Below are 55,387 nucleotides of genomic sequence, written 5' to 3' on the forward strand. Positions count from 1 at the left end.
CCCACCTGGAGGTGCCGATGGACCCCGTCACCGCTCTGCGGCGTATCGCGTTCCTGCTGGAGCGCTCGCAGGCCGCCACCTACCGGGTGAAGGCCTTCCGGACGGCCGCCAAGGTGGTGGACGCGATGGAGCCCGGGGAGGCGGCCGAGCGGGTAGCCGCGGGGACCCTGGAGCGGGTCTCCGGGATCGGCCCCCGTACCGCGCAGGTGATCGGGGAGGCCCGGGCGGGTGAGGTTCCGGGCTATCTGGAGCGGCTGGAGGAGGCGGCCGCCGCCGAACCCGCGCCGGAAGGGGGCCGGGAGCTGCTGTCCCGGCTGCGGGGCGACTGCCATCTCCACTCCGACTGGTCGGACGGCGGCAGCCCGATCGAGGAGATGGGCCGTACGGCGGCGGAGCTGGGCCATGAGTGGGCGGTGCTCACCGACCACTCGCCCCGGCTGACGGTGGCCAAGGGGCTGTCACCCCAGCGGCTGCGGGAGCAGTTGGCGGTGGTGGAGCGGCTCAACGAGGAGTGGGCGCCGTTCCGCCTGCTGACCGGGATCGAGTGCGACATCCTGCCGGACGGTTCGCTGGACCAGGAGCCCGAGCTGCTGGAGCGGCTGGACGTGGTGGTCGTCTCCGTCCACTCCAAGCTGCGGATGGACCCGGCCCCGATGACCCGGCGCCTGGAGGCGGCCGTCCGCCATCCGCAGGCGAACGTCCTGGGCCACTGCACGGGCCGACTGCTGTCGGGGCGCGGCAGGCCGGAGTCCCGGTTCGACGCGGACCGGGTCTTCGCCGCCTGCGCCGAGGCGGGGACGGCGGTGGAGGTCAACTGCCGGCCGGAGCGGCTGGACCCGCCCCGCCGGCTGCTGCGCAAGGCCGTGGAGGCGGGCACCCTGTTCGCGATCGACACGGACGCGCACGCCCCCGGCCAGTTGGACTGGCAGATCAACGGCTGCGCACGGGCCGAGGAGTGCGGCGTACCGGCGGAGCGGGTGGTGACCACCTGGCCGGTGGAACGGCTGCTGGAGTGGGCGGGGTGACGGGGGCACGGGGCACGGGGACGCCCGCACCGGGCGAGGCGGGTGACGGCGCGCGGAAACGCCCCACCCCGGGCACGAGCCAGGGCGAGGAGGGGTCAGGACACGGGTCCGCCCGCCCGGGGCAAAGACCGGGGCGGGCGGAGTGCCCCACGTAGGGGCCGGTCCTGCGGGGCCGCCTACTTCTCGGGGTAGATGTCACCGGCGGCCATGGCGCTCTGCTGTTCGCTCCGGTCCCGGATCGTCCGGGACTTCTTCTCCAGCCGCTGACGTTCCTCCGGGTCCGTCGCGCGTCCCGCCGCCTCGGCGAGCTGCTGGGCCTTCTCACGCATCTGCCGCGCCAGGTCGGCGGGCTCGTCCGAACCGCTCATCACCACTCCTCGGGCCAGGTGAACCACTGCCTCCAGCGAACCAGTGACCGGAGGCTTCCGCATCCCGCGTACCCCACCAGCAACGTTTCACGAGGCGGCCCGGCTCAGCCGCCGGACCATCGCCCGCACCCGGGGGTGGCGTTCATGGGCCTCGGACGCCCGCCGGTCCAGCTCCTCGCCCAGCCGCTTCGTCCGTTCGTCGATGTCGAGCTCGGCCAGCACCCGGTCGATCTCGGCGAGCAGGGCCCCGTGCAGCTGCCACTGGCGCGGGTGCTCCTGGACGTCCTCCAGCAGCAGGTCGGCCACCCGGTCGCGGGTGGCGCGGCTGCGGGCGAGCGCCTCGGAGAGCCGGTCCTCCGCCGCCTCGCCGTCGGCGGCGAGCGGCGTGGTGACGAGGACGGCGAAGCTCTCGATGGCCTCGGCGAGCTGGCCGAAGAGCTCCTGGAGCAGACCCGCCACATCGGCCGGGAACAGCGTCTCCTCCGTGCGGGCCTTCGCCAGGTCGGTGAGGGTGCGGGACAGGACCCGCAGCACGACCGCGCAGATCTCCAGGGTGTCGAGTCCGGTGCGCAGGACCACCCGGTAGAGCAGCCCTTGTCTCACCCTAGGGTTGAGGGTGAGACTTTCCTCCGCCTGGCGGAGCGAGGCGTCGACCTCGACGATGTCGTGGTCGAGCCTGCGGGCCTCGTGGAGCCGGGCCGCCGCCCGGGGGACGGGGTTGTTCCCCACCACCTCCTCGCCCATGCTGCGCAGCATGGTGCCCATCCGGCCGGCCAGGGCGCCGATGGAGGTACCGGCCGACGCGACCCAGACGGGCGGGGCGAAGACCAGGTTGAACAGCAGCCCGACCACTGCCCCGATGAGCGTCTCCCAGACCCGGTCCCAGGCGGTGTCGGCGACCTGGGAGACGCCGAGCACGAGCATCGCGCTGATCGCCACCTCGGGGACGAACTCGTTGACGCGCACCAGCCGCCCGATCAGCAGCGAGGTGAAGATGGTGAGGCCGAGGCTCCACCAGCTCAGCCCCACCAGGGAGCTGAAGGCGATGGCGATGAGCACGCCGACGATGACGGAGTTCACGCGCCGGATGCCGGTGGTGAGGGTGGCGTACAGGGTCACCTGCACGACCAGGAGCGCGGTGAGGGGAGCGGTCAGCGGGGCCGGTTCGGGCAGGGCCCACACGGCCACGGAGTAGGCGATGACGGCGGCCGCGGTCGAGCGCAGCGTCTGGACCCCCGCGGGTTCGGTGGTGCGCTGCACGAGCTTGATGACGGGCGCGGAAACGGCGGGCATCCTCTGACCGTGCCCCGTTTCCCCCGCGCGCAGCGCTCCGCGCCCGGGGTGCCTCCGTACGGCCCTGTCCCCGTGGCGGCAGAGAGGGTCCGGTCCGTACGGCGTGCGGACGGGCGGCGACCGAGGGACTCTGGATACATGGCTGTTCTCGTGAATCCCCCCACAGAGACGCCCCCCGCCGAGGGCTCGATCGGCGAAGCCCATGAGGAGCGCCCGGACGGAGGTGTCTGGGAGCACCCGGCCGTCTGGATCGGGCTGATCGTGCTCGGTGCGCTGCTGGTCGCCGGGTTCTTCGTCGCGCGGGTCTTCGGTCTGGGATGAGCGGGCGGAAACCGCCCTCGGCGCGCCGGATCGCCGACGCGCTGGTGGAGGAGTGCGGCCGGACGTACGCGCAGGAGGCGGGCATCCGGCTGAAGGACACCCCGCAGCCCCTCTACCAGCTCCTGGTGCTGAGCCTGCTGCTGTCCGCCCGCATCCGCGCCTCGGTGGCCGTCGCGGCCGCCCGGGCCCTCTACGACCACGGCATGCGCACCCCGCGCCGGATGGTGGACGCCACCTGGCAGCAGCGCGTGGACGCACTGGGCGAGGGCCACTACCGGCGGTACGACGAACGCACCGCCACCCAGCTCGGTGCGGGCGCCCAGCTCGTCCTGGACACCTGGCGCGGTGATCTGCGGCGGCTGCGCGAGGAGGCCGACGGCGACCGGGACCGGCTGATGGAAGGGCTCCGGCGCGTGCCGGGCATCGGACCGGCCGGGACCGACATCTTCGTACGCGAGGTGCAGTCCCTCTGGCCGGAGACCGGCCCCTGGCTGGGGGCGAAGGCGCTGCACGGGGCCGAGCGGCTGGGCCTGCCCACGTCCCCCGGCAAGCTGGCCCGGGCGGCGCGCGGACACGACGACGCGGAGTTCGCGGCCGCGCTCGTCCGGGCGGCCCTGGACAAGGACGTCGTGGACGCGGTCACGGAGGCGGCACGCCGTCAGTAGCACCACCCGCACGCGGGCTGGCGCCCGAAGCCGTACGCGCGGAAGCGCCCGTACCGTACGCGGCGGGCGCGACGGCACGGGCGCCCCACCACCTCAGTGGCCGGAGGCTCCCCGCAGGGCGCGGGCCCGCTCTTCCTCCCGGCGGGCCGCCTCCTGCTCCTGCCTTCCTTCGGCCTTCATCCGCTCGTCGCCGAGGGCGATGCCGTCCGACTCCTTCTTCATGCCTTTCAGCCGGCGCGCCTTGGCGCGGGCCATGTCGGTGCTCTTGCCCACAGCTGCCTCCGTACCGCGAGGAGATTCACGCTTCTCCCTCCCACTATGCCTACGCGCGCCGCGGAACGCAGGAGGCCGCCGCCGCGCCCTCTAGAGCACCGGACCGTCGTCCTCGTCCTCGGGCCCGCCGGCCTCGACCCGCAGCGCCAGGTCCTGGAGGACGTCGGCCGACGAGACGTCCGTCTGTCCGGAGTCGTGCACCTGCGCCAGCATCGTGAAAGCCAGCGTGAAGGCGCTCACGAGCTGCTCCACCGCGCCGCCGACCTCGCGCCCGACCACGGTCACCACCTCCTCGACGGAGAAATCGTCGGGGATGGCGATGTGGGGCATCGTCTCGTTCAGCAGGGCGGTGACGGCGCCCGCTCCCGCATCCAGGTCTTCCCGTTCGAGGTCCGCCTCCAGCAGGCGCTGCATTTCGCGCGCCTCTGTGAGGATGCCGATCACGCGCTTCACGACTTCCCGTTGCTCCATGGCCGCGAGCATAGGGCGTGCGCACCGGTCACCACGTGCGGTGGAGTGCACTTCCGTGCGGCGTCCGCGTGCTTCCTCGGTGGCTCAGCCGGTGTCGCGCACCGCCACGATGCCGTTGAAGACCCCCGCGTACGCCGTTCCGTCCGGGCCGATGGTGATGGGCGCCCAGTTGTTGTCGTAGGCCGGTCCGGTACCGGTCAGCTTGCGCCAACGGCGTTCACCGGTGCGGAAGTCGACGGCGGTGAGATACCAGGCGTCGATGCCGAGGGCGTTGGGCTCCTTCTCGTAGAAGTAGAGCAGCCCGTTGGCGGTGGAGAGCTTGGGCACGGTGGAGGGTGAGCGGACGGCGCTCTCCCACACGGTGTCGCAGCCGCTGCCGTCGGGCCGTACGTCGACACGGGTGACGCCGCCGACGACGCTGCGTCCCAGCAGCAGGGAGGTGGGGTTCTCGTAGCCGTAGTTGTTCTCGACGACGAGGCTGTTACCCCAGCTGATCAGGGAGTTGTCGGTGGTGGAGCGGCCGGAGCCGAAGACCGGGACCGAGCAGACGAGGCGGCGGTCGGCGGGGACGTCGGTGCCCCGGCGGTAGACCAGGACGTTCATGCGGTCGTCCGCGTTGTCGGTGATCGCCACGTACTCCTCACCGGTACCGAAGAGGTCCGGCGTCGTCCCCGAGCCCTGGTTGACCGAGCCGGGCTTGGTGCCGGTGCCCCGGTCGTAGGTCTGGCGCCACTGGATGCGCGGGGTGCCGTCGGGGCCGGCCGTGAAGCTGTAGAGGGCGTGGTCGGAGACGACGGAGACCCCGTCCCGGGCAACCGAGAAGGAGTTCTGGATCTCCTCACCGGCCAGCCGGACCGAGCGGATGACGGAGGTCTGCGGGTCGACCGTGCCGACCCGGCCGAGCCGCGTGACCCACCAGATCCGGCCCTGCCAGTCGGGCATCACGGAGGTGACGGGGTCGCAGGTGCCGCTGGGGAAGAGGTTGGTCCAGCTCACGCAGTCGTGCGGGACCTGCCCGGTGAGGTCCCAGTCGTCCTCGACGGTGAACTCCCAGCGGCCGGCCGCGTCCTGCCGGTGGGCGATGCGCAGGACGTGCTGGCGGGAGTCGGCGAGGACGACCCGGTCCTGGTCGTCGAGGTAGAAGTAGGCGCCGCCCGAGGTGTCCTTGAAGATGCGTGAGAAGTCGAGCCGCGTGATCGCCTCCACGGTCGACGAGCGCTGCGGCAGCTTGTACTCGGCCAGCGTGTCGAGCGTGCGCGGGTCGAGCAGCTTGAGCAGGAAGCCGGTGAAGGTCCCGCACACAGTGATCAGCCGGCCGGCCGTGTCGAAGGTGGCGGTGGCGCACTCGCCGCCGACCGGGGCGATCTTCTCGCTGACCACCTCCGGGTTCCGGCCGAGCGGCCCGGAGTACGGGTGGGTGCCGCTGCCCGCCGCGTCCGCGTGCATGCCGCTGCGGCCGTTGGGGGCGAGGTACGGGTGTTGCGGGGGCGCCTGCCCGGGGACCGGGGCTGCGGTGGCGGGCGCGCCCTGGTAGTCGGCGACCAGGCGGTGGCCGGGGGCCTTGGGGATGTCGTCGGCCAGCGCCGGGGCCGCGGGGCCCAGGAGGGTGACGGAGGCGACGGCGAGCGTCAGGGCCAGGACACGGGTGAGCGCACGGCGGTACGGCGGGGGCATCGGGCTCCTTGATTACGGACGGGGGTCGCGCCGCCGCCCGACGTTAGGACGCACCCCTTGAAGTGTCCATGGAAAGCAGAAGGGTTTCGCGGGCACGACACACGGCCGCAACACCGCGCCATACGCGGCAACGCCCGCCTCACACCGAGCCGAAGACGCCATGGACGCTATGGACAGAGCCGCGCCCTTCCGCCGGTCCGCGCCGCCCGTCCGCCACCGCCCGCCGGTCCGCTATCCGCCCGCCCGTCCGCGCGGCGGGAGCTTCTTGCGCGACCGGTTCTCCAGCATCGCCCGGCGGATCCGTTCCGCCGCAGCGTGGGCGTGCTCCGGGGTCGCGGTGTGGTCGGCGACCGAGGTGACGAACCGGTGCAGGGGCTGCCGGCAGCGGGGGCACGGGGCGTCGGTCGTGGCGAGGTGCCCGTCCTCGCACTCCGGGTCGGAACAGGAACCCGGCATCAGCAGTTGCTCGGCGATCTCCTGGGCGCTCCAGCGCCGGCGGCCGTCCTCGTCCTTCTCGTTGAGGGCGTGGGCCCAGCGCAGGTTCCAGCGGCGTTCGATGCGCTCCCGGAGGAGGCCGGCGCTGCGGTTGCGGCCCAGCTCGTCGTGGATCAGGTCGTGGACGGTGCTCGGGACCCGGCCGCCGAGCGCCTGGAGGAGCTGCGGCGGGAGCGCCTGGAGGACATAGCCGCGCGGGTTGCTCTTGGCGTTCTCGCGCCAGCGGTCGCAGGCGCAGGACCCGTCGGGCCGTTTGTGGGCGTGGCACCGGCCGCACAGGCCGCGGCACTCGGCGCACAGGCCGCCGTCGAGCCCGTCCAGGTGGGGCGCGGGCGCCCGGCCGCACTCCTGGCAGCAGGCCGCGCACGGCCCGCAGAGCCGCTCGTTGCCTGCCTTCGTCGTCCAGGTACGCATCTGGCACCGGCAGCAGAGGCCGGTGTTGCAGTACTCGTGGTGGGCGGCGCCCGAGTGCCGTCCGGGGGGCGGAAAGGACATCTGCCCATTGTGCGGGATCGCCGGGCGGAGCGTGGACGGTCCCGCCGGGGCGGACAGGCGGCCGGAATCAGGGACCGGCCGAATTCAGGGGCCGGCCGGTATCAGGGGTGCAGGCCGCTGACCAGGTTGGCGGTGGCGCCGATCCCGTCGTGGATGGTCGGCGCCATGCTCGTACTGGCCAGCAGGAAGCCCAGCAGGGCACAGACGATCGCGTGCGAGAGCTTCAGCCCGCCGTTGCGGAGGAAGATCACCGCCAGGATCGTCAGCAGCACCACCAGTGAGATCGAAATGACCATGGCCAGCCTCCTCCGCCGCGCCTGATTTGCGGCATTCGGCCGCCAGTGTGGCGCAGCGGGGCGGCCGTTCGGCGCACTGGCGTGTCCGCCGAACGGGTACTCCCGGGCTGTGCGGTGTTACGGGGTCGGGGCCGCGCCCGTCCGCGCGCGGAGGAAGCGTTCGAGCCCGGCCAGGTCGTCGGTGTTGAGGTGGTCGACCCCGGCGGCCAGGAGCTCACTCCAGACGGCCTCGCGCTCGGGTCCCGGCAGGTCGGGGGTGGCCCAGAAGCGGATGCGGCGGCCCTCTCGGTGGGCGGCCCGGACGAGGGTGCGGAGCCGGTCCCGCTCGGCACGGGGGAAGGGGCCCGCACCGAGCCAGCCGAAGGTCTGGGTCCAGTTCGCGCTGATCAGCGGGGTGAACGAGGCGGGCGACGCGGTACCGAGATCGTCGAGGCGGCCGTCGTAGAAGGCGAGGCGGGTGCGCTGGGCCTCCATCGGCGCCCGGGCGGCGCGGTCGCCCGAGATGACGGCGGTGACTGCTCCGGGGCGGACCCGGCCGTGGTGGTAGCGGGTGAACAAGGAGCCGTAACGGGTGAGCTGCCGGTCCAGTTCGCGGTAGGCGGCGACGCCGTCGGCCTTGATGTCGATGAGCAGTTGCAGGGGCGGGCGGTGGCGCGGGTACACGCTGCCGTGTCCGGCCCGGACCAGGGCGCGTAACGGTTCGAGGTAGAGGCCCGCGAGGGTGCGGCTCGGGTCGAGCCCGGCCGGGTCGTGGGCGACGAGCAGCTCGCCGTCGACCGGGAAGATGTCCGCCTCGACGCTGGTGAAGCCGTGCGCGAGGGCGTCGTGGAGCGGGCGCGGGTGCAGGTAGTCGTTGTGCGCGTGGGCGTGGCGGAGGGGGCGGGGCCTGGACGGCCGGCCGACAGCGGCCGAGGACGCGGCGGCCACTGCGGTGGGAGCGGCGATCACCGCGGCGGCGGTGGCGAGGGTGACGGTGAGGGCGCGGCGGCGGGTCGGGGCGGGCGGTACAGCCATGGAGGCTCCCTGAGGCGTCGGCGGGGCCCGGGACGGGCCGGACGCGACGAGTATGGGGCCGAGCGGCGGCAGATCGTCAGGTACCTGCCATGTATTGGCCCGATCGTCGCCCGCTGGTCAGCGCTTGATAAGCTGTCAGCGACTTCTCGGGCCTTCCCGCCGCGGACCGCATCCGCCGGGGAGGCTTTTTTTCATGTCTCACCACACCCACACCCATGTACGCGTACGCCTCGCCACAGCCGACGACCGCCCCCTCATGGACCACCTCTGGCTGATGTTCCGCCACGACATGTCCGAGTTCAGCTCCGTCACGCCCGGCCCGGAGGGAACCTTCCGCAGCGACCGTCTGGAAGCGGCCTTCACCGACCCCGACCGGGTGCCCTACCTGCTGACGGCCGACGCGCGTCCGGTCGGCCTCGCCTTCGTCCGGGGTCTGGCCGGGCCGGTCCGGATCCTGAACAGCTTCTTCGTCGTACGGGGAGCACGCGGCGCGGGTGTCGGGCTGCGGGCCGTCCGGGACGTCCTGGCCCGGCATCCGGGCCCGTGGGAGGTCGCCTTCCAGGACGACAACGCCCCGGCCGTACGCTTCTGGCGCCGCGTCGCCCGCGAGGTGGCCGGTGACGCCTGGACCGAGGAGCACCGGCCGGTGCCGGGCCGGCCGGAGCTGCCGCCGGACGTGTGGATCGCCTTCCACGTACCCGCCCCGGGCGCTTGCTTACAGCCCCTGTCACCCCACCGGGACCCGCTCCACGGCCCGCTCGCCCCAGCGGACCGTCCGGTCGCACCAGCGTTCCAGGAGGACCCGGTCGTGGCCGACGGCCAGCAGCGCGGCGCCGGACTCCGCGCGGTACGCCTCCACCACGGCGACCAGCGCGGCCGTCGTCGAGGCGTCGAGCATCGCCGTCATTTCGTCGCAGATCAGCAGCCCCGGCCGCAGCACCAGCGCCCGCGCCAGGCAGGCCCGCTGGAGCTGCCCGTCGCTCACCGCGTGCGGGCGGCGCTCCAGCAGCTCGGCGGAGAGGCCGACCAGCGGGGCCAGTTCCGCCACCCGGGCCGGGACCTCGCGGCGGCGGCCGGTGGAGCGGAGCGGCTGGGCGATGAGTTCGCGCAGGCTGAGGCGGGGGTCGGCGGAGAGCCGGGGCTGCTGGAAGACGACGCCCACGGCCGTGCGCTGCTCGCGCGGGGCGCGGTGCCGCCAGCCGCGTACGACCGTTCCGTCGAGGGTCATGGTTCCGGCGTCCGGGCGGTGCAGGAGGGCGGCGACCCTGGCCAGGGTGGACTTGCCGCAGCCGCTGGGGCCGAGGAGTCCCACCGCCTCGCCGTGCCCGACGCTCAGGGAGACATCGCGGACGACGGGGTCGCGGCGGTCGTATCCGGCGGTGATACGGGTCAGCTCAAGCATCGGCGGCCGCCTTCGTGAGGGAGTGCGCGCGGCCGGTCAGCCCGTGGTGGCAGGCGAGGCCGTCGTCGAAGGCCGGGCGTTCGGCGGTGCAGCGGGCGTCGGCGCGGGCGCACCGGGCGGCGAAGGCGCAGCCGTCGGGGAGCGCGCCGAGCTCGGGCGGCATGCCGGGGATGGGGGCGAACTCCCGTTCGGGCAGGGCGTCGAGCAGGCCCCTGGCGTACGGGTGGCGGGGGCCGGGTGCGCCGAAGAAGGAGCCCGCGTCGGCGATCTCGACGATCCGGCCCGCGTACATCACGGCGACCCGGTCCGCGATGCGTTCGGCCGCCGCCAGGTCGTGGGTGATGATCAGCAGCGCCCGGCCCTCGTCGGTGTGGCGGCGCAGCTCGTCCACGGTCCGCTCCACGAGGTCCCGGTCGAGTCCGGTGGTCGGCTCGTCGGCGAGGAGCAGCGGGGCGTCGCCGATCAGGGCGAGGGCGGTGGCGGCGCGCTGGGCGAGGCCGCCGGAGAGTTCGTGCGGGTAGCGGTCGAGGTGGTCGGCGGGGAACGAGGCCCGGGCGGCCGCCTCCTGTACGGCTGCGGCCCCACGCACCCCGGTCAGCTCGCGCAGGGTCTCCTCCAACTGGGCGCGGACCGTGCGCACAGGCGTGAGGTGGGCGGCGGGGCTCTGCGGTACGAGGCCGATGCGCCGGCCCCGTACCGTACGGGCCAGCGTCCGCTCCCCCGCCGTGAGCAGGTCGATGTCCCCGCCCAGCACCGCGCTCCCCGCGGTCTGCGCGTTGGCCGGGAGCAGGCCGAGCAGGGCGGAGGCGAGCACCGACTTGCCGCAGCCGCTCTCGCCGACCAGGGCGAGGCACTCCCCCGGCGCGACGGAGAACCGGGCGTCGGTGACGGCCGCGATGTCCCGGCCGCCGCGCATCCGGAAACGTACGGAGAGGTCCTGGACATCGAGGACGGCGGGGCCCACGGCGTGGTCGGCGGTCACAGCATCAGCTCCGATTTCCGGCGCGGGTTGATCCGGTCCCGCCAGGCTCCGGCGATCCCCGCCAGGGCGAGCGTCGGGATGATCAGGAAAAGGCCGGGGAAGAGCGTCGGCCACCAGTCCCCCGCGAGCAGCGAACCGCGCGCGGACTGGACGAGGTTGCCGAGGCTGGCCTGGTGGGCGGGGAGGCCGAGGCCGAGGAAGGAGAGCGCGGACTCGTGCCACATGGCGTGCGGCACCATGAGGACCGCCGCGAGCCCAGCCTGCGGGAGCACCCCGGGGAGCAGGTGCCGCACGATGACGCGGACCCGCGAGGCGCCGCCGGAGACGGCCGCGTCGATGAAGGGGCGCGAGCGCAGCGACAGCACTTCGGAGCGGACGATCCGGGCGGTGGAGATCCAGTGGGTGAGGGCCACCGAGACGATGACCGGCCAGACCCCGGGCCGGAACATCGCCACGATGAAGATGCCGAGCAGGAGGTGCGGGATGGAGGACAGGGTGTCGACGATCCGCATCACGACCCGGTCCGGCCAGCCGCCGAACGACCCGGCGAGCGCGCCGATCGCCGTGCCGATCACGGTCGCCGTCAGGGCCGCGACCAGTCCGACGAGCAGCGAGACGCGGAGCCCGTAGACGCAGCGCAGCAGCAGGTCGCGCCCGACGTCGTCGGTGCCGAAGGGGTGCGCCCAGGACGGCGGGTGGAGCTTGTTCGACAGGTCGACGGCCTGCTGGTCGAGCTGGGCCAGCGGCGGCACGATCAGCACGGCGAGCGCGACGGCGACGACGATGGTCGCGGAGGTGGCGACCCGGATGCGGCGGGTGGTGCGGCCCGGCAGCGGGGCGAGCGCGGTCTCAGCCATCGAAGGCCACCCGGGGGTCGGCGAGTCCGTAGAGCAGGTCGGAGAGGAGGTTGCCCAGCAGGACGGCGGCGGTGGCGAGCACCGTGAGCGCGGCGAGCAGCGAGAAGTCCACCGAGGTGGCGGCCTCCACGGTGGCGGCGGCGATGCCGGGCCAACTGAAGACGGTCTCGATGAGGAGGGCGCCGGTGATGAGTTCGGGGACGCGGGAGCCGATCAGGGTGAGCATCGGGAGCATCCCGGAGCGCAGGGCGTGGCCGAGGAGCACCGTGCGCTCGCTCAGCCCGCGGGCGCGCGCCCCGCGCACGGGGTCCTCGGCGAGTGCGTCGGTGACCCCTTGGCGTACGTACAGGAAGAACCACGGCAGTTGGGAGATCCCGAGGACGGCCGCCGGCAGCACGAGGTGGGAGGCGACCTGGCCGAAGGTGACCACATCGCTGCCCGCGTCGGTGAGCCCGCCGGCCGGGAGGAGGTCCAGCTTCAGGGCGAAGAGCCAGATCGCGAGGAGGCCGAGCCAGAAGGCGGGGGCGGCTTCCAGGGTGTACGCGGCGGAGCTGACGCCCCGGTCCAGCCAGCCGCCGGGCCTGCGGGCGGCGAGGACGCCGAGTCCGGTGCCGAGCAGGATGGCGATGAGGAAGGCGGAGGCGGCGAGCAGGGCTGACCAGCCCATGCGTTCGACGATCACGTCGGCGACCGGCTGGCGCATCACGCTGGAGTCGCCGAGGTCGCCCTGGAGCGCCGAGGTCAGCCAGTTCCACCAGCGGGTGACGAGCGGCTGGTCGACGCCGAGGTTGGCCCGGAGCTGGTCCAGGTTCTCCTGCGAGGCGGTGAGGCCCGCGGTGCCCGCGTACGCCTTGACGGGGTCGAAGGGGGACGCAGCGGCGACGGCGAAGACGCCGAAGGTGACGGTGAGGAGGACCGGGACGGCGAACAGGGCCCGCCGTCCCGTCATCCGTGCCATCGGCCCCCAGGGGAGGCGGGGCTTCACTTCTTCGTGTCTCCCGTGGCTCCCGTGCCTTCGGGCTTCCACTTCTCGACGTTCCACCAGGGGCCGGAGGCCAGGCCGTGGTCGTGCGGCTCGACCTGGGTGGTGAGGGGGCCGAAGCGGTCGTCGACGACGTAGAGGTGGTCGATGTGGGTGAGGAAGGTGTAGCCCGGGTTCTTCACCAGCTCGCGCTGGACGGTGTCGTACGCCTTCTTGCGCTCGGCCTTGTCCCCGCTCCTGCGGCCGGCCTCGATCGCCGCGTCCACGGCCTTGTTGTCGTACCAGGCCATGTTGTTGAAGCCGTCGCCCGCGAGGGAGGACTTCAGCAGGGTGTACTGGTCGAAGTCGGGGTCGGCAGGCGAGCCGCCGCCCGCGAGCACGGCGTCGTTCTTCATCCGGGGCTGGATGACCTCCCAGGTCCCGGCCTCGGTGCGGATGTCGATGCCGGCCTTCTTGGCGTCGGAGGCGTAGGCGAGGGCGTGCTCCTGGCGGAGCTTGTCACCGCTTAGGTACCAGAGCGGGAAGGTGGCGCGCACGCCGTCCTTGACCCGGACGCCGTCCTTGCCCAGCTTCCAGCCGGCCTCGTCCAGGATCTTCTTCGCGGCGGCGACGTCGTGCTTGCGCTCGGTGCCCTGGGTGAACCACTCGCTGTCGGTGGGGACCGGCCCGTAGGCGGGCTTGCCGCTGCCGTTGAGGATGGCGTCGACCATCGTCTGACGGTCCACCGCGACATCGAGGGCGCGGCGCACGGCGGTGTCACCGGCGACCTTGTTGTTGGTGGGCAGCGTCACCGTGCGGTAGTCGTAGCTGTTCGCGGCGTACGTCTTCCTGCCCTTGTCGCCCGCGAAACCCTTGGCGAGGTTGGGCGGCAGGATCGCGCCGTCCAGGTCGCCGGAGCGCAGCCGGGTGGCGCGTACGTCGTCGTCCTTGATGATCGCCATGGTGAACTTCTTCACCTCGGGTTCACCGCCCCAGTAGTGGGGGTTGGCGGTGAAGCTGAGCTTCTCGCCCTTGGACCAGTTGGTGAGGACGTACGGTCCGGTGCCGATCGGCTTGGTGGTGAAGGCGCCGGTGTTGACGTCCTGCTTGCCCGCGATGTGCTCGGGGGCGATGGGCAGGACGGTGCGCTGGGCGAACGGCGCGTAGGGGTACTTGAGCGTGAAGACGACGGTGTCCTCGCCCTTCGCCGTGACGTCCTTGACGGCGTCCAGCTCGGTGCGGGAGGGGTTGTTGGTCTTCGCGTCGAGGATGGTGCGGTAGGTGAAGACGACGTCCTTGGCGCCGAACGCCTTGCCGTCGCTGAACTTCACGCCCTGGCGCAGCCTGTACGTGTACGTCAGCCCGTCCTCGCTGACCTCGGGCAGTGCGGCGGCGAGGGCCGGCTGGAGCTTCAGCTCCTCGTCCAGGGCGAGCAGCCCGTCGAAGATCTTGGAGTTGCCGTCCTTGCCGTAGCCGAGCAGCGGGCTCAGGCTGTCGGGCTCGTAGGCGATGCCGACGACGGCCGAGGTGGTCCCGGTGCCGGAACCGGCCTTGGGGCTGTCCGGGTTGGAGCAGGCTGCCGCGGTCAGGGACAGGGCGGTCACCAGCGTGGCGGCGACCGCCACCCGTATCGATCGGGCCGTCATACTCTGCACATCCCTGTTCAAGATCGACTGTTATTGCGAACAGTCTGCAATTAAACAGCACGTAAAAGACACTGGTACACCCCGCCTCGGCAGCGGGGACGGGGGTGCCAGGGCCTTCGTCCGGCGGGTTCCGGGCTCTCGCCGGGGCTCAGGAGCCGGTGTCGTCCTGCTCCGGGGCGGAGGGGATGTGGTTGCGGACCGTGCCGCGGGTGGCGTTGAGCTTCTTGAGGGCGCGGGCCACGTGCTGCTCGACGGTCCGTGGTGACAGGAAGAGGGTCTGGGCGATCTCCTGGTTCGTGGCGCCACGGGCGAGCAGGTCCGCGACTTCCCTCTCCCGGGGCGAGAGCCGGTCGCCGTACCCCCGCCGGCCCCGCCGGGCCGGGCCCGCCAGCCCCCGGCTCTCCAGGTGGTGGCGGCAGCGTGACGCGTCGGCGGGGGCACCGAGCCGGGTGTAGGCGTCGACGGCCTCCGTCAGCCGCTCGACCGCGTGGGAGCGGTCGGTCGCGGCGAGCGCGCGGCCGAGGTGCTCCGCCGCCTGCGCGCTCTCGTAGGGGCGGCCGATCTCCTGCCAGCGGCGGTGCGCTTCGGCGAGGAGGGCGGCGGCTTCCGGCACGTCGGTCTCACCCAACAGAAGGCCTTGGGCCAGGGTGAGTTCGGCGAAGGCTCCGGGGGCGTCGAGATCCTTGGTGGCTCGCCGGGCGGTACGGACGATGTCCTCGGCCGCCGGGCGCTCGCCCGCGGCCAGCGCCGCCTGGACGGCCACCGGAAGCAGCCCGAGAGCCCTCACCCACACCCCGGTCCGCTCCAGCAGGGTGACGGCCGGGGCGGCGGCGGCCCACGCCTCCCGGTCCGCGCCCTGGGCGAGGTGCACGGCGACGGTGCCGGCGGCCGCCCGCAGGGCCCGGCTCACGTCCGGGCTGCGCTCCCCGTCGGAGGCGGCGTTCCGATAGCGTTCGAGGGCGGCGGCGCGCCGTCCGTGTGCCAGGTCCAGTGCCGCCAGGCAGTAGTTCTGCTCGGAGCCGACGAAGGTCACGTCCGGATAGGCGGCGGACAGCGCGGCGAACCTGTCCTCCAGCCCGGCCCAGCGCCCGGCGTGGAAGTCCAACCGCAGGACCTCCACCTGGCAGTGCGCTTCGAGGTGCAGGCTGCCCGACCGTTTGGCGACCTCGCGGGTCTCCACGAGCAGCGCGTGCGCGCGGCGGTCGTGGCCGAGGCCGATACCGCAGTCGGCCGTGTTGTAGAGCGCGCGCGTGGTCTGCCGGAGGACTTCCAGATCCTCGCCGTGCCGGGGCAGGCGCTCCAGCAGTTCCCAGACACCCGGGTCGCCCGCGAAGGCGAGGGCGGTGATACGGGTGGCGCGCACCGCCGCCTTCGCCGCTTCGTCGGTGCTGTCCCGTACGAGCAGTTCGGCCTTCTCCGCCCACCGGACGCGCTGGTCGTCCCAGTCGTTGACGACCATCGCGATCATCGCCCTGGCCTGCCGCTCGGGGCGCCCGTCCAGCTCGGCCACGGACTGTTCGAGTTCGGCGAAACCCGACCGGTCCTCTGCGTGGTTGATCAGCAGGATGCCCAGACCGAGCCGGATCTCCCCCCGGGTGACCGCGGGCAGTTCCGGGTCGGCGAGCAGCCGTCGCAGTACCTGCGCGTTCGCGGTGCAGTCCACCCCGTCCACGGCGATCTGGGCCAGAGCCAGGGCGGCGCGGGAGCGCATGTCGCCGGGCAGTTGGAACTCCGCCAGGATCTGCCGGAGCAGGTCGCCCGCGGTACCGGTGTCGCCGAGTTCCGCGGCGTGGTCCACCGCCGCCTCGGCGCGCCCGAACCAGGCCTCACGGTCGCCCGCCGCCCTGGTGTGGTGGGCGATCTGCACCAGGGGCGCCGGAGACAGCGCTTCCAGTGCCGCGACGGCCCTGCGGTGCAGGCGCCTGCGCCCCGGGCCGGGGATGTGCTGGTAGGCCACCTGCTGGGCGAGGTTGTGCCGGAAGTCGTACCGGCCGGTGCCGTGCTCGCACAGGACCGAGGCGTGCAGCGCCTCGGTGAGGGCCTCCGCCCCTTGCGCCGCCTCAAGACCGGCGAGCTCGGCGAGCAGTTCCTCGGTGGCGGGGACGGCGAGCACCGCCGCCGCGTCGACCACCGCGGTGGCAGCGGGTGAGAGGTGCTCCAGCCGCTCGGTGACCGCCTCGCGGAGCCCTGCGGGGACCTGGGACCGCTCCAGCTCCCGGGCACCCCGGAGACCCTGCCGGCAGCCCTGCTCGCTCAGGGTGATCAGGTCCTCCTCCACCACCAGGGGCAGTCCCTCGCTCCGGGCGAACAGGACGCTTTCCATCTGCCGTGAGGCGTGCTTGCCCAACGCGCTGACCGCCAGCTCCTGGATGTGGCGCTCCTCCAGCCGGTTCAGCCGGATCGTGGTGCCGCTGCCCCCGGGCAGCCGCCGGTAGGCCGAGCCGAGGACGGGGGTGCGCGGCGGCAGGTCCTCGGGGCGGTAGGTGAGGAGCAGGCTGAGTCCCGCCGGGAGATCGCGGATCAGCAGCTGGAGGAGTTCCCTGGTGGCTGTGTCGACCCAGTGCAGGTCCTCGATGACCAGGACGACCGGGCCGATCGCCTCGATGACCGACCGTACGGCCTGGACGACGCGCTGCCGTTCCGCGAGGGGGTCGGCGCCTCTCGGCAGCGGATCGGGGAGGCGGTCGGCCAGGTCGGGCAGCAGCGGGGCCAGTGCCCCGGCCGCCGGGGAGATCCCGGAGGACGGCAGCCACGGGCCCATCTTCCGCAGGGCGTCGACCACCGGCCCGTACGGCAGTGGCTCGCGCAGCGGCTGGCAGTAGCCGGTCAGGACGGCCCGGCCCTCCTGGGCCAGTTCCGCCCCGGCCTCCGCGACCAGCCGGGACTTACCGATCCCGCCCTCGCCCTCGACGAGGATCAGCGCGGGTGGATGCCGCACGGCGGCGAGGAGCAGGCTGAGCTCCCGCTCCCGGCCGACGAAGGGGAAGTGCCTGCCGGAACGTGCCCCGCCGTCGTCTTCGAGGGACACTCCCACGCGATCACCCACCCTTCCCGGGTCACGCTAGCCCCGACGGCGGCTTTCGGAAACTTCCGCACCGCGTCCGGGACCGCCGGGGAGGCGGGGTTCCGCGTGGCTGGGGATCGGACGGGAGTCTGCTCCCGTGCGCCGGGAGAGACATCCAGGGCTGCGCGTCTCAGGCGGTACGGCCTGTGTCCGGGGTGGCGGGCAGCTCCGCGACCACCAGGGTCCCGGAGGGTCCAGAGGTCACGGTGCAATGCGTGGTGTAGGCACGTACCAGTTGGAGACCCCGGCCGCCGCACGCTTCCTCACTGTCGGCCTCCGCACACGGAGGCCGGGGCAGCCAGCGGCCGGTGTCCTTCACCTGGACGACGATCCGGTCCTGGTGACGGGCGAGCAGTACCGCCACGTCGGTGCTGCCACTGTGGCGGACGGCATTGCCGACCAGCTCCGTGACGACGAGCGCCACGGCGTCTCCGGTCTCCTCGGCCACCTCCCACCGGCTCATCGTGCGACGCAGCAGCCGTCTCAGGACGGGAGCCGTCTCCGGTGCGGCCGGCATCACCCACAGCGCGGAGTTCTCGGTTTCGCTCCGCCCTGCGGGGGCCGGGGTGGCGGCGGGAATCCCGGGGTGGACGTCAGCCGTAACGATCATGGCCATCTCCTGATCTTGCGGAGGCTCGTTCTCCACCATCGCCGCCGGCCTCTGGTGGAACAATCAGGGAAAGTCCGGATACGGATACCTAAATATCTCCGGAACAGGTATTGAGCGAAGGGGCGGCCGGCGGTTCGGCCGCGCCTTCACCCGGGCCGAGGAGGCCGCCTGGGCTCCCCGGCATCGGCGGCCTCCTCGGGGCTGAAGGGGTCAGAAGGTGAGGCCCCAGGCGTCCAGGTATCCGGTGTCCCCGGCTTCCGCGTCGGTGACCTGCAGTTTCCAGGTCCCCTTGGCCAGGATGCGAGAGGCGTTCACCGTGTAGGTGGCGGTGAGGTCCGTTCCCTTGACCTTGTCGGCGGAACGGAGCGTGAAGACGGAGCCGTCGGGAGCGACGAGGCTGACCTTCAGGTCACCGCGGTAGGGGTGCTTGATCTTCACGTTGACCTTCAGGCTCGCCGGGCCGTAGCCGGAGCGGTTCACCACGATGGAGGAGCCGACCGCGGCGCCCTTGTCCGGAATGGCGACATCGGAGCCGTTCCCGTACAGCACACCGAGGGTGGCAGCGGCATCCGCCAGGCCCTCTCCACAGCCGCCCGTGCAGGTGCCCGGGAGGTCACGCGCCTGCTTCTTGATGGTGGCCTCGATCTGCGCGGGGGTGAGAGCCGGGTTCCTCTCGATCATCAGCGCCGCGAGGGCGGCGATGTGGGGGGTGGCCATGCTGGTACCGGACATGGTGACGTAGGTCTCCTTGTCCGGGGAGTCCGCCCCAGTGTTCGCCGTCGACCAGATGTCTTGGCCGGGCGCGGTGATGTCGACGCCCGACCCGTAGTTCGAGAAGGAGGCGCGGTCTCCCTGGTCGTCGCTCGCGGCGACGGCGATGACGTTGGCACAGTTGGCGGGTGCGTAGCCGGAGACGTTCTTCGCGTCGTTGCCGGCGGCCGCCACGATGGTCGCGCCTCTGGCCACGGCGTCGTTCACGGCGTCCTGGATCGCCGTGTCGCAGGAGCCCTTGATGGTGAGGCTCAGGTTCAGGACCTTGGCGGGTGTCGGGTTGTCCTTGACCCCGGAGACGGTGCCGCCGGACGACCAGGTGATGGCGTCGATGATGTCCGAGGCGGTGCCCCCGCACCAGCCGAGGACCCGTACCGGCTGGACCTTGGCGTTGTACGCGATCCCGGCTATTCCCTTGTTGTTGTCGGCGACGGCGCCGATGGTTCCCGCCACATGGGTGCCGTGCCAGGAGCTGTCGATGTCCGAGGCGGGGACCGGGTTGCCGCTCAAGTCCTTGCCGCAGTCCCCCTTTTTCATCCAGTCTCCGGGGTCGGCCGGGCTGCTGTCGCGGCCGCCTCCGTCGTTGGCCGTGTAGCGGCTGCTGATGAAGTCGTGCCCGGCGACGATGTTGCCCGACAGATCGGAGTGCGCCACGTAACCGGTGTCGAGGACGGCGACCCGGACGCCCTTGCCGGTGGCCTTGTCCCAGGCGCCGGGCACGTTCATGCCCGCCGTCGCGTCCGTCAGGTCCCACTGGTCGGTGTACTTGGTGTCGTTCGGCGTCACGGCCGCGGCGAAGGCGCGCCGGTCGGGGACGGCGTACGCGACGTCGGGGTCGGCGCGGAAGGTGGCCAGCGCGTCGGCCAGTTCGTCGGTGCCCGCCTTACCGCCCAGGTCGACCAGGGCGGCGCCGGTGCCCAGTCTCCGCTCGAGGCGGAGGTCTCCGATGATGTCGTCCGCCTTGGCCTTGGCGTCTCTCAACAGCGCGGAGTCGGACGTCGCCTCATCGGCGCCCGCCCGGTATCCGACGATCAGACGGGTGGCGCCGGCGGCCTCGCCGGGTACGGCGGCGGTGCCGGTGCGGTCGGTCGACGCCGATACCTCGGTGGCGGCGACGGTGCCCGCCACCAGGGCGCCGACGGTCAGGGCGAGTGCGGGCAGGCGGAATCGGCTGGAGTGTTTCACGGTGGTTCCTCTCACTGGGTTCCCCGTGTGCAGCCCCGATGGCCCTGGCCGGGCCCCGTGCGGCAGACGGGTACTGGTACTGCCGGGTGATGGGCTCGACTCGGCGGCCGACCACCCGAGACATACGGACCCCGGCCACCCCACGGGGGGGCGGAATTCGGCCAGTTCGGACGTAGCAGACGCCGTGGCACTTCCGGGTTGGCAGGACCGTATGGCCGAAAAAGTGCCCCGGACCATAGGTCGCGGGGCAGCTACGGATACCGAAATAAATGCGCTAGGGCCGGTCCTGGGCAGACATGCGCCGACCGGCGAGATCCTGCCGGGAGAGGGCACCCAGCTTGTGCACCGCGCGGGCCACATGGTGCTCGACGGTGCGCGGGGAGAGATGCAGCGTCGTGGCGATCTCCCGGTTGGTCATTCCGGTGGCCGCGAGTTCGGCGACCTCCTCCTCCCGGGGGGAGAGCAGACCACCGAAGGAGGGCCGGCCGGCGGGACGCGACGACGTGGCCGGCTGGTGGCGCCGCAGCTCCGCTCGGGCCCTCGTGGCGTCCCAGGACGCGCCGAGGGAGTCGAAGTCCGCCACGCACAGCTCCAGTTCAGCGACCGCCTGGGCGCGCTCCCGCACGCCGGTGACCGCGGCGGGCCGGCCCGGGACGTCCTGGCCGGCCGATCCTCCGACGGTCCCCGCTAGCTCCCCCTCCAGGACGAGCAGCGCCGCCCTCTCCCTGCTCAGCGCGCGGTCGTAGGGGCGGGGCAGGCGACCGAACGCCTCGGCCGAGGCGCGGTGGAGTCCGACCGCCTCGGTGGGGAACCCGCTCACCTCGACCACCAGGGCACGGCTGCGCAGCAGATGGGCCGATGCGGCGGGAGCGTCCAGCCCCTCCAGTCCGGCGGCCAGCTCCCGTACGACCGCCGTCGCCTCCTCCGCCGCCCCCTCCGCCACCAGTGCCTCGACGACCCAGGGCGCCAGTTCCGCCGCCCAGACCCAGACGCCCTTGGCCGTGGCCGAGTGCCAGGCGCGCCGGGCCTCCCTGGCAGCGGCACGGCCGTCGTCGCGGGCCATCAGCAGGCGGATGCCCGCTCCCGCGGCCGTCGTCCCGTGCGAGGCGAGCGGGAGCGAATCCGGGTGGGACAGCCATGACATCGCCCTGCTCCACTCCCCCCGGGCCACCGCCAGCAGGCCGAGTACCAGGCGGGCGTCACCGCTGACGACGGGCAGGTGGGCGTGGTCGGCGGCGAACGCGGCACAGCGCTCGGCGAGCCCGGACCACCGCCCCGCGAAGTAGTCGAGGAGGAACGTGGCCGCGCCGACGGTGCGTTCGCTGTACGGCAGGCCGCTGGACCGGGCCAGCTCGGCTCCCGACGCGAGCAGTTCCTCGGCCCGGTCGAACCGGCCCAGCCACACCGCGGCGTCAGCGGCGTTGCAGAGCCCGCGCGCCGCATGCCGGCGTGCCTGCCGGTTCGGATGCCCGGTGGGCAGGGTCCGCAGCAGGTCCCAGCCCCGTGGTTCGCCCACCGCCAGCGCCAGCGTCACGGTGTTGGCCCGTACGGCGCTCAGGGCTACCGGGTCACCGCTGTTGCGTGCGGCTGCCTCGGCCTCGTCGATCCAGGCACGGTGGGTGCCGATCGGGATGCCGGGCCAGTGCGGCATGGCCAGGGCCGCCATCGCCCGGGCGGCGAGGCAGGGGCGCTCTCCGAGCAGTTCCGCCGCCGCCCGCGCGGTCTCCCGGTAGCCCTCCTGGGCCTGGCCAAGCTGGTTGATCATCAGCAGCCCGAGGTCCAGCCGGATCTCGCCGCGCAGCGCGAGGGGCAGATCGCCGTCGGCGACGATCCTCGACAGCACGCCTGTGGTCCGTTCGGCCCGCAGCCCGAGAACGGCGCTGTCGGCGAGCAGCGGGGCGAGCCCGGCTCGGGCTTTCAGAGGTGCGTCCGGGGAGGCGAGCACCTGTTCCAGCAAGGAGACGGCCTCCTCGTAACGGCCTGCCTTCACCGCGCGGCGCGCCGCCCGCTCCACCGCCCGTATCCATCCGCGGTGGCGGCCCGCCTCGCGCCGGTGGTGGGCAAGCAGGCTGTACGGCTTGGGGCTGCGGCGCGCCAGCATGTCGGCGGCCGCGGCGTGCATCTCCTGCCGGAGGGGTCCCGGCGTCACATCCCGTACGACGCGGGCGGCGAGCGGGACGAACAGCCCGTACCTGCCGTGCTCGTACTCTCGGAGCACGGCGCTCCGCAACGCTTGGAGCAGTCCCTCCCAACCGTCCTGCGAGCCGGGCAGCGAGTCGCGCGGACGCGCCCCCGCCGCGGCCACCTCCAGCAGTTCGCGACGGGTGGCGGGCTCGTTCAGCACGGCTGCCGCGCGCACCACCGCCTGCTGCCGGCCGGGCAGCGCGGCCAGGCGGGCGAGGGTGAGCTCCTTCAGCCGCAACGGCACGTCCACGCCGTCCAGTTCGCCGGGCGTCGTGGCGTTCGGTGACCGCTCCCGCACCGCGCTGAGCAGGTCGGTCACCACCTGCGCCACCCCACCGGAGTCGGCCAGCAGACGTGCGGCCACGTCGGGCGCGACACACCGGTCAAGAGTCTTGGTGGCGACGGCGCGGACCTTCTCCACGTCCCAGGAGGGAATCGTGTGCTGGAGGAGCGCCATGGCGGGCGGATAGTCCACCGGGGGCGTGCCGAGGGGCAGGCCGGGGCAGGTCAGCTCCTCCGGCCGGTAGAGGAGGACGACCGCCCGGCCGGGGCCGAGGCGGGCGAGGCTCTCCCGCAGGACGGCCAGAGTCTCGGGGCCGGCCCGGTGGACATCGTCGTGGATCACGAGCGCGGGACTGCGCGCATCCGGCCCGCCGGGTGCGGTGCTCCCGCCGCACTGCCGCAGGTCGGCCGGAACGTCCAGGGACCGGGCGAGGGCCACCAGCCGTCGGGCGAACCAGGTCTTGCCCGTGCCCGCGGCGCCCGCCACCAGAAGCAGTACCGGCTGCTCGGTCTCCCCTGTCAGGGTCTGCCGCAGCCGCCGCTCCCACGGGGCCGTATGCGCACCGGTCATGTCGTCCGCCCTCCTGCCGGGTCTCACGCGTCCCGAACGCGCGGACGGAAGTGGGGTCCGTCCGCGCGCCCGCCGGCCCGCTCGACGCGCGGCTCCTTGACGCACCCGCGGCGGGGGAGGTGTGCCGGCCCCCATGACGCTACGGAGCCGGTGGCGGTCCGCCTATACGGTCACCGATCAATAGGGGTACGTACTCCGGCTCCGGTACGGCACGGAGAGTCCGCCGATGTGACTCCGGACGGCCAGGAATACGTAAGGAATGGTTCGCCGCACCGTGCTCGGCGGCCCCCGGCATCCGCGAGGTGCTCGCTGTCCGGGGGCAGCGAGCACGGGCCTCGGTCGCCGAATAAAACAAGCGTTGTCCCCGCCGCCACGCCTCCGGTCGAATGTCGCCACTTGACGTGTGGTCCACCTGTGCGACCGGCGAGCACACTGCCGGGCCGTACGGCGGGCCACCAGGGAGGAACAGCACGTGAACAGAGCACGAAGCATGTCCAGGAAACCCGCTGCGGCCCTCACTCTCGCGGTGATGACCGCCGCGGTGTCGGCACTCACTTTCGCCCAGGCCGAGGGGCAGGAGCCGTCGGCCCCGCTCGCGGTCGCCGACCACGACCCGGCCACCCACGCGGGCCATGTCGACCACGACCTCGAAGGCCCGTTCAGCGAGGAGCTGGAGCGGCAGCGCGAGTCCGCGCTGCAGATGGTGCTGAGCGGTGAGGCGGAGATCAAGCGGCGAGCCGGTTCCCAGGTCGTCAGGCTCGACGAGGGCAAGTACGTCGAGCTGGGCCGCGAGCGCACCGACAAGATCTTCGCCATCCTCGTGGAGTTCGGGACCAAGGTGGATGACACCACCACCCACGATCCCGACGGCTCCGGCCCGAACCCGCCGGTGAAGAAGTACGGCGGCACGCCGGGACCGCTCCACAACAAGATCGCCGAGCCTGACCGGAGCGTGAACAACTCCACGGCCTGGCAGGCGGACTTCGACCGGTCGCACTACCAGGAGCTGTACTTCGGCCAGGGAACCGACGCCGCCGGGCAGCCGACCCACTCGCTCAAGACCTACTACGAGAAGGCTTCCTCCGGTCGCTACTCCGTGGACGGGCACGTATCGGACTGGGTGAAGGTCGAGTACAACGAGGCCCGCTACGGGGCGAACTACTGCGGCAGGAACAACTGCCCCAACGCCTGGGACGTCGTACGGGACGGCGTCAACGCGTGGGCCGCCGACCAGAAGGCCAGGGGCCGCAGCGCCGCCCAGATCAAGGCCGACCTGGCGGAGTACGACACATGGGACCGCTACGACCACGACGAGGACGGCGACTTCAACGAGCCCGACGGCTACATCGATCACTTCCAGGTGGTCCATGCCGGTGAGGACGAATCGGCCGGCGGCGGCGCCCAGGGCAAGGACGCCATGTGGGCCCACCGCTGGTACGCCTACGGCACCGCCGTCGGGAAGACCGGTCCGGACAGCAACAAGTCCGGCGGGACGCAGATCGGCGACACCGGCATCTGGGTGGGCGACTACACCGTGCAGGCCGAGAACGGCGGGCTCGGCGTCTTCGCGCACGAGTACGGCCATGACCTCGGACTGCCCGACCTGTACGACACCTCCGGCCAGGAGGGCGCCGAGAACTCGACGGGCTTCTGGTCGCTGATGTCCGCCGGCTCCTGGCTCAACCGGGGCAAGGACTCCATAGGCGACCTGCCCGGGGACATGACGGCCTGGGACAAGCTGCAGCTCGGCTGGCTGGACTACGCGAAGGTCGCCGACGAGGGACGGAAGCGGAACTCCACGCACAAGCTGGGGGTCTCGGCCTACAACACCGAGCTGCCGCAGGCCCTCCTGGTGGAGTTGCCGAAGAAGTCCGTGACCACGGAGGTCGTGGCCCCGGCGCAGGGATCGGCCCAGTGGTGGAGCGGCTCGGGTGACAACCTCCGCACCACGCTGACCAGGCCGGTCGACCTGACGGGTCGTTCCAGGGCCACTCTGGAGCTCCAGGCCTGGTACGACATCGAGGCGGACTACGACTACCTCTACACGGAGGTCTCCACGGACGGCGGGGCCAAGTGGACGGCGCTGGACGGCACCGTCGACGGCAAGGCGCTCCCCCGCGACGGAAGCGGTACCCCCGCCCTCACCGGTGTCTCCGGCGCCCATAAGAAGCTCGTCCACTCCCTGGACGCCTACGCGGGCAAGAAGATCGACCTGAGGTTCCGTTACCACACGGACCGAGCGACGGTCGGCAAGGGGTTCACCGCGGACACGATCCGACTGACCGCGGACGGGGCCGAGGTCTTCTCCGACGACGCCGAAGCGGCGGCCTCCGGATGGACCGCGCAGGGCTTCTCCCGGATCGGCGGGACCGTCACGAGCCAGTACGAGCAGTACTACCTCGCCGAGAACCGCCAGTACGTCTCGTATGACAAGTCCCTGAAGACCGGCCCGTACAACTACGGTTTCACGGCGCCCAGGAACAAGTGGGTCGAGCGCTACCCCTACCAGAACGGGCTGCTCGTCTGGCAGTGGGACACCTCCCAGAAGGACAACAACACCTCCGTCCACCCGGGTGAGGGGCTGGTGCTTCCCGTGGACGCCCACCCCGAGCCGCTGAAATGGTCCGACGGGACGCTGATGCGCAACCGGCTCCAGGCCTTCGACTCCGCCTTCGGCCGCATGCCGACCGATTTCCTGCGGCTGCACCAGGCCGGCGTTCCCACGTACGTGATGCCGAAGGCGGGCAACCCCGTCTTCGACGACCGTCACGGGGACTACTGGCGCAAGGAGACACCGCGGGCCGGTGTTCGCGTCAGTGACACCGGCACCAGGATCGAGGTGCTCCGGGAGGCACCGAGCGGACAGACCGTCACCATACGGGTGGGCCCCTCGGCCCCCTGACGGGCACGCACACCGCCTCAGGGCCCGGCCGTCCTCCGGAGGACGGCCGGGCCCTTCGCGTTGCCCGTTCCGCGCGACCGGAGCCTGCGTAGCCCGGAATTTTCGCGTATCCGTATTGCCCTCCGGCCCCCTGTACGGCCGGAGTCGGGACTTCTAGCTTTCTTCCACCGGTCGGCCCGACACCAGGCCGGACGGCGAACGCCGCAGCCATGTCAGGGCTCCGGCCTTCTCCCCCCACACACCGCAGGAGAACCACATGCGTGCACAGATACTGTCCGTCGCCGGCGCCGCCCTGGCATCCGCGCTGGCCTTCTCGTCGCCGACCGCCCTCGCGGTCGGCGACGAGGCCCCGCAGGCCTCCTCCGTGTCACCGGGCTCCTGGGCTCCCGCGAAGGCGGGCACCTCCACCGCCGCGACGTCCCTCGACGGCATCTTCACGACGGCCACCTACACCTACCGGATCGGCAGCTCCTGCAAGGGCTACGAGGAGGAGATCCGCGAGGGGGCCGCGTACTGGACCGGCAAGTTCGACGAGAGCACGGACAGTTCCGCCACCCCGGTCAACTGCCGGACCGACATCTTCGTCTGCGGCGACACGAAGCGGGCCAACGGCTGCAATGAGGGCAAGGGCCAGCGGATCACCCTCTCGACCAAGACATTCGACTTCGCCCTGCTCGCCGCGCACGAGTTCGGACACAACATGTACAAGCACTCGGACCACGACTGCCGGAGCTGGGACAGCGACGCCGCCGTCATGGCGCCCGTCGACAAGGAGTGCACTGACTAGGGCCTGTCGTAGGGCGGCGGGTGTACGGGGACGGGCCCGGCGGATCACTCCGCCGGGCCCGTCCCGCACCCGTTCACGGCGCCGGCAGCTCCACCAGCTCCGCGACCGCGTCCCGGTGGCTGCCCGCCGAGCCGTACGCGATCGAGTCCGCCTTGGCGCGCTTGAGGTAGAGGTGCGCCGGGTGTTCCCAGGTCATCCCGATCCCGCCGTGGAGCTGGACGCACTCCTCGGCGGCGTGGACCGCGACGCCGGAGCAGTACGCCTGCGCCACCGCGACCGCGAGGGGGGCGTCGGGGCTGCCGGTGGCCAGCGCGTCGGCGGCGTTGCGGGCGGCGGCGCGGGCCGAGACGACCTCCAGCCAGAGCTGCGCCATGCGGTGCTTGAGCGACTGGAAGGAGCCGACGGGCCGGTTGAACTGGTGGCGTTCGCGGGTGTACCGGACGGTCTCGCTGAGGCACCACTCGGCGATCCCGAGCTGTTCGGAGGCGAGCAGTCCGGCTCCGGCGAGCAGACCACGCTCTACGGCGGAGGTGCTCGCGTCCGCCTCGGCGAGCAGGGTCCCGGGGGCGCCGGACAGGGTGAGGGTGGCGAGGGGGCGGGTCAGGTCCAGCGGTACGAGGGGTTCCACCACCACTCCGGGGGCCGTCGCCTCGACCGCGTACAGGCCTTCGGCGGTCGGCACCAGCAGGACGTCGGCCACGGCGGCGTCGGCCACTCCCCGTACCGTGCCGTCGAGCGAGGTGAGGGCCGCCCGCGCCCCGGCGGGCGGGGTGGCGAAGGGGACGGCGAGCACCGCCGTACGCGCACCGGAGGCCAGCTCGGCCAGGAGTGCGGCGGCCGGTCCGTCCTCCCCGTCGGCCAGCGCGAGCAGCGTTTCCGTGGCCACGACGGCGCTGGTCAGGTACGGGGCGGGGGCGACGCTGCGGCCCAGCTCCTCCAGGACCACGGCGGCCTCCCGGTGGGACGCGCCCTGGCCGCCGAGCTTCTCGGGGACGAGGAGGCCGGCGGCGCCGATGCCGGTGGCCAGCGCCTCCCAGAGGCGGGGGTCGTACGGCGTGTCGGACTCGGTCGCCGCGATCACCGTCGGCGCGTCGGCCCGGTCGGTGAGGAGGGCGCGTACGGCGGAGCGCAGGTCGTCCTCGTCCTGGGTGTAGAGCAGGTCGGGGGTGACGGGCGGCTGTCCCGGGGTGGGGGCGAGGGGCTGTCCCGGGGTTGCGGCGGGGGGCTGGGTGGGCGCGGTCATCGGCTCAGGTCCTTCCAGGCGACGTCCTTGTCGTTGCGGGGTTCGGCGGGCAGTCCGAGCACGCGCTCGGCCACGATGTTCAGCAGGACCTCGCTGGTGCCGCCCTCGATGGAGTTGCCCTTGGAGCGGAGGTAGCGGTAGCCGGCGTCGCGGCCGGTGAAGTCGACCAGCTCCGGGCGGACCATGGTCCAGTCGCCGTACAACAGGCCCTCGTCGCCGAGGAGTTCCACTTCCAGGCCGCTGATCTCCTGGTTGAGTCGGGCGAAGGCGAGCTTCATGCCCGAGCCCTCGGGTCCCGGCTGTCCGGCGACGAGCTGCTGGCGCAGCCGCTCGCCGGTGAGGCGGGCCACCTCGGCCTCGACCCAGAGGGTGAGCAGGCGCTGGTGGGTGTCGTGGGTGCGCAGGTCGGGGCGGTCGCGCCAGGTCTGCGAGACCGGGCCGATCATGCCGCCCTCGCGCGGGATGCGGGAGCCGCCGATGGAGACGCGCTCGTTCATCAGCGTGGTCTGGGCGACCTTCCAGCCGTCGCCGACGGGGCCGAGCCGGTGGCTGTCGGGGATGCGTACGCCGGAGAGGAAGACCTCGTTGAACTCGGCCTCCCCCGTGATCTGGCGCAGCGGCCGGACGTCCACGCCTGGGTCGGTCATGTCGCAGATGAAGTAGCTGATGCCCCGGTGCTTGGGGAGGTCGGGGTCGGTGCGGGCGATGAGGATCGCCCAGCGGGCCAGGTGGGCGCTGGACGTCCAGACCTTCTGCCCGTCGACCACCCAGTCGTCGCCGTCGCGGACCGCCCGGGTGGCGAGCGCCGCGAGGTCGGAGCCGGCGCCGGGCTCGCTGAAGAGCTGGCACCAGACTTCCTCACCGACCCACAGCGGGCGCAGGAAGCGCCGCTTCTGCTCGTCGGTGCCGAAGCCGAGGATGGTGGGCGCGGCCATGCCCAGGCCGATGCCGATGCGGCGCGGGTCGTTGTCCGGCGCGTCGGCGGCGGCCAGTTCGGCGTCGACGACCTGCTGGAGGGAGCGGGGCGCGTCGAGCCCGCCGAGGCCCACCGGGTAGTGGACCCAGGCGAGGCCCGCGTCGAACCGGGCCTTCAGGAAGTCGGTGCGCTCCGTGGTGACGGGCGGGTGCGCGGCGAGCAGCTCGCGGGTGCGGCGGCGGATCTCGGTGGCGTCGACGGCCGGGGCGGCGGCGGGGCTCATCGGGCACCTCCGGGCAGGACGACGATCCGGCCGGTGCTGGTGCCGTCGGCGACGCGCTGCACGGCTTCGGCGGCTCCGGCCATCCCGACCCGCTCACTGATCAGGGGTTTGACGATGCCTTGGGCGGCCAGCTCGGTCAGCTCGTCGTGGCAGGCACGGACGGCGGCCGGGTCCTTGGTGTTGTAGAGGCCCCAGTGCAGCCCGACGATGGAGTAGTTCTTCACCAGGGCGTGGTTGAGGGCCGGGGTCGGGATGGTGCCGCTGGCGAAGCCGACGACGAGGACGCGGCCCTCGAAGGCGACGCACTTCACGGACTTGGCGTACGCGTCGCCGCCGACCGGGTCGTAGACGACGTCGGCGCCGCGCCCGCCGGTGGCTTCCTTCACGGCGGCGACGATGTCCTCGCCGCGCCGGTCGATGACCAGGTCGCAGCCGAGCTCACGGGCGACGGCCGCCTTGTCCGGTCCGCCGACGACCCCGATCACGGTGGCGCCCGCGGCCTTGCCGAGCTGGACGGCAGCGCTGCCGACCCCGCCCGCCGCAGCGTGGACGAGGAGGGTCTCCCCGGCCTGGAGGTTCGCGCGGCGGTGCAGGCCGAACCAGCCGGTCTGGTAGCCGATGTGGAGAGCGGCCGCTTCGGCGTCGTCCAGGGCGTCGGGTGCGGGCAGCAGGGCCGCCTCGTCCGCGACGACGTACTCGGCGAAACCGCCGTACGGCAGGGCGGGGGTGGCCAGCACGCGCCGCCCGTCCTCCGTCGCCCCGCACACCTCGACACCCGGGGTGAACGGCAGCGGCGGCCGCACCTGGTACTGGCCCCGGCAGAGCAGCGCGTCCGGGAAGTTGACGTTCGCCGCGGTGACCCGGACGAGCACCTGTCCGTCGCCGGGGGTGGGCCGGTCCGTCTCCTCCAGGCTCATCACCTCGCCCGGCTCGCCGTTCCGGTGCACTCGCCATGCCTGCATGAGGGGCCTCCACAACACTGTCGGCATTACCACTGCTCCGGCGCATACTAAGCGGTCGCTTGCCCATCTGGGAACACCCCGGCGGGCCGAGCGCAGCGGACCTCTCACCCCCGCTTCGGCTTCGCCCGCACATGCATCCGCTCCCCCTGCGGACCGAAGAGGCTCAGGAACTCCACCGGCTTGTCCTCCGCCGGGCCGAACCAGTGCGGCAGCCGGGTGTCGAACTCGGCGGCCTCCCCCGGCTCCAGCACCAGATCGTGCTCGGCCAGCAGCAGCCGCAGCTTCCCGGAGAGCACGAACAGCCACTCGTACCCCTCGTGCGTACGCTGCTCCGGCACCTCGCCGCTGCCCGGCTCCTGCACCATCTTGTACGCCTGGAGTCCGCCGGGCCGGGCGGTGAGCGGCAGCATCGTCCGGCCGTGCTGCACGATCGGCTTGGCCCTCACCCGGGGGTCCCCGACCGGCGGGGCGCCCACCAGGTCGTCGAGCGGGACCTCGTGGGCGCGGGCGATGGGGAGCAGCAGCTCCAGGCTGGGGCGGCGGCCGCCGGACTCCAGCCGGGAGAGCGTGGAGAGGGAGATTCCGGTGGCGGCCGAGAGCGCGGAGAGGGTGACACCCCGGTCCTTGCGCAGGCGGCGCAGCCGGGGGCCGACCCCGGTGAGGACGGCGTCGAGTTCGGGGTCGTCCCGGTCGTGTTCCTTCATGCGCCCATTGCAGAATCGGCAAGCGGGATTGTCAATCCCGCCCGACCCCGCGGCGGTGTCAGAGGGTGAAGACCTCGAAGGTGACCGCCGGGCGTCCGCCGAACCGGTCGGCCTCGGCCCGCACCATGCCCTCCAGGAAGGTCCGGCAGTACGTCTCCGGTTCCTCGTCGCTCACCGCCTCGATGTAGGTGCGGTGCGCGAGCAGGGACTCCACGGAACGTTCGAACCCCGCCGACGCGTCCACCGCGTGCGTGGGCCGGTCGCTGCCCGCCAGGGCCGTCCACCGCACCCCGTTCCACGGCTCCAGGCGCTGTTCCGTCAGCTCCGGGAAGATCCACCGGTTGCCCGCGTCGGCGACGGCGTCCAGGGTGGCCCGGCCGACCGCCCGGTGGTCGGGGGTGTTCCAGGCGACGCCGCCCATGGTGTCCCGGTGGTTCAGGGTGACGACCAGTTCCGGGCGGTGGCGGCGGATGGCGGCGGTGATGTCGCGGCGCAGCCCGGTGCCGTACTCGATCACCCCGTCGCGGTGGTCGAGGAACTCCACCGTACGGACCCCGACGACGGCGGCGCTCGCCCGCTGCTCCCGCTCGCGCAGCGGCGCGCACTCCTCGGGCGGCAGGGTGTCGATGCCGGCCTCGCCCCGGCTGGCGAGGAGGTAGACGACCTCCCGGCCGCCGTCGGTCCAGTCGGCCACGGCGGCGGCCGCGCCGTACTCCAGGTCGTCGGGGTGGGCGACCACCGCCAGGGCGCGGCTCCAGTCGGCGGGCAGGGGTTCGAGCGGCTGCTGGGTCATACCCGCAGGCTACCGACGATCACCGGAGCGGGCTGGTGATCGGGAGGTTTCCGGGTACGGGACGGAATGCGGGACCACCGTCCGGTGCTGGAGACACGTGTAGAGTCCCAGCCCTCCCGCGCCGCCCCGGTCGACGAAAGGACCCCGCTCGTGCCCAGCCCCGCCTCCCTCTCCCCCGCCCAGGCCGCAGCCCGTCTGGAGGAGTTCACCGTGATCGATGTGCGGGCTCCGGGCGAGTACGCCGCGGGGCACGTGCCCGGCGCGCTGAACATCCCGCTCGACAAGCTGCCCGACGCCCTGCCTGCCCTGAAGTCCGCGTCCGCCCGCGGCTCGCTGCTGGTGGTGTGCGCCTCCGGGGTCCGCTCCACCCGGGCCTGCGAGATCCTCGCGGGCGCCGACATCGAGGCCGCGACGCTGACCGGCGGCACGTCCGCCTGGGAGGGTGACGGCCGCGGTCTGGACCGGCCCGAGGGCGCCCGTGGCGTCTGGCCCATGGAGCGCCAGGTGCGGCTCGCGGCCGGTTCGCTGGTGGTGGCCGGGCTGGTGGCGGGCATCCGCTTCCCGGCCGCCCGCTGGCTCTCCGCGGGCATCGGCTCGGGCCTGGTCTTCTCGGCCGTCACCAACACCTGCGGTACGGCCTCGGCCCTGTCGAAGCTCCCGTACAACCAGGCCACGCGCTCCGGCACCACGGACCTGGACGCCACGCTGGAGGTGCTCCAGCGCTGACGTCCGCTCGCTGTCAGACCTCGTCCCTGACCATCGCCAGCAGCCGGTCCAGGACGCGCGTCCCGCCGACGCGCACCCCGTCGTGCTCGTACTCGTTCGTCACCCAGGTGCGCAGTCCCCGGATCGCGGCGGCCGTGCGCAGCGAGTGCTCGGTGTCCACGTACATGTCGTCGTGGTAGACGGCGGCGGCGACCGGCACCTCGTTGGCGGCGAGCCGCTCGGGGTCGTAGAGCGCGGGCCAGTCGGTGCGCTGTGCGAGAAGCTCGGCGGTCTCGCGCAGCGGGCGCAGCGCCGGGTCGACGTCGAAGTGCCAGGGGTGGATGGTCTCGCCGGTGAAGAGGAGGGGCCCGTCGCCCGCCAGCGCCGTCGCCGCGTCGAACTGCGGGAATTCGGCGCGTACGCGTTCGGCGGACCAGGCGGTGGCCCGCTCGCCGTAGCCGTAGATCGCCTCGTGGACCAGGGCGTAGAGCGGGTGTCCGGCGAACGAGGTGGCGGAGCGCAGGGCCTCCTGGAAGGTGTCGGAGAGTTCGGTGCCGTGCGGGGTGCGGACGAAGGCGTTCTCCAGCAGGTGGTGAAGCTGGTGGCTGCCGCTGCCGGTGCCGAGCAGGATGCCGAGCGACTGGAAGAGTTCGGGGGTCAGCCGGTGGCCGGCGCTCTCCGGGCGGTGTTCGGCCAGGTAGGCGGCGATGGCGCGGGCCCGGTCGATGTCCAGCGGGTAGCGGGCGTAGTGCGCGGCGACCTTCCGCTCGATCCGGGGGTACGCGGCCCGGTAGACGTCGTCCGCGTGGGCGTCCAGAGAGGGCAGCCCGCCGGTGATGAGGACCGCCGCGAGCCCCTCGGGCGCCGAGGAGAGGTAGCGCACCGCGCAGAACCCGCCGAAGGACTGGCCGAGCACCGTCCACGGGGCACCACCGGTCAGCCGCTGCCGGACGATCTCGCAGTCCCGGACGATGGCGTCGGAGCGGAAGTGCGCCAGGTAGTCAGCCTGTTCCCGGGGGCCGCCGCGCAGCGGAAGGGTCTGCCGGTTGGCGGGGGTGGACAGGCCGGTGCCGCGCTGGTCGAGCAGGAGCACCCGGAACTCGCGCAGGGCCCGGCCGAGCCAGGCCTCCGTACCCACGAACCGGCGGGCGCCGAAGCCGGGGCCGCCCTCCAGGTAGACCAGCCAGGGCAGCTCCTCGCCGGATCGCCCGGCGGCCACGGCCTCGCGCCCGTACAGCTCGATCTGCTCGCCGCCGGGGTCGCTGTGGTCGAGGGGGACGGTGAAGCGGTGGTCGGTGAGGACGACGCCGGGCTGGCGGTAGCGGGTCACGGGTGCTCCTGGGTCGTGGGGCCGGGCGGTCCTGGTGGAAGGGCCAGTTCAGCACATGGGACGTCGGATACGGCGGGAGGGCGGGTGCCCCGGACGGTCCCGGCCCGTGTGCGCCGCGCCCGGCGCGCTCCTACTGTGCGGACATGATCCGGTTCGAGCAGGTCGGCAAGGTCTACCCGGACGGTACGACGGCGGTCGACGGGCTCTCCTTCGAGGTCGCGGAGGGCGAGCTGGTGACGCTGGTCGGGCCGTCCGGCTGCGGCAAGACGACCACGATGATGATGGTGAACCGGCTGATCGAACCGACGTCGGGCCGGATCCTGGTGGGCGGCGAGGACATCGCCGGGATCGACCCGGTGAAGCTGCGCCGCCGGATCGGCTATGTCATCCAGCAGGTCGGCCTCTTCCCGCACCGCACGGTCCTGGACAACACCGCGACCGTCCCCGCGCTGGTCGGCTGGAAGCGCGCGCGGGCCCGGGAGCGGGCGGCGGAGCTGCTGGACCTGGTCGGCCTGGACCCGAAGACGTACGGCTCGCGCTATCCGTCGCAGCTCTCCGGCGGCCAGCGCCAGCGGGTCGGCGTGGCGCGGGCGCTCGCGGCGGACCCGCCGGTGCTGCTGATGGACGAGCCGTTCGGGGCGGTGGACCCGGTGGTGCGGGAGCGGCTGCAGAACGAGTTCCTGGCCCTCCAGGAGCGGGTGCGCAAGACGGTCCTGATGGTCACGCACGACATCGAGGAGGCGGTGCGGATGGGCGACCGCATCGCGGTGTACGGGGAGGGGCGCATCGAGCAGCTCGACACCCCGGCCGCCGTGCTCGGCACCCCGGCGACCCCGTACGTGGCCCGGTTCGTCGGCTCGGACCGGGGCCTGAAGCGGCTGTCGGTGACCGCGATCCGGCCGGAGGACCTGGAGGAGCCGCCGGTGGCCCGGCTGGACGAGCCGGCTCCGGTGGCGGCGGAGCGGCTGCGGGCGGCGGGGGCGCGGTGGGCGGTGGTACTGAACGGCACGGGCGAGCTGCACGGGTGGGTGTCGGCGGATGCGCTGCGGTCGGCCGGGGAGCGCGGGACGGTGAGTGCGCTGGCCCGGCGGATGGAGGCGTGGGTGCCGGTGGGCGCCCCGTTGAAGCAGGCGTTCAGCGAGATGCTCCAGCACGACGCGGGGTGGGTGGCGGTGCTGGACGGGGCCCGCTTCCTGGGGGTCCTGACGCCCGCGAAGCTCCATGAGGCGCTGCGCCGGTCGGTGGACGCGGACGCGCAGGGCGTGGGGCGCGAGGAGGTGGACTTCGACTCGGTGGCGGACGCGTGAGCCGGGGGGGGCGCGTGAGCCGGGGGGGGCGGCCGCGTGAGCAGGAGGCGGCCGCCACCGATACGTACCATGTGCGGCCCGTCAGTTGAGAATCGCGCGGACGATCGCTCCGAACACGCGGCTCACCGCACTCAGCGCACCGGCCTCCACCACGACCTCCGCGACATCGGTACTCGTCTCGGCCACATCGGCCCCGTGCTCCTTCAACCGGCACCGGCGGCAAACTCCGCGCCGCAGCCGTCCCCGTTTCGCGCACCGCCGGCACGCCCTGTGCAGAATCCCCATGCGGGCAGGATCTCATCCCGGGCCGCCGGGGCGGGAGGTCACCTGCCGCGGCGGTAGCTGCTGCCGTCCCGGGGCCGGACCAGCAGTCCGGCGACGACCAGGTGGCGGCGCAGCGCGGAGCAGTCCTCGTGGACGGTGAGCAGCGCCTCGTTGACCTCCTGCTCGGTGTACGAACGGTCGCGCTCGAACAGCGTCTCGGCGAGGTGCGTCAGAAGCTGCTCCAGCCGCGCCTGCTTGCGCGGGATCGTGACCAGTCGGCCGTGCGAGAAGAGGGCGGTGACCTGGTGCGTACGGCGGGCGGACTGCAGCGGCGGAAGGGTCTGTTGTTCAGGCATGGGCCCGAGCGTCGCAGGCTCCGAACCGACGGGCAACGCGTTTTCCGTTCGGCCGGACGCGGCGGTCCGTCCCGCATTGACAGCGCCGGGCGCCCTCGCTCTAATGGTCCGCGTGCAGCGTGACGTCGGCCAAAGAGATCTGGGCCGGCCGACAGTCAAGCCGGCACCTTCTCCCAGGGACGACGTGATGAGTCCACTCACCGCCCGCTGCTTCTGACGCTTTCCGGCGTCTGACGCCTTCGCGACCGCGCGTGCCGCCGTTCGTTCCGGCCGCACTCCGCGCACCGCACCGCGCCGTATCCACCCCTTCTTGCCTTATCCACCCCTTCTCACGGCCCTCCTTGCGGCTTCTTACGGCCCTCCTTGCGGCCCTTCTCACGGGAGACCCAGAACACCCATGCCCTCTGCCTTCCAGCAGTCCGTCATCGACGAGTTCCGCGCCAACGCCGGCAAGGTCGGCGGCCCCTTCGCCGGATCCGACCTCCTTCTGCTGACCACCACCGGCGCCCGCACCGGGAAGCCGCACACCACCCCGCTCGGCCATGTCCGCGACGGCGACCGGCTGTTGGTCGTCGGCTCGAACCTGGGCGCCCCGCAGCACCCCGACTGGTACCACAACCTCCTCGCACACCCGGCGGTCCAAGTGGAGCTGGGAGAGGAGGAGTTCGAGACCATCGCCGTGCCCGCCGAAGGCCCCCGGCGCGACGAGCTCTTCGCCCGGGTGGTCGCCGAGGCCCCCGGGTACGCGGAGTACCAGGCGGCGACCGACCGCACCCTCCCCGTCGTGGTCCTGGAACTCCCCGACCCGCAGGCACCGGCCCCCGCCATCACCTCGCTGGCCGGCAAGCTCACCGAGACGCACACCTGGCTGCGCGGCCAACTCGCCCAGGTGCACGCGGAGACGGAAGCGCACTTCGCCGCCCGTGCCGCCCACCGGGGCGCGGGCGCCCCGCCCCCTCCCGGCCTCGGTCTCGGTCTCGGTCTCCAGATCCGGCAGCGCTGCCTGGCGTTCTGCCAGGCGCTGGAGTTCCACCACACGAGCGAGGACGGCCACGTGTTCCCGGTGATGGAGGGGTACCACCCCCGCCTCCGCCCCGTCTTCGACCGGCTCCGGGACGAGCACCGCTCGATCGCGGCCGTGCAGTCGGCGCTGGCGGCGCTGCTGGCCGGTGTCGCCGTCGCCGATCCGGACCGGTTCCGCGCCGAACTGGCTCGGATGACGCAGCAGTTGACCGCACACCTCGACTACGAGGAGGCCGAGATCCTGCCCCTGCTGGCGGACGTGCCGTGGCCGCCGGTTCCCCGTTGAGCGCGTTGAGCACGTTGAGCACTTAGCCCTTCGGGATGAGCTTCTTCGACTCCAGGTAGGTGCGCGCGACGTCCTCGGGGAGCCTGCGCCAACTGTCGACCTGTTCGTTCATCGACGCCAGGTCGGCCGTGGTCAGGACGGTGTTGAGCCGGCCGAGGGCGTCGCGCACCCCGGCGCTGCCTGCGCGGGCGCGGTTGACGACGGGGACCACGTAGTCGGCGTTCTGGAGCTTCTTGTCGTCCGCCAGCAGGACCAGCCCGAACTGGTCGAGGGTGGCGTCGGTGGTGGTGGTCAGGACCATCTGGTCCTGACCGTTCTGGACGGCCTGCTTCGCCTGGGTGGTGCCGACGCCCTTCGGGTCGACGGCGACGATGTCGATGCCGTACGTCTTCTCCAGCCCGGGTGCGCAGTAGGGGCGTTGCACGCATTCGTCGCCCGCAGCGAGGCGGACCGGGAGCCTGGCCCGGCCGACGTCGCTGAGGGTCTTGAGGTCGTGCTCCCTCGCGTAGGAGGCGGCGACCGCGAAGGCGTTCTGGTCGACGGCCCGGCCGGGGTTCAGCACGGTGAGCCCGCGGGGGGCCGCGAGCGCGCGCAGCGCCTTCATGGTGGCGGCGAGGTCGGGTGATCCGACGGGGGCCGCGTCGGCGCCGTCGGCCTTGGCGTTCAACCAGTCGGCGAAGGTCGCCGCGTACTCCGGTACGACATCGATCTGGCCGCTCTCCAGGGCGGGTTCGTAGATCTCCCGGTTGGTGACGGAGATGAGGTCGGCGGAGTATCCGGCGCGCTCCAGGAGCAGGGCGTACATCTGGGCCAGCAGGTCGCTCTCGGTGAAGCCGGCCGAGCCGATGGTCAGCTCCTTGCTGTCGCCGGGCGGCGCGGTGACCTCGCCCTGGTTCTCCAGGCTGGGTCCGGTGGTGCAGGCGGTGGCGGCGAGGAGCAGGAGCCCGGCGAGGACCCGGCGGGCCCGGGCGCGGATCAGAAGGCTCATGCGGCCCCCCTCCCCCTGCTGGGTGCCATCCGCTGCCCCGCCTCGAAGAGGCTCTCCACGAGGAGGGCGAAGACCGCCACCAGGATCGCCCCGGCCACCACCTGCGGGGTGGAGGCGAGGTTGAACCCCGCGGTGATGATCCGGCCCAGCCCCCCGCCACCGGCCAGGGCGGCCAGGGTGGCGGTGGCGACGAGCTGCACGGCGGCGATCCGGACGCCGGTGAGGATGAGCGGGAGAGCGAGCGGCAGCTCGACGCCCCAGAGCATCTGGCGCCCGGTCATGCCCATCCCCCGGGCGGCCCGCACGACGTCCCGGTCCACCTCGCGCATCCCGACGTACGCGTTGGTGAGCAGCGGTGGCACGGCGAACAGCACGAGCGCGATGATCGTCGACCACTGGCCGTACGTGCCCACGGGGGTGAGCAGCAGCAGGACGAGCACGGCGAAGGTGGGCACCGCCCGGCCGATGTTGGAGATGTTGACGGCGAGCGCGCCGCCCTTGCCGAGATGGCCGAGGACCAGGGCGACGGGCAGGGCGATCAGGCAGCTGATGAGCAGGCAGACGACGGTGAGGAAGAGGTGTTCGCCGAGCCGGTTCCCGATCCCGTCGGGGCCGGACCAGTGGGTGGCGGTGGTGAGCCAGGACCAGGTGTCGGAGAGGGTCTTCATGACTCGCTCCCCCGCCGTGTCCAGGGGGTCAGCAGCCGCTGGGCTCCCAGGAGGAGCAGGTCGGCGGCGACGGCGATGACGACGCAGAGCACGGAGGCGGTCAGCACCTGGGCCTTGAAGTAGGTGTTCATCCCGGAGTAGATGAGGTTGCCGAGCCCGCCGTATCCGACGATCGCGCCCACCGTGACGAGGGAGACGGCGGAGACGGTGGCGATCCGCAGTCCGGCCATGGCGGCGGGCAGCGCGAGCGGGAGTTCCACGGCGAGCAGCAGCCGCAGCGGCCCGTACCCCATGCCGCGCGCGGCCTGGCGGGTCTCCTCGGGGACGGCCCGGAGCCCGGCGAGGATGTTGCGGACCAGCAGGGTCAGCGAGTAGAGGACGAGGCCGGTGACGACGAGCGCGGCGGAGAGCCCGTACACCGGCAGCAGCAGCGAGAACATCGCCAGCGACGGGATGGTGTAGAGGATCGTGGTCAGCCCCAGCACGGGACCGGCGGCCCACCGCCAGCGGCGGGCGACGAGGGCCAGGGGGACGGCGAGGGCGAGCCCGATGAGGACGGCGAGTGCGGTCAGCTGGAGATGCTGGAGGGCAGCGTCCATAAGGATCTCCCGGCGGCTGGAGAGGTAGGCGCCGCAGATCCACTCGTTGCGTGCGAGGCAGTCGTCGGGGGGTGCCGTCACCCGCCCATTCCAGCGTGGCCGCAGGCCCACCGCCCGCCCTGTTCACCCGTCCGAGGGCCCGAGCGGCGCTGCACGGGCGGATCCGTCGCCGTACGGTGGGAGGGAGCGAGCGTGCACGCCCCCGCGCGATATGTGCGGCCCCCGGCAGAGATGGCAGGTGCCCGCGATGGCCGGCGAGATCTCCTTCTTCGAGCTCGGGGTGGACGACCCCGGGAAGGCCCGGACCTTCTACGGCGCCTTGTTCGGGTGGAACTTCGAGCCGGGCCCCTCGGGCGAGGGCGGCTACGCGATCGGGACCCCCAGCGGGCAGGGGGGTGTCCACGGCGGTGATCCCGGGGGCGGCCCGTACCTCTTCTACCGGGTCGACGACATGGCCGCCGCGGTGGCGCAGGTGCGTGAGCTGGGCGGCAGTGTGGAGGGCACGGACCTGGGCGAGGACGACGCCTCGGCCGCCCGGTTCGGGCGCTTCCGGCTCTGCCGTGACGCCCAGGGTTCCCCCTTCGGCCTGCACGAGCCGGCTGACGGCCGAGGAGGGTCCGGTTACGTCCGGGGGGCCTTCCGGAGAACGTCCTGCGGGGTTCGAGCAACCCCGGGCGCCCCGCTGCCGTCTTGATCACCGACAGAACGATTCGCCGCCCAGGAACGGGCGGCGTCCGCCCCCACCTGTACCGGGCTCGGAGAACCGGCCAACTATGCACCCTATGTATACACCTGGCGCATAGTGGACGCCGGCCCGTCCCGGGCACCGCGCGAAAGGCTCCCATGCAGACCAAGGCACTGGCGCCCGAGTACCAGGGCGCGCTCACCAAGATGTCGGTGAACGCCTCCCTCACCGACGTACTGGCCGAAGGCGTACGGCATCTGAAACAGGCCGAACTCTCCGGCTCCCAGGAGGAGGTGGCGCGCAGCGGACTCGCCGTGGCCGAGGCGCACCGCCGACTGGGGCAGGTCGAGGAGGCGGACCGGGCGTGGAAGGCCAGCTACCGGGCCGCACGTTCGGCCGGGGCCACGGGCGCGATGGCCTGGGCGTTGTGGAGCGGGGGGACGCTGGCGCGTCAACGGGGTTCGCTGCGCCTGGCGTTCCGGCTGCTGGGGCTCGCCGCCGAACTGGGCAAGCGCGGTGGGGACGTCGTCGCGCGCGGCTACTCGCTCGCCGGACTGGCCGAGACCGGGCGCATCCAGGGCGACTACGCCACGGTCGCCACCCTGCACGAGCAACTGCTCGCCGAGGCCCGCGCCCGGGGCGAGGCCCGCCACACGGTGTGGGCGCTGGAGGGCATAGCGCAGATCCACCGCAACACCGGGCAGCTCGACTCGGCCCTGGAGATGTTCGAGGAGGCGGCGGTCCTCGCCAAGAGCGCCGACGACCGGCGGGGCCGGGCCTGGGCCCTGCGCGGCATCGCTGACATCGTTTCCCTCCGGGACGGGGCGACCGGACGCGCACTCGGGCTGCTCGCCGAGGCCGAGGTCACCTGCCGGGAGATGAAGCTCTCCAGCGCGCTCGCCTACAACCACAAGATGCGCGCCAACGTGCTCTTCCGCGCCGGACGGTACGAGGAGGCACGCGAGGTCTACGAGCAGGCGCTCGGGGAGTTCCGCGCGATGACCGAACCCCGGGGCGAGGCACTGGCGGCCCTGGGCCTGGTCAAGGCGCGCGCCCGGCTCGGCCGGGACCGCGCGGACACGGCCGCCGAGCTGGACGAGCTGCGGGGCAGGCTGAGCCGGATCGGGCTGCTCAACGCCCGGGAGATGGTGGAGAAGGCGTACGCCGAGCTGGGCGTGGAACCGGCGGCGGAGGGAGAGGAGGGCGGCGGCGGCCGCTCCACCGGATCCGCCGCGCCGCACGAGGGGGCCACGCCGATGGACGTCCCCGGCACCGGACCCGCCGCCCCGTCCAAGGAGGCCCCGCCGGCGGACGCCGCCGGCACCGGACCGGTCACCCCGCACGAGGAGGCCCGGGCCCTATGACGCTGTCCACGACCCGTCAGGCGGCCGCGCCGCAGATACTCGACCGGTGCCGCGAGCTGGTCCGGCCCGCCCTGGTGGAGTCGGTGCGCCGGCTCCACCCCTGGCACGCCGAGACGGCCGCCTTCTCGCTGGGCTGGAGCGGGGTGGCCGGCGACCCGGTCCCCGGCTCGCAGGGCAAGGGGGTCCGCCAGGCGCTCGCGGTGCTCGGCGCGGAGGCCGCCGGGGGCAGCGGCCTGGACGGGGTCACCGGCGCGGTCGCCGTCGAGCTCGTCCACACCTTCTCGCTCATCCACGACGACATCATGGACGGCGACGAGACCCGGCGCCGCCGCCCGACCGTCTGGAAGGCGTACGGCACCGGGCCTGCGGTCCTCGCGGGCGACGCCTTGTTCGCGCTCGCCGTACGGACCCTGACGGAGGTTCCGGGCGCCACGGGGGCGGCGGCGGTGCGCCATCTGTCGGCGGCACTGGGCGATCTGGTGCACGGTCAGGCGCAGGACCTGCTCTTCGAGTCGCGGCCGTGGACCGGGCCCGAGGCGGTCCTGCCGCACGAGTACCGCGCGATGGCCACGCACAAGACGGGGTCCCTGCTCGGCTGTGCCGCCGCGCTGGGTGCGGTGCTGGCCGGGGCTCCGGCGCCCACGGCCGACGCGCTGGACCAGGCGGGGCGGCATCTGGGGGTGGCCTTCCAGGCGGTGGACGACCTGCTGGGCACCTGGGGCGATCCGCAGATCACGGGGAAGCCGGTGCACAGCGATCTGCGGCGGCTCAAGAAGACCTTCCCCGTCCTCGCCGCCCTGGCAGCCGACCACCCGGCGGCCCGGCGGCTGGAGGCCCTCCTCACCGGGGCCGGACCGCTCGACGAGACCGGGACCGGACCGCTCGACGAGGCGGGGCTGCGCCGGGCCGCCGAGCTGGTCGACGAGGCCGGCGGGCGCCGGGCCACGGTCACCGAGGCCCGGGAACATCTGCGGGCCGCCCGTGCCTGCCTGGACGCGGTGGAGCTCCACGAGGGCGCGCGCGGGGACCTGCTCACCCTGATCCCGTTCCTCGTCGACCGCACCGGATGACCTGGGGCCGGCGGCCTTTCCCCGGGCCGCCGGCTGCGAGGATGGACACTCCCGAAGCCCCCGCACACCCCGAAGGCCGGAGCCGTCATGCCTCCCCTCCCCCCGCCCGTACAGGCGCTGCTCGTCGTCGATGTCCAGGCTGCCTTCGTCGCGGGCGAGAACCCCGTGCCCGACGCGCCCCGGCTGCTGGACCGGGTCGAGCACCTCGTCCGCCGGGCCCGGGCGGCCGGGGCGCTCGTCGTCTACCTGCAGAACGACGGGCCGGCCGGAGAGCCCGACGAACCGCACACGCCCGGCTGGGAGTTGTACCTCCCGGTCGCCGCCGGCCCGGCCGAGACCGTGATCCGCAAGACCGAGGACGACGGCTTCGAGGCCACCACGCTGGAGGACCGGCTGACGGCCGCCGGGGTCGCGTCGCTCGCCGTGTGCGGAGTCATGTCGGAGATGTGCGTCCTGGCCACCGCGCGCCGGGCGCTGGAGCTGGAGTACCGGGTCGTGCTGCCGCACGACGCCCACGCCACGTACGACATCCCGGCCGCGCCGGGCATCAGCGAACGCGTTCCGGCGGCGATGGCGTCCCGGGTCGCGGAATGGGCCCTCGGCGACGAGGTCGAGGTCGTCGCCCGCGCCGAGGACGTCACCTTCGCGGCCACCCGGGCGGAGCCCTTTGACGACAATAGAACTGCGTGACCGTCAGGTAGATGGTGCCGCCATCCACTACGGCAACCGGCCGTCCCCGAGATGCGGCGAACAGCGTCACCTCCTCCCGTGAACAATTTCTTCGGCCCGCTCCCGCAATTGCGCCGCGCCCTCTCCCCCGACGCGCATTCCGGCACCTTCACGAGGACACGGTTCAGCCGCGCGGACCACCTGATCAGCGGAATCACGCCGGTAATCCTCACGTGGTCGTATGAGCGAGTCACGCGCACGATTTCGTCACATGTCTGCCAAAGTGCACTTCGGCTTTACTCACCGGATTGAGCGAAGAGAGCCGTACGTGCTGCACATGCGTCGTGCCGAAGAAAGACAATTGACGGTCCTTCATTTGGTTCAGCCCGTGGATGGTGGAGTGGCCCGGGTCGTCACCGATCTCGTCAGGGCCCAGACCGTCGCCGGGCTGAGGCCCGTGGTGGCCTGTCCGCCCGGGAGCCCGCTGGCCGTCGGGGCGGCCGCCGCGGGGGCTCAGGTCCGGGGCTGGTCCGCCACCCGGGCCCCGGGTCCGCGGCTGGCCGGTGAGGTCGCCGCCGCGCGGCGGATCGTCCGCGACTGCCGTCCGCACGTGGTGCACGCGCACAGCGCCAAGGCCGGTCTGGCGGGCCGGATCGCCGTCCGGGGCAAGGTGCCCACGGTGTTCCAGCCGCACGCCTGGTCCTTCGAGGCCGTGGACGGACGTACCGCGGAACTGGCCCTGAACTGGGAACGGTTCGGGGCACGCTGGGCCGACCACATCCTCTGCGTCAGCGAGTCCGAGCGGCGCACCGGCCAGCAGGCAGGCATCGCCGCCCGCTGGTCGGTGATCCACAACGGCATCGACCTCGACCGCTTCCGCCCCGGCGGCCAGGCCGACCGCGCCGCCGCCCGGGCCGCGCTGCCCTCCCTCGACGGGGCTCCCCTCGTCGTCTGCGTCGGCCGCCTGACCCGGCAGAAGGGCCAGGACGTCCTGCTCGACGCCTGGCGGCGGCTGCGGGTGCCGGGCGCGCGCCTCGTCCTCGTCGGCGACGGCCCCGACCGGGCCGGCCTGGAGGAAGCGGCCCCGGCCGGCGTCCTGTTCACCGGGGCGAGTACCGACGTACGGCCGTGGATCCACGCGGCCGACGTCGTCGTCCTGCCGTCCCGCTGGGAGGGCATGGCGCTGGCCCCGCTGGAGGCCATGGCCTGCGGCCGGGCCGTGGTGATGAGCGATGTGAACGGGGCGCGGGAGAGCGTGGCGCCGGGCGACGAGGGCCACCTCCTCGTACCGCCCGAGGACCCCGCGGCGCTCGCCGCCTCGCTCACCGCGCTGCTCACCGATCCGGAGCTGCGCGAGGAGGTGTCCCACCGGGCCCTGCGCCATGCCCGGGCGGCGTTCGACGTCCGACGGACCGCGGGGGCGGTTGCCGGTCTCTACCAGGAAATTGTCTCCCTGTCCGGCCCCACGATGAGGAAGCGCACCGAGCGATGACGATGGAGAGTGCACCGGCCCCCGGCGCCGGACAGGCAACAGCCGTACAGGCCCACACGGTTCATCCGCCGCGAAGAGGCGACGGCGGTACGCGGGAGCTCGGCGGTGGACGCGCCGCCGTGCGTTTCGCGCCCGCCGCGCAACTGCTCGGCGCCGACGCGCTGGCGCTGGCCGGCACGTTCGCCCTGTGCGCCCCGGCCGGCTGGCCCTGGCCCGTGGTCGCCGGCCAGGCGGTGGCGCAGGTGCTGCTCCACGCGTACCGGGGGCTCTACCGGCTCGGCCTCTCCCCCTCGGTGCTCTCCGAAGTGCCCGCGCTCCTCGGCCTCGCCCTGCTCCAGTGGTACGTGACCATGGAGGTCGTCGACGTCTGGGCCCCGGCCCACGCGTTCGGCTGGGCGGTGCTGGCGTACGCGGCGGCCGCCCAGAGTGTGCTGTGCGCCTCCGGACGCGCGGTGGTGCACCGCATCCGGCACCGGGCGGCGATCCGCAACCCGCTCTCGACGCTGATCGTGGGCCACGGCCCGGTCGCCCGCCAGGTGACGGCGGCGCTGTACGACCACCCCGGGTACGGGCTGCGCCCGGTCGGCCGGGTCGCCGCGTCCACCGGTCCCGATGCCTCCGCCGCCTCCGCCTCCGCCACGGAGGATTCCTCCGTGCGGCCGGACGGAGTGAAGCTGCCGGTCCTGGTCACCCCGCAGGAGGTGGGACGGGCCGTCGTGCAGAACAGCGTGCGGCACGCGGTGTTCACGGCGCCGCCCGAGTCCACCCCCGACGGTGCCGCCCTGTTCGCCCTGCTCACCGGCCACGGCTGCCGGGTGTGGCTGGTCACCGGCGACACCGCCGTCGCCGCCCGTCCCGCCGGAGGCCGCCCCGACCACCTGTGGGGGTTCGCCGCCCACCCGCTCCAGGACGGCACGCACCGGCCCGTGAGCCATGCGGCGAAGCGGGTGATGGACGCCCTCCTGGCGGGGACCGGTCTGGTGCTGCTGTCCCCGGTGATGGCGGTGTGCGCGCTGGCGGTGCGGCTCTCGGACGGTCCCGGTGTCATCTTCCGGCAGGAGCGGGTGGGCCGGCACGGCCGCCCGTTCGTCCTGCTCAAGTTCCGTACGCTGCGGCCCGCCGACGCCCAGGAGTCGGCGACCCGGTGGAACGTGGCATCCGACGGACGGATGAGCCGCGCCGGACGGCTGCTGCGCCGCACCTCGCTGGACGAGCTGCCGCAGCTGTGGAACGTCCTGCGCGGCGACATGAGCCTGGTCGGGCCCCGGCCCGAACGCCCCTTCTTCGTCGCGCAGTTCAGCCGTACGCACCCCGGCTACCAGGCCCGTCACCGGATGCCGGTGGGCATCACGGGGCTGGCGCAGGTGAACGGGTTGCGCGGTGACACCTCGATCGAGGAGCGGGCCCGGTTCGACAACCGGTACATCGAGACCTGGTCCCTGTGGCAGGACGCGTGCGTGCTGGCGCGGACCGTGGGCTCCTTCTTCCGGCTCGGGGGCAGCTGACCATGGCCGCCACCCTCACCGCACCGGCACCCGGGGCCCCGGCCCGTACCGCTCCCCGTCCCCCTTCGGGCGGTTGGCGGAGCCGGTGGCCGCTGCTCCCCCTGATCGCGACCGTCCTGCTGCCCGCCCTGCCGTACGCCGTCGGCGGCGGCGTGGGACCGGCCGACATCGCCTCCGGTATCGCGGTGCTGGTCTGTGCGGGGCGGCTGCTGTACCTCCGGCAGCGCCCGCTCGGCGGGGCCGCCGCCCTGGTGCTGGGGCTGCCCGCCGCGGGCTTCGTGGTGGCGACGGTGACGGCGGCCGACCCCGGCGCCGCGCTGCCGGGTCTGGTCCGCTACCTCCAGGTCTTCGTCCTGGTCCCGGCCGCCGTCTGCCTCCTGCTGAAGGACGCCCCCGGCTTCCGGATCGTCGCCGGGGCGCTGGTGGTCCTGGCCTGCGTCCAGGGTGTCGTGGGCGTCGACCAGTACGTCACCGGGACCGGCGCCTCGTACATGGGCGAGGAGCTCCGGGCGGTCGGCACGTTCGGGCCCAGCGACATCATGGGGATGGCCACGGTCGTCGCCTACGGGCTGCTGGCCGCCGCCGCCTGCGCACTGCGCACCCCGCGCAAAGCTCCCGCCTGGCTGCGCCCCACGGCCGCTGTCGTCGCCGTCGGGCTGATCGTGCCGCTCGCCCTCTCCTTCAGCCGGGGGGTGTGGATCGCCACGGCGGCCGCCCTGCTGGTCGCTCTCTGCCTGACGGGCCGCCGTCAGGCGCTGACCTCGCTGGCGGTGCTGGGGGCCACCGGGGTGGTCCTGGTCGGCGGATTCGGCATCGGCTCGGAGATGGTCTCCGAGCGGGCCGCCAGCGTGACCCAGGTGACCCGGGACCCCGACCGGTCGGTGAGCGACCGGTACGCCATGTGGAGCGCGGCGGGCTCGATGTGGCGCGAGCAGCCCGTGACCGGTGTCGGCCTCAAGGGCTTCCCCGCACACCGCGACGCCCACGCCTCGGTCGGCCTCTCCTCCGGCAGTGACACGGCGGGGGCGGGCCAGCAGTTCCGCCGGCAGGCACTGCTCTCCCCGCACAACATGTATCTGCTCATCCTCAGCGAGCAGGGCCTCATCGGTCTGACGGCGGTCGTCGGCAGTTGGGCGGCGATCCTGACCGGCGCCGTGCGCAGGCTGGTCCGGGCCCGCTCGCGCGGCCACGCGGCCGTGGACTGCGGTCTGGTGGCGGTCGCCCTGATGATCTGGCAGAGCGTCAACTTCCTGTACTCCGACATCGGCGGGCCCACGACCGTGCTGGGCGGCGTCGTCCTGGGGCTCGCCGCCTGGTGGGCGCTGGCCGAGCCGGAGAAGGCGGGCACCGCGTGAGCGACACCGGTACGGGGACGGAGGCGGAGGCTCCCGCCCGCGAAGCCTCTCCGCTCGACGACCGCACCCGCGAGGCCCCTCCGCTCGACGACCGCCCCCGCGACGCCCTCCCCCGGAAGGACCGCGCGGAGACCGTCCCTCCCCTGCTCCCGGGGCCTGGCCAGCCTCCCGGCTCCGGCCCCGGCGGGACCACGGCCGTCGACGCCGCGCCGGAACCGGCGGACAGCGGCGAGGCTCCTGGGCTCGGGGCCTTCCTCGCCCGCGCGGCGGCGGGCACGGCGGCGCTGACCGTGCTCGCGGCGGTACTCGGCCTCGTACGGGACCAGGCGATCGCCCGGTACTTCGGAGCGAGTGACGCCAGTGACGCGTTCCTGATCGCCTGGACCGTGCCGGAGATGGCGGCCACGCTGCTGATCGAGGACGGGATGGCGCTGCTCCTCGTCCCGGCCTTCAGCCTCGCCCTCACCCGGCGCGCCGACGCCGAGCGCGCCCCGAGGACCGACACCGCCGGCAGCGCCCCGAGGACCGACACCGAGGAGCCGGAACCCGACCCCGTACGGGAGCTGGTGGCGGCCACCCTCCCCCGGCTCTGCGTTCTCCTCATGGCCGGAGCGGCGCTGCTGATGGCGGGCGCCCCCTGGGTCGTCGCCGTCCTCGCACCCGGGCTGGCCGATCCGGATCTCGCGGTGGACTGCACCCGGCTCACCGCCGTCACCGTGCTCACCTTCGGCATCACGGGCTACTTCAGCGCCGCCCTGCGCGCCCACCGCAGCTTCCTCCCGCCCGCCGGGGTCTACGTCGCGTACAACATCGGCATCATCGGCATGACCCTGGCGCTGCACGCGCTGTGGGGCGTACGCGCGGCGGCGGCGGGCGTCGCCGTCGGCAGCCTGCTCATGATCCTCACCCAGCTCCCCACCCTCCTGCGCCTGCTGCCCCTGGCCCGCCCCCGCCTCGGCCGGCTCAGGAAGCGCGCCTCGCGCACCGCTCCCCTGCTGGGCCTCACCGTCCTCGCCCCGGTCGTGCTGTTCGTGGTGAGCCGTCAGTCGCAGGTGCTGGTGGAGCGGTTCCTCGCCTCCACACTCCCGGCGGGCGCCATTTCGCATCTGAACTACGCGCAGAAGGTCGCGCAGATGCCGATGGTGCTCTCGCTGATGATCTGCACGGTGACGTTCCCCGTCGTCGCCCGGGCGATGGCCGACGGCAACCACGAGAAGGCCCGGCAGCGGGTCGAGCGGGATCTCGCGCTGGCGGGCATGGTCGTGCTGCTCGGCACGGCGGTCGTCCTCGGTTACGCGCCCCAGATCATCGAAGTCCTCTTCCAGCGCGGTGCGTTCGACACCGCCGACACCGAGGCCACCGCGCAGGTGATGCGGGTCTACGCGGCGGGGCTGCTGGGCCACTGCCTGGTCGGCGCGCTGAGCCGGCCGTTCTTCTCGTCCGGCCGGCCCACCTGGTTCCCGGCGTTCGCGATGGGCACCGGGCTCCTGGTCACGATGGGCGCCGGGTACGCGCTCACGTACCGCTTCGGCGTCGCCGGTATCGCCACCGCCAACGCCGTCGGGATCAGCACGACCGCCCTGCTCCTGCTGATGGGTCTGGGCACCCGGGTGGTCCCGATCCGGGCCCGGGCGGTCGCCCTGTCGCTCGGCCGACTCGCGGGCGCGGCGCTGGTGGCCGGGGCGACGGGCTGGGCGGCGGCGCGGTTGCTGCCCGACGCCGTGCTGAGCCTGGCCGCCGGGTGTGTCCTCGTCCCCGCCGTCTTCTTCCTGACCGGGCTGGCCCTGCGCTCGCCCGAGGTCGTCTCCCTGCTGGCACTCATCCGACGGAGGTTCACTGATGGCCGCTGACCCCTCGGCGCCTTGCGCCGACGCCCCCTCGTCCCGGCTCCGCCCGCACACCCGCCGTCAGCCGTGGATCCTCACGTACCACTCGGTGACGGACACCGACGACGACCCGTACGGCATCACCGTCTCCCCCCGGCGGCTCGGCGAGCAACTGGCGTGGCTGCGCAGCCGGGGGCTGCGGGGGGTGGGGGTGTCGGAGCTGATGCGCGCCCATGCGGCGGGGCGGCGGGATCTGGTCGGCCTGACCTTCGACGACGGTTACCGGGACTTCCTCCGGGAGGCGCTGCCGGTGCTGCGCGTCCACGGCTGCACCGCGACGGTGTTCGTCCTGCCGGGGCGGCCGGGAGGGGTGAACGAGTGGGACCCGCTGGGTCCGCGCAAGCCGCTGCTCACCTACGACGAGATCCGGCAGGTCGCCGATGCGGGGATGGAGGTCGGCTCGCACGGCCTGCTCCACCAGGACCTCACGACGCTGTCGGACGAGGAGCTGCGCCACGAGACGGTCCACAGCCGGGAGTTGCTCGGTGAGCTCACCGGGACGCTCCCGGAGGGCTTCTGCTATCCGTACGGGACACTGGACCGGCGGGTGGCGGAATCCGTCCGTTCCGCCGGGTACGGCTACGGCTGCGCGCTGGCTCCGGGGCCCCTGCTCAGCCGGTTCGCGCTCCCCCGCACCCACATCAGCCAGGCGGACCGGGGCGTACGGCTCTGGGCGAAGGACCTGCGGCACGGGCTGCGCCACGGGGCCGTCCCCGGCGCGGGCCCCCGTACGGCCTCCCCGGTGCGGGCGGGCGGCCCCCGGTGAGGGCGCTGCACGTCATCACCGGGCTCGGGGTCGGCGGGGCCGAGCAGCAGTTGCGGCTGCTGCTGCGCCATCTGCCGGTGGAGTGCGACGTGGTGACGCTCACCAACCCGGGCCCGGTGGCGGACGGGCTGCGGGCCGACGGAGTGCGCGTCGTCCACCTGGGGATGCGCGGCAACCGGGATCTGTCGGCCGTCGGCCGGCTGACCCGGCTGATCCGTGACGGCCGCTACGACCTGGTCCACACCCACCTCTACCGGGCCTGTGTGTACGGGAGGATCGCCGCTCGTCTCGCCGGCGTCCGGGCAGCCGTGGCGACGGAACACTCCCTGGGGCGCGCCGAGATCGAGGGCCGCCCGCTGACGCGGGGCATCCGCGCCCTCTACCTCTCGACCGAGCGGCTGGGCGCGGCCACCGTCGCCGTCTCCTCCACCGTCGCCGGGCGGCTGCGGGACTGGGGGGTGCCCGCCGAGCGGATCCGGCTGGTGCCCAACGGCATCGACGCGGACCGCTACCGCTTCGACCCGGACCGCCGGCTCGCCGTGCGGGCGGCGCTGGGCATCCCCGACGACGCGTTCGTGGTCGGCGGGGTGGGCCGGCTGGTGCCCGGGAAGCGCTTCGACGTGGCGGTACGGGCCGTCGCCGCGCTGCCGGGGGCCCGGCTCCTTCTGGCCGGTGACGGGCCGGAGGCCGGGGCGCTGCGAGACCTCGCGGCCCGGCTCGGGGCGGCGGACCGGATCCGCCTCCTCGGGGAGTGCGGCGCGGGCGGGAGCGGCCCGGTGCCCGGGGTCCCGGCCCTGCTGAGCGCCGTCGACACCTTCGTATCGACGTCCCGCGAGGAGTCGTTCGGTCTGGCCGCCGTGGAGGCGCTCGCCGCCGGGCTGCCCGTCCTGCACGACGCCTGCCCCGCCATCGACGACCTGTCCGCCGCACATGCCCCGGGCGCCACCCGGATCGCCGGGAGCCCAGACGAGCTGACCGCCGTGCTGCGGCAGCGGATACAGGCCCGCCCGGACCGCAGCCCGCCGCCGCGGGCCGTCGGCCACTACGACATCCGGCGCAGCAGCGAGCGCCTGATGGACGTGTACGCGTACGCCCTCGACACCGCCCCACCGAACCGGAGAGCCCTTTCATGACCGAGTCTCCCGAGCAGCAGCGAACCGCCGTCCTGCGGGAGCGGCTGCGTACCGCCCCCGCGCAGCTCCGCACCGCCCTCACCCGGCTGCCCCACTGGTGGCCCCTGCCCGTCTGTGTGCTGCTCGGCTCCGCGTCCGGGCTCTCGTACGGGCTGCTGGCCTCCCCGCAGTACGAGGCCACCAGCTACGCCATGGCGGTCGCCGAGGAGGAGACCGGCCCCTCGGCCGCGCTCGGCTACGCACAGTCCTACGGGCGCCTCGTGACCAGCGACGCGACCCTCTCCTACGCCCAGGGCGCGGCAGGCGAGCCGGTGCGCGCCCTGCGCTCCCAGGTCCGCTCGGAGACCTCCCCCGACTCGCCGATGATCTCGGTGACGGGCACGTCCGACAGCGCGGGCAAGGCGGCCGACATCGCGAACGCCGTGATCGAGGCCGTCATCGTGAGCAGCGGCCATGTCTCCAAGGACACCGGGGTGAAGCTGATCAAGTTCACCCACGCGATGAAGCCGGACCAGCCGGTCTCGCCGTCGGTGCCGCTGGGCACCGCCGTGGGCGCGGCCGCGGGCGGTCTGCTGGGCGGTCTCGTGCTGCTCGTGCGCCCCCGCCGCGCGGGCTGGAGCGTCTTGGCCCAGGTGCCCGGGCCGACCGCCGCCGAGGACCACACCTCCACCGCCGACGACCGGGAGCTCGTGCGATGACGGCCGACCGGGCGGGCAGCCTCACCGTGACGCTCTGCCGTGACTTCCGGGAGTTCGGCGCGCTCGCCGGGGAGTGGGACGCGCTGCACCGCCGCTGCGCCACCGCCACTCCGTTCCAGAGCCACGCGTGGCTCCATTCCTGGTGGATCTCCTACGGTCAGGAGGGGAGGCTGCGGGTCCTGCTGGTGCGCCGCTCGGGGCGGCTGATCGGAGCGGCGCCGCTGATGCTGGTGCACCGTCCGATGCCGCTGCTGGTGCCGATGGGCGGGGCGATCTCCGACTTCTTCGACATCCTGCTGGACGAGGAGGAGGCCGGGTACGCGGTCGGGGCGCTCCAGCGGGGTCTGGACCGGGCCGCCCGGCACACCGTGGTCGACCTGCGGGAGGTCCGGCCGGACGCGTCGGCGCAGTTGCTCTTCGGGCGGTGGCCGGGCGCCCGGAGCCGGCTCACGGACTCGACGTGCATGGAGCTGCCCGCCCGGCCGCTCGGCGACCTGGTGGGTCGGCTGACCGGCTCGCGGGGCCAGCGGCTGCGGGCCAAACTGCGCCGGATCGAGGCGCTGGACGTGGAGGCCCGCACGGTCCCGCAGGACGGGGTGCCGGCGGCCATCGGCACCCTGCTGCGGCTCCACGAGCTCCAGTGGCGGGACCGGGGGGTCAACCCGGAGCACCTGCGGGCCCGGTTCTCGGACCACCTGGTCCGTTCGGTGGGCCGGATGGTGGGGGACGGCAGCGCCGCCGTCACCGAGTTCCGGATGGGCGGCGAGGTCGTGGCGGCCAATCTCACCCTGCAGTCCGGGCAGCTCGCGGGCGGCTACATGTACGGGGCGGACCCGGGACTGCGGGACCGCAAGGTCGATGTGTCGACCATGCTGCTGCGCGAGGTCTCCCAACAGGCCTCGGACACCGGCCGTGAGGTGCTCAGCCTGCTGCGCGGCGCGGAGCAGTACAAGAACCACTGGCAGCCGGTCACGGTGGTCAACCAGCGGCTGCTGCTGGCCCGCCCGGGTCTCGAGCCGCTGCTGCGGCTGCGGGAGTCGCAGGTGGCGGTACGGGAGCGGGCCGTGGAGACCGTGAAGACCCGGTTCCCCGCCGCGCGGGACTGGCACGGGCGGCTTACCACGCTTCCGGTCATCGGGCGGTGAGGCGGGCCGCGACAGGCCGTGGGACAACACCGGAAATATCGCCTTCACCCAGATCCGTTACCGTCCGGCGCTTCCCGCGTTGTAGGGGCATGCGGGCCTCGTGCTCCGCAGCAACCCCCCTTCCTTTCAAGGAGTTCTGATGTCGCGTATTACGAAGGTCGCCGCTGTCATGGCGGGCACCGGTGCCCTCATCGCCGGCGGCGCCGGCATGGCCTCCGCCGACGCCGGTGCGCAGGGTGCGGCCATCGGGTCCCCCGGTGTCCTCTCGGGCAACCTCGTCCAGGTCCCGATCCACGTGCCGGTCAACGTCTGCGGCAACACCGTCAACGTGATCGGGCTGCTCAACCCGGCCTTCGGCAACACCTGCGTCAACGCCGACGGGGGCCACGACAAGGGCCACGACGACAAGGGCGACTACGGCTACGGCCGCTGATCACCCCGCTGCACCGAAGCGGCCGGCTCCCTCCTTCCCGGAGGGGGCCGGCCGTTTCGCTGTGCGCGCTCAGGCGTAGCGGTAGACCTTGCTGTGGTCGAGGAGCTTCCTGGGCGTCACGTTCCACGGGGGCATCGGGTCGTCGAGGCCGAAGACGTAGTCGCGGTCCCGGCCGGGTGAGGCGGGCTTGCGGCCCGGCAGGTAGGCGGCCTTGGGGTGCGCCTTGCGCCAGCGGTCCCAGAGCAGGTCGATGAACGAGTGGTGGAGCCAGAAGACCGGGTCCTCGGGGGAGGCGGCCCCGGCCATCGGGCCGCCGACCCACTGGTGGACCCGGTTGTGGTTGGCGACGGTGCGCACCCGGTGGATGCCCCAGCCCTCGATGCGGTTGCGGAACCCCTCGGTGCTGACGCTGTTCCAGGGCTCGGTGTCGTAGACCGGGTCCTTCAGCGCCCGCGCCACGTCGTCGGCGGTGGGGAGGGAGACCGGGTTGTTGCCGGGCCTGCCGAAGTTGCGGGTGAGCCAGTTCTGGTCGGTGACCCCGCGGCCGACACTCCAGTTGCCCGTGGCGTAGGCGAACGGGCCGGTGGTGACGCGCCGGTCGCCGGACCGGCCGTTGCCGCCGAGGAAGTCCTCGGCCCAGAGCGAGGAGTTGGTCGAGCGGTCCCGGGTCCAGTCCCAGTAGGGGACGCTCACCCCCGGGTCGACGGCCTGGAGGGCCCGCTCGAACTCCAGCAGGTAGCGGCGGTGCCAGGGGAAGAACGAGGACGTCATATGGGCGGGGCGCGGCCGGTTCTCCGTGTCCATGACGTAGAACTCGCGGTGCATGACGACGAAGTCGTCGTAGCGGCCCGACTTCTTGAGCTTCAGGATCGCGTCGACGAGACGCCGCTTCTCGGTGCGCGTGAGGTCGCGCTGGTTCTTGCGGGTGTACACCGGTTCCGTTCCTCCTGGTTCATGTGCGGTGCGACGCTCACTTGTGGTGCCACGTGCGCCTGTCGTCGGGGGCGCGGAGCGCGAGGCGGGCGGTGCCGAGCTCGTCCACGGCGGCGCGGGCCGTCTCTTGGAGTGTGGGGAACGACTCGTAGTGCGTGACATCGCTCAGATACGTGCCGTCCGCGCGCCGCATGACGTGCAGCGGGCGGCCGTCGATGCGGATCTCCGTGACCGGCTCGGTGTCGTGGGTCCCGGCGCCGCCCGCCTCGCCGGCCGGGACCAGGACGGTCAGCGAGCCGCGGATCTCCCGGCCCCGGTACATCTCGGCGAACTCCTCCGCACCGGCGGCGGTGTGGCCCGGTCCCTTCGCGGGCGCGGAGGCGGTGCCCGGCTCCTGGTCGTGGACCGGCAGGAGGATCGCGGCGGTGCCTGCGGCCACGGCCGCGGTGAAGGCGGTGCGCAGGACGATCCGGCGCGACGGACCGCGTGTTCCGCGCGGTGCGCCGCCTCCCGGATCCGTGGTTCGGCTCATGGTGACTGCCTCTCGTTGACGCCCCTCGGGGCTGCTGTTGCTCGCGATGGTGGCAACAAGGCGGCGCCGAAACGGTTCTCGTGGGCGCGGTGTCCCGCGCGTTCCGTCAAACGCGTGACCGTGCGCGGCCATCCGCGCGGGAGGCCCGCGTCGCGCGGTGCGCGGGGCGCACCGGACCGGACGATGGCCGGGCGAACTCGTGGAGGTGGATGGACATGACCGTTCCCGATCAGGTGTCCGACGACGATCGTGCGGCCCGCACCGATCTCGCCGACCCGGCCTTCTGGCAGTTGCCCCGGCCGGAGCGGCTCAGGGCCTTCGCCCGGCTCCGGGAGCTGGAGGCACCCGTGCTGTTCACGCCCCGGCCGGGCACCGCCCGTACCTCCGGCAAACCGTTCTACGCCCTGGTGCGCCACGTGGACGTCCTGACCGCGAGCCGCACCCCGAGGGTCTTCGCGAGCGCGCCGGGGGTCACCACCCCGGAGCCGGCCGGCTGGGCTAAGGCGCTGTTCGGGAACTCGATGGTCAACATGGACGGGCCGGAGCACGCGGCGCTGCGCCGGATCATCTCCCGGCGCTTCACCCCCCGGCTGCTCGCCGCCACCGAGGAGAACATCGGCCGGCTGGCCGGGCGGCTGGTGGACGAGATGATCGCCGAGCGCCCGGGCGACTTCATGCCGTCGGCGGCGTCGCGGCTGCC

51 protein-coding genes and 1 pseudogene (1 of these 52 cut by a window edge) are annotated in these 55,387 nt (G+C 73.2%); 23 read left to right on the forward strand and 29 right to left on the reverse strand.

Features of this window, described 5'->3' with window-relative positions; genetic code table 11:
- Positions 1-17 precede the first annotated feature (17 nt).
- Positions 18-1,025 (forward strand): PHP domain-containing protein, encoded by a 1,008-nt coding sequence (locus ACFWRT_RS04185; RefSeq protein WP_380948617.1) that lies wholly within the window; start codon positions 18-20, stop codon positions 1,023-1,025.
- Positions 1,026-1,201: 176 nt separating this feature from the next.
- Here the strand turns inward: ACFWRT_RS04185 and ACFWRT_RS04190 are convergent, their stop codons facing one another.
- Together ACFWRT_RS04190 and ACFWRT_RS04195 are read right to left on the reverse strand one after the other, a co-directional pair.
- Positions 1,202-1,393, reverse strand: a complete 192-nt coding sequence (locus ACFWRT_RS04190; protein ID WP_380948618.1) for a DUF6381 family protein — start codon at positions 1,391-1,393, stop codon at positions 1,202-1,204.
- A gap of 87 nt (positions 1,394-1,480) precedes the next feature.
- Positions 1,481-2,686, reverse strand: coding sequence for an FUSC family protein (locus ACFWRT_RS04195; protein ID WP_380948619.1), 1,206 nt, complete (start codon positions 2,684-2,686; stop codon positions 1,481-1,483).
- A 138-nt stretch (positions 2,687-2,824) separates the two neighbouring features.
- Between ACFWRT_RS04195 and ACFWRT_RS04200 the strand changes: the two genes are divergently transcribed.
- A complete protein-coding gene (locus tag ACFWRT_RS04200) occupies positions 2,825-3,007 on the forward strand; it encodes a DUF6480 family protein (protein ID WP_380948620.1) in 183 nt (60 codons plus the stop codon).
- Complete coding sequence (locus ACFWRT_RS04205; RefSeq protein WP_380948621.1) at positions 3,004-3,672, forward strand: endonuclease; 669 nt, start codon at positions 3,004-3,006, stop codon at positions 3,670-3,672. The genes ACFWRT_RS04200 and ACFWRT_RS04205 overlap by 4 nt, the downstream gene beginning before the upstream one ends.
- 93 nt (positions 3,673-3,765) lie before the next feature.
- Here ACFWRT_RS04205 and ACFWRT_RS04210 read toward each other — a convergent pair whose 3' ends face one another.
- The 6 genes from ACFWRT_RS04210 to ACFWRT_RS04235 form a co-directional block, all read right to left on the reverse strand.
- Positions 3,766-3,945 carry a hypothetical protein gene (locus ACFWRT_RS04210; RefSeq protein ID WP_018512921.1) on the reverse strand — a complete coding sequence of 60 codons (180 nt, stop codon included), beginning with the start codon at positions 3,943-3,945 and terminating at the stop codon, positions 3,766-3,768.
- A 90-nt stretch (positions 3,946-4,035) separates the two neighbouring features.
- Entirely contained in the window at positions 4,036-4,428 is a 393-nt protein-coding gene (locus ACFWRT_RS04215; RefSeq protein WP_018512922.1) for a hypothetical protein, read from the reverse strand.
- Between the two features lie 72 nt (positions 4,429-4,500).
- The gene (locus ACFWRT_RS04220) at positions 4,501-6,090 is read right to left on the reverse strand and encodes a hypothetical protein (protein WP_380948622.1); all 1,590 of its coding nucleotides are present in this window, start codon (positions 6,088-6,090) and stop codon (positions 4,501-4,503) included.
- A gap of 231 nt (positions 6,091-6,321) precedes the next feature.
- Positions 6,322-7,080, reverse strand: coding sequence for a hypothetical protein (locus tag ACFWRT_RS04225; RefSeq protein ID WP_380948623.1), 759 nt, complete (start codon positions 7,078-7,080; stop codon positions 6,322-6,324).
- A gap of 101 nt (positions 7,081-7,181) precedes the next feature.
- On the reverse strand, positions 7,182-7,376 hold the full coding sequence (locus ACFWRT_RS04230) for a hypothetical protein (protein ID WP_018512925.1): 195 nt from the start codon (positions 7,374-7,376) through the stop codon (positions 7,182-7,184).
- 117 nt (positions 7,377-7,493) lie between these two features.
- On the reverse strand, positions 7,494-8,390 hold the full coding sequence (locus tag ACFWRT_RS04235; RefSeq protein WP_380948624.1) for a phosphatidylinositol-specific phospholipase C/glycerophosphodiester phosphodiesterase family protein: 897 nt from the start codon (positions 8,388-8,390) through the stop codon (positions 7,494-7,496).
- 256 nt (positions 8,391-8,646) lie between these two features.
- On the opposite strand from ACFWRT_RS04235, the pseudogene ACFWRT_RS04240 reads away from it, so the two are divergent.
- Positions 8,647-9,093 (forward strand): annotated as a pseudogene (locus ACFWRT_RS04240) (GNAT family N-acetyltransferase); the annotation flags it as partial.
- Between the two features lie 24 nt (positions 9,094-9,117).
- Here the strand turns inward: ACFWRT_RS04240 and ACFWRT_RS04245 are convergent.
- The 9 genes from ACFWRT_RS04245 to ACFWRT_RS04285 all read right to left on the reverse strand — a co-directional run bounded on the left by ACFWRT_RS04245 (position 9,118) and on the right by ACFWRT_RS04285 (position 22,905).
- Positions 9,118-9,792, reverse strand: a complete 675-nt coding sequence (locus ACFWRT_RS04245) for an ABC transporter ATP-binding protein (protein WP_380948625.1) — start codon at positions 9,790-9,792, stop codon at positions 9,118-9,120.
- Positions 9,785-10,708 (reverse strand): ABC transporter ATP-binding protein, encoded by a 924-nt coding sequence (locus tag ACFWRT_RS04250; RefSeq protein WP_380949000.1) that lies wholly within the window; start codon positions 10,706-10,708, stop codon positions 9,785-9,787. Before ACFWRT_RS04250 ends, ACFWRT_RS04245 begins: the two co-directional genes overlap by 8 nt.
- 62 nt (positions 10,709-10,770) lie before the next feature.
- Positions 10,771-11,631: an ABC transporter permease gene (locus ACFWRT_RS04255; RefSeq protein WP_380948626.1), complete on the reverse strand. Its 861-nt coding sequence runs from the start codon at positions 11,629-11,631 to the stop codon at positions 10,771-10,773.
- A complete protein-coding gene (locus ACFWRT_RS04260) occupies positions 11,624-12,589 on the reverse strand; it encodes an ABC transporter permease (protein WP_380948627.1) in 966 nt (321 codons plus the stop codon). Before ACFWRT_RS04260 ends, ACFWRT_RS04255 begins: the two co-directional genes overlap by 8 nt.
- 23 nt (positions 12,590-12,612) lie before the next feature.
- The gene (locus ACFWRT_RS04265) at positions 12,613-14,238 is read right to left on the reverse strand and encodes an ABC transporter substrate-binding protein (RefSeq protein WP_380948628.1); all 1,626 of its coding nucleotides are present in this window, start codon (positions 14,236-14,238) and stop codon (positions 12,613-12,615) included.
- A gap of 148 nt (positions 14,239-14,386) precedes the next feature.
- Positions 14,387-17,266: an ATP-binding protein gene (locus ACFWRT_RS04270; RefSeq protein ID WP_380948629.1), complete on the reverse strand. Its 2,880-nt coding sequence runs from the start codon at positions 17,264-17,266 to the stop codon at positions 14,387-14,389.
- Between the two features lie 166 nt (positions 17,267-17,432).
- Positions 17,433-17,912: an ATP-binding protein gene (locus tag ACFWRT_RS04275; protein ID WP_380948630.1), complete on the reverse strand. Its 480-nt coding sequence runs from the start codon at positions 17,910-17,912 to the stop codon at positions 17,433-17,435.
- 210 nt (positions 17,913-18,122) lie between these two features.
- A complete protein-coding gene (locus ACFWRT_RS04280; protein ID WP_380948631.1) occupies positions 18,123-19,868 on the reverse strand; it encodes a S8 family serine peptidase in 1,746 nt (581 codons plus the stop codon).
- Positions 19,869-20,142: 274 nt separating this feature from the next.
- The gene (locus ACFWRT_RS04285) at positions 20,143-22,905 is read right to left on the reverse strand and encodes a helix-turn-helix transcriptional regulator (protein WP_380948632.1); all 2,763 of its coding nucleotides are present in this window, start codon (positions 22,903-22,905) and stop codon (positions 20,143-20,145) included.
- Positions 22,906-23,434: 529 nt separating this feature from the next.
- On the opposite strand from ACFWRT_RS04285, the gene ACFWRT_RS04290 reads away from it, so the two are divergent.
- Positions 23,435-25,807 carry an immune inhibitor A domain-containing protein gene (locus tag ACFWRT_RS04290; protein WP_381121221.1) on the forward strand — a complete coding sequence of 791 codons (2,373 nt, stop codon included), beginning with the start codon at positions 23,435-23,437 and terminating at the stop codon, positions 25,805-25,807.
- Between the two features lie 256 nt (positions 25,808-26,063).
- Positions 26,064-26,594, forward strand: a complete 531-nt coding sequence (locus tag ACFWRT_RS04295; protein ID WP_380948634.1) for a hypothetical protein — start codon at positions 26,064-26,066, stop codon at positions 26,592-26,594.
- A 73-nt stretch (positions 26,595-26,667) separates the two neighbouring features.
- Here ACFWRT_RS04295 and ACFWRT_RS04300 read toward each other — a convergent pair whose 3' ends face one another.
- The 5 genes from ACFWRT_RS04300 to ACFWRT_RS04320 all read right to left on the reverse strand — a co-directional run bounded on the left by ACFWRT_RS04300 (position 26,668) and on the right by ACFWRT_RS04320 (position 31,495).
- Positions 26,668-27,837: an acyl-CoA dehydrogenase family protein gene (locus ACFWRT_RS04300; RefSeq protein WP_380948635.1), complete on the reverse strand. Its 1,170-nt coding sequence runs from the start codon at positions 27,835-27,837 to the stop codon at positions 26,668-26,670.
- Positions 27,834-29,036, reverse strand: a complete 1,203-nt coding sequence (locus tag ACFWRT_RS04305; RefSeq protein ID WP_380948636.1) for an acyl-CoA dehydrogenase family protein — start codon at positions 29,034-29,036, stop codon at positions 27,834-27,836. Before ACFWRT_RS04305 ends, ACFWRT_RS04300 begins: the two co-directional genes overlap by 4 nt.
- Positions 29,033-29,998, reverse strand: coding sequence for an NADPH:quinone oxidoreductase family protein (locus ACFWRT_RS04310; RefSeq protein ID WP_380948637.1), 966 nt, complete (start codon positions 29,996-29,998; stop codon positions 29,033-29,035). The genes ACFWRT_RS04305 and ACFWRT_RS04310 overlap by 4 nt, the downstream gene beginning before the upstream one ends.
- A 104-nt stretch (positions 29,999-30,102) precedes the next feature.
- Positions 30,103-30,702, reverse strand: coding sequence for a helix-turn-helix domain-containing protein (locus ACFWRT_RS04315; protein WP_380948638.1), 600 nt, complete (start codon positions 30,700-30,702; stop codon positions 30,103-30,105).
- A gap of 58 nt (positions 30,703-30,760) precedes the next feature.
- Positions 30,761-31,495: a PIG-L deacetylase family protein gene (locus ACFWRT_RS04320; protein ID WP_380948639.1), complete on the reverse strand. Its 735-nt coding sequence runs from the start codon at positions 31,493-31,495 to the stop codon at positions 30,761-30,763.
- A 150-nt stretch (positions 31,496-31,645) separates the two neighbouring features.
- On the opposite strand from ACFWRT_RS04320, the gene ACFWRT_RS04325 reads away from it, so the two are divergent.
- Positions 31,646-32,221 carry a rhodanese-like domain-containing protein gene (locus ACFWRT_RS04325; protein ID WP_380948640.1) on the forward strand — a complete coding sequence of 192 codons (576 nt, stop codon included), beginning with the start codon at positions 31,646-31,648 and terminating at the stop codon, positions 32,219-32,221.
- A 13-nt stretch (positions 32,222-32,234) separates the two neighbouring features.
- Here ACFWRT_RS04325 and ACFWRT_RS04330 read toward each other — a convergent pair whose 3' ends face one another.
- Positions 32,235-33,530: an alpha/beta fold hydrolase gene (locus ACFWRT_RS04330; protein ID WP_380948641.1), complete on the reverse strand. Its 1,296-nt coding sequence runs from the start codon at positions 33,528-33,530 to the stop codon at positions 32,235-32,237.
- 143 nt (positions 33,531-33,673) lie between these two features.
- On the opposite strand from ACFWRT_RS04330, the gene ACFWRT_RS04335 reads away from it, so the two are divergent.
- Entirely contained in the window at positions 33,674-34,837 is a 1,164-nt protein-coding gene (locus ACFWRT_RS04335; protein ID WP_380948642.1) for an ABC transporter ATP-binding protein, read from the forward strand.
- 323 nt (positions 34,838-35,160) lie between these two features.
- On the opposite strand, the gene ACFWRT_RS04340 is transcribed toward ACFWRT_RS04335, so the two are convergent.
- A complete protein-coding gene (locus ACFWRT_RS04340) occupies positions 35,161-35,457 on the reverse strand; it encodes a DUF2087 domain-containing protein (protein WP_380948643.1) in 297 nt (98 codons plus the stop codon).
- Between the two features lie 397 nt (positions 35,458-35,854).
- On the opposite strand from ACFWRT_RS04340, the gene ACFWRT_RS04345 reads away from it, so the two are divergent.
- On the forward strand, positions 35,855-36,766 hold the full coding sequence (locus ACFWRT_RS04345; protein ID WP_380948644.1) for a nitroreductase/quinone reductase family protein: 912 nt from the start codon (positions 35,855-35,857) through the stop codon (positions 36,764-36,766).
- Between the two features lie 22 nt (positions 36,767-36,788).
- Here the strand turns inward: ACFWRT_RS04345 and ACFWRT_RS04350 are convergent, their stop codons facing one another.
- The 3 genes from ACFWRT_RS04350 to ACFWRT_RS04360 are packed head-to-tail and all read right to left on the reverse strand — an operon-like array spanning position 36,789 to position 39,102.
- Positions 36,789-37,754: an ABC transporter substrate-binding protein gene (locus tag ACFWRT_RS04350; RefSeq protein ID WP_380948645.1), complete on the reverse strand. Its 966-nt coding sequence runs from the start codon at positions 37,752-37,754 to the stop codon at positions 36,789-36,791.
- Positions 37,751-38,422, reverse strand: coding sequence for an ABC transporter permease (locus ACFWRT_RS04355; RefSeq protein WP_380948646.1), 672 nt, complete (start codon positions 38,420-38,422; stop codon positions 37,751-37,753). Before ACFWRT_RS04355 ends, ACFWRT_RS04350 begins: the two co-directional genes overlap by 4 nt.
- Complete coding sequence (locus tag ACFWRT_RS04360) at positions 38,419-39,102, reverse strand: ABC transporter permease (RefSeq protein ID WP_380948647.1); 684 nt, start codon at positions 39,100-39,102, stop codon at positions 38,419-38,421. Before ACFWRT_RS04360 ends, ACFWRT_RS04355 begins: the two co-directional genes overlap by 4 nt.
- Positions 39,103-39,268: 166 nt before the next feature.
- Between ACFWRT_RS04360 and ACFWRT_RS04365 the strand changes: the two genes are divergently transcribed.
- The 13 genes from ACFWRT_RS04365 to ACFWRT_RS04425 all read left to right on the forward strand — a co-directional run bounded on the left by ACFWRT_RS04365 (position 39,269) and on the right by ACFWRT_RS04425 (position 53,222).
- Positions 39,269-39,715, forward strand: coding sequence for a VOC family protein (locus ACFWRT_RS04365; protein ID WP_380948648.1), 447 nt, complete (start codon positions 39,269-39,271; stop codon positions 39,713-39,715).
- A 149-nt stretch (positions 39,716-39,864) separates the two neighbouring features.
- Positions 39,865-41,070 (forward strand): tetratricopeptide repeat protein, encoded by a 1,206-nt coding sequence (locus ACFWRT_RS04370; protein WP_380948649.1) that lies wholly within the window; start codon positions 39,865-39,867, stop codon positions 41,068-41,070.
- The gene (locus ACFWRT_RS04375; protein ID WP_380948650.1) at positions 41,067-42,140 is read left to right on the forward strand and encodes a polyprenyl synthetase family protein; all 1,074 of its coding nucleotides are present in this window, start codon (positions 41,067-41,069) and stop codon (positions 42,138-42,140) included. The genes ACFWRT_RS04370 and ACFWRT_RS04375 overlap by 4 nt, the downstream gene beginning before the upstream one ends.
- Positions 42,141-42,227: 87 nt before the next feature.
- A complete protein-coding gene (locus ACFWRT_RS04380) occupies positions 42,228-42,830 on the forward strand; it encodes an isochorismatase family protein (RefSeq protein WP_380948651.1) in 603 nt (200 codons plus the stop codon).
- A 307-nt stretch (positions 42,831-43,137) separates the two neighbouring features.
- The gene (locus ACFWRT_RS04385; RefSeq protein ID WP_380948652.1) at positions 43,138-44,301 is read left to right on the forward strand and encodes a glycosyltransferase; all 1,164 of its coding nucleotides are present in this window, start codon (positions 43,138-43,140) and stop codon (positions 44,299-44,301) included.
- A complete protein-coding gene (locus ACFWRT_RS04390; protein ID WP_380948653.1) occupies positions 44,298-45,806 on the forward strand; it encodes a sugar transferase in 1,509 nt (502 codons plus the stop codon). Before ACFWRT_RS04385 ends, ACFWRT_RS04390 begins: the two co-directional genes overlap by 4 nt.
- A 2-nt stretch (positions 45,807-45,808) precedes the next feature.
- Complete coding sequence (locus ACFWRT_RS04395; protein WP_380948654.1) at positions 45,809-47,161, forward strand: O-antigen ligase family protein; 1,353 nt, start codon at positions 45,809-45,811, stop codon at positions 47,159-47,161.
- Positions 47,158-49,011 (forward strand): murein biosynthesis integral membrane protein MurJ, encoded by a 1,854-nt coding sequence (gene murJ / locus ACFWRT_RS04400; RefSeq protein ID WP_380948655.1) that lies wholly within the window; start codon positions 47,158-47,160, stop codon positions 49,009-49,011. The genes ACFWRT_RS04395 and murJ overlap by 4 nt, the downstream gene beginning before the upstream one ends.
- Positions 49,001-49,813 carry a polysaccharide deacetylase family protein gene (locus ACFWRT_RS04405; RefSeq protein WP_380948656.1) on the forward strand — a complete coding sequence of 271 codons (813 nt, stop codon included), beginning with the start codon at positions 49,001-49,003 and terminating at the stop codon, positions 49,811-49,813. Before murJ ends, ACFWRT_RS04405 begins: the two co-directional genes overlap by 11 nt.
- Positions 49,810-50,946 carry a glycosyltransferase gene (locus ACFWRT_RS04410; protein WP_380948657.1) on the forward strand — a complete coding sequence of 379 codons (1,137 nt, stop codon included), beginning with the start codon at positions 49,810-49,812 and terminating at the stop codon, positions 50,944-50,946. Before ACFWRT_RS04405 ends, ACFWRT_RS04410 begins: the two co-directional genes overlap by 4 nt.
- Positions 50,943-51,644 carry a YveK family protein gene (locus ACFWRT_RS04415; protein ID WP_380948658.1) on the forward strand — a complete coding sequence of 234 codons (702 nt, stop codon included), beginning with the start codon at positions 50,943-50,945 and terminating at the stop codon, positions 51,642-51,644. The genes ACFWRT_RS04410 and ACFWRT_RS04415 overlap by 4 nt, the downstream gene beginning before the upstream one ends.
- On the forward strand, positions 51,641-52,789 hold the full coding sequence (locus tag ACFWRT_RS04420) for a GNAT family N-acetyltransferase (RefSeq protein ID WP_380948659.1): 1,149 nt from the start codon (positions 51,641-51,643) through the stop codon (positions 52,787-52,789). Before ACFWRT_RS04415 ends, ACFWRT_RS04420 begins: the two co-directional genes overlap by 4 nt.
- A 139-nt stretch (positions 52,790-52,928) precedes the next feature.
- Entirely contained in the window at positions 52,929-53,222 is a 294-nt protein-coding gene (locus ACFWRT_RS04425) for a chaplin (RefSeq protein WP_380948660.1), read from the forward strand.
- 69 nt (positions 53,223-53,291) lie between these two features.
- On the opposite strand, the gene ACFWRT_RS04430 is transcribed toward ACFWRT_RS04425, so the two are convergent.
- Positions 53,292-54,155 (reverse strand): tyrosinase family protein, encoded by an 864-nt coding sequence (locus ACFWRT_RS04430; protein WP_380948661.1) that lies wholly within the window; start codon positions 54,153-54,155, stop codon positions 53,292-53,294.
- A 37-nt stretch (positions 54,156-54,192) separates the two neighbouring features.
- Positions 54,193-54,687 (reverse strand): tyrosinase family oxidase copper chaperone, encoded by a 495-nt coding sequence (locus ACFWRT_RS04435; protein WP_380948662.1) that lies wholly within the window; start codon positions 54,685-54,687, stop codon positions 54,193-54,195.
- Positions 54,688-54,902: 215 nt separating this feature from the next.
- Here ACFWRT_RS04435 and ACFWRT_RS04440 point away from each other — a divergent pair, with 215 nt between their 5' ends.
- A protein-coding gene (locus tag ACFWRT_RS04440; protein WP_380948663.1) for a cytochrome P450 crosses the window boundary here: on the forward strand, positions 54,903-55,387 show its 5' portion. 820 nt of this gene lie beyond the right edge of the window; only the first 485 of its 1,305 coding nucleotides appear in the window; the start codon lies at positions 54,903-54,905; its stop codon lies off the right edge, out of view.

Source organism: Streptomyces cyaneofuscatus (assembly GCF_042718795.1).
GTDB lineage: Bacteria > Actinomycetota > Actinomycetes > Streptomycetales > Streptomycetaceae > Streptomyces > Streptomyces cyaneofuscatus_A.

Excerpts from the sequence above, each read along its gene's own strand:
- ACFWRT_RS04185 (WP_380948617.1), top strand. The coding sequence starts at position 18 with ATGGACCCCGTCACCGCTCTGCGGCGTATCGCGTTCCTGCTGGAGCGC.
- ACFWRT_RS04190 (WP_380948618.1), bottom strand. The coding sequence starts at position 1,393 with ATGAGCGGTTCGGACGAGCCCGCCGACCTGGCGCGGCAGATGCGTGAG.
- ACFWRT_RS04195 (WP_380948619.1), bottom strand. The coding sequence starts at position 2,686 with ATGCCCGCCGTTTCCGCGCCCGTCATCAAGCTCGTGCAGCGCACCACC.
- ACFWRT_RS04200 (WP_380948620.1), top strand. The coding sequence starts at position 2,825 with ATGGCTGTTCTCGTGAATCCCCCCACAGAGACGCCCCCCGCCGAGGGC.
- ACFWRT_RS04205 (WP_380948621.1), top strand. The coding sequence starts at position 3,004 with ATGAGCGGGCGGAAACCGCCCTCGGCGCGCCGGATCGCCGACGCGCTG.
- ACFWRT_RS04215 (WP_018512922.1), bottom strand. The coding sequence starts at position 4,428 with ATGCTCGCGGCCATGGAGCAACGGGAAGTCGTGAAGCGCGTGATCGGC.
- ACFWRT_RS04220 (WP_380948622.1), bottom strand. The coding sequence starts at position 6,090 with ATGCCCCCGCCGTACCGCCGTGCGCTCACCCGTGTCCTGGCCCTGACG.
- ACFWRT_RS04225 (WP_380948623.1), bottom strand. The coding sequence starts at position 7,080 with ATGTCCTTTCCGCCCCCCGGACGGCACTCGGGCGCCGCCCACCACGAG.
- ACFWRT_RS04230 (WP_018512925.1), bottom strand. The coding sequence starts at position 7,376 with ATGGTCATTTCGATCTCACTGGTGGTGCTGCTGACGATCCTGGCGGTG.
- ACFWRT_RS04235 (WP_380948624.1), bottom strand. The coding sequence starts at position 8,390 with ATGGCTGTACCGCCCGCCCCGACCCGCCGCCGCGCCCTCACCGTCACC.
- ACFWRT_RS04245 (WP_380948625.1), bottom strand. The coding sequence starts at position 9,792 with ATGCTTGAGCTGACCCGTATCACCGCCGGATACGACCGCCGCGACCCC.
- ACFWRT_RS04250 (WP_380949000.1), bottom strand. The coding sequence starts at position 10,708 with ATGCGCGGCGGCCGGGACATCGCGGCCGTCACCGACGCCCGGTTCTCC.
- ACFWRT_RS04255 (WP_380948626.1), bottom strand. The coding sequence starts at position 11,631 with ATGGCTGAGACCGCGCTCGCCCCGCTGCCGGGCCGCACCACCCGCCGC.
- ACFWRT_RS04260 (WP_380948627.1), bottom strand. The coding sequence starts at position 12,589 with ATGGCACGGATGACGGGACGGCGGGCCCTGTTCGCCGTCCCGGTCCTC.
- ACFWRT_RS04265 (WP_380948628.1), bottom strand. The coding sequence starts at position 14,238 with ATGACGGCCCGATCGATACGGGTGGCGGTCGCCGCCACGCTGGTGACC.
- ACFWRT_RS04275 (WP_380948630.1), bottom strand. The coding sequence starts at position 17,912 with ATGATCGTTACGGCTGACGTCCACCCCGGGATTCCCGCCGCCACCCCG.
- ACFWRT_RS04285 (WP_380948632.1), bottom strand. The coding sequence starts at position 22,905 with ATGACCGGTGCGCATACGGCCCCGTGGGAGCGGCGGCTGCGGCAGACC.
- ACFWRT_RS04290 (WP_381121221.1), top strand. The coding sequence starts at position 23,435 with ATGACCGCCGCGGTGTCGGCACTCACTTTCGCCCAGGCCGAGGGGCAG.
- ACFWRT_RS04295 (WP_380948634.1), top strand. The coding sequence starts at position 26,064 with ATGCGTGCACAGATACTGTCCGTCGCCGGCGCCGCCCTGGCATCCGCG.
- ACFWRT_RS04300 (WP_380948635.1), bottom strand. The coding sequence starts at position 27,837 with ATGACCGCGCCCACCCAGCCCCCCGCCGCAACCCCGGGACAGCCCCTC.
- ACFWRT_RS04305 (WP_380948636.1), bottom strand. The coding sequence starts at position 29,036 with ATGAGCCCCGCCGCCGCCCCGGCCGTCGACGCCACCGAGATCCGCCGC.
- ACFWRT_RS04310 (WP_380948637.1), bottom strand. The coding sequence starts at position 29,998 with ATGCAGGCATGGCGAGTGCACCGGAACGGCGAGCCGGGCGAGGTGATG.
- ACFWRT_RS04315 (WP_380948638.1), bottom strand. The coding sequence starts at position 30,702 with ATGAAGGAACACGACCGGGACGACCCCGAACTCGACGCCGTCCTCACC.
- ACFWRT_RS04320 (WP_380948639.1), bottom strand. The coding sequence starts at position 31,495 with ATGACCCAGCAGCCGCTCGAACCCCTGCCCGCCGACTGGAGCCGCGCC.
- ACFWRT_RS04335 (WP_380948642.1), top strand. The coding sequence starts at position 33,674 with ATGATCCGGTTCGAGCAGGTCGGCAAGGTCTACCCGGACGGTACGACG.
- ACFWRT_RS04340 (WP_380948643.1), bottom strand. The coding sequence starts at position 35,457 with ATGCCTGAACAACAGACCCTTCCGCCGCTGCAGTCCGCCCGCCGTACG.
- ACFWRT_RS04345 (WP_380948644.1), top strand. The coding sequence starts at position 35,855 with ATGCCCTCTGCCTTCCAGCAGTCCGTCATCGACGAGTTCCGCGCCAAC.
- ACFWRT_RS04350 (WP_380948645.1), bottom strand. The coding sequence starts at position 37,754 with ATGAGCCTTCTGATCCGCGCCCGGGCCCGCCGGGTCCTCGCCGGGCTC.
- ACFWRT_RS04355 (WP_380948646.1), bottom strand. The coding sequence starts at position 38,422 with ATGAAGACCCTCTCCGACACCTGGTCCTGGCTCACCACCGCCACCCAC.
- ACFWRT_RS04365 (WP_380948648.1), top strand. The coding sequence starts at position 39,269 with ATGGCCGGCGAGATCTCCTTCTTCGAGCTCGGGGTGGACGACCCCGGG.
- ACFWRT_RS04370 (WP_380948649.1), top strand. The coding sequence starts at position 39,865 with ATGCAGACCAAGGCACTGGCGCCCGAGTACCAGGGCGCGCTCACCAAG.
- ACFWRT_RS04375 (WP_380948650.1), top strand. The coding sequence starts at position 41,067 with ATGACGCTGTCCACGACCCGTCAGGCGGCCGCGCCGCAGATACTCGAC.
- ACFWRT_RS04380 (WP_380948651.1), top strand. The coding sequence starts at position 42,228 with ATGCCTCCCCTCCCCCCGCCCGTACAGGCGCTGCTCGTCGTCGATGTC.
- ACFWRT_RS04390 (WP_380948653.1), top strand. The coding sequence starts at position 44,298 with ATGACGATGGAGAGTGCACCGGCCCCCGGCGCCGGACAGGCAACAGCC.
- ACFWRT_RS04395 (WP_380948654.1), top strand. The coding sequence starts at position 45,809 with ATGGCCGCCACCCTCACCGCACCGGCACCCGGGGCCCCGGCCCGTACC.
- ACFWRT_RS04405 (WP_380948656.1), top strand. The coding sequence starts at position 49,001 with ATGGCCGCTGACCCCTCGGCGCCTTGCGCCGACGCCCCCTCGTCCCGG.
- ACFWRT_RS04415 (WP_380948658.1), top strand. The coding sequence starts at position 50,943 with ATGACCGAGTCTCCCGAGCAGCAGCGAACCGCCGTCCTGCGGGAGCGG.
- ACFWRT_RS04420 (WP_380948659.1), top strand. The coding sequence starts at position 51,641 with ATGACGGCCGACCGGGCGGGCAGCCTCACCGTGACGCTCTGCCGTGAC.
- ACFWRT_RS04425 (WP_380948660.1), top strand. The coding sequence starts at position 52,929 with ATGTCGCGTATTACGAAGGTCGCCGCTGTCATGGCGGGCACCGGTGCC.
- ACFWRT_RS04435 (WP_380948662.1), bottom strand. The coding sequence starts at position 54,687 with ATGAGCCGAACCACGGATCCGGGAGGCGGCGCACCGCGCGGAACACGC.